This is a genomic window from Micromonospora sp. NPDC048170 (genome assembly GCF_040652795.1).
Classification (GTDB): Bacteria; Actinomycetota; Actinomycetes; order Mycobacteriales; family Micromonosporaceae; genus Micromonospora.
Genome location: NZ_JBEZMR010000024.1, coordinates 56,495 through 110,852, shown reverse-complemented (window position 1 = coordinate 110,852; position 54,358 = coordinate 56,495). Strand labels below are relative to the sequence as shown.

The 54,358-nt window shown below is 73.5% G+C and carries 45 protein-coding genes (1 of these 45 only partly in view); 15 read left to right on the top strand and 30 right to left on the bottom strand.

The window, feature by feature from the left end; all coding sequences use genetic code 11:
- Window positions 1-1,255 precede the first annotated feature (1,255 nt).
- The 9 genes from AB0D32_RS24815 to AB0D32_RS24775 all read right to left on the bottom strand — a co-directional run bounded on the left by AB0D32_RS24815 (window position 1,256) and on the right by AB0D32_RS24775 (window position 12,382).
- Complete coding sequence (locus AB0D32_RS24815) at window positions 1,256-3,787, bottom strand: ATP-dependent Clp protease ATP-binding subunit (protein WP_357094780.1); 2,532 nt, start codon at window positions 3,785-3,787, stop codon at window positions 1,256-1,258.
- 460 nt (window positions 3,788-4,247) lie between these two features.
- Window positions 4,248-4,598, bottom strand: coding sequence for an Lsr2 family protein (locus AB0D32_RS24810; RefSeq protein ID WP_357094775.1), 351 nt, complete (start codon window positions 4,596-4,598; stop codon window positions 4,248-4,250).
- A 109-nt stretch (window positions 4,599-4,707) separates the two neighbouring features.
- On the bottom strand, window positions 4,708-6,216 hold the full coding sequence (lysS, locus tag AB0D32_RS24805; protein ID WP_357094771.1) for a lysine--tRNA ligase: 1,509 nt from the start codon (window positions 6,214-6,216) through the stop codon (window positions 4,708-4,710).
- 138 nt (window positions 6,217-6,354) lie between these two features.
- On the bottom strand, window positions 6,355-7,113 hold the full coding sequence (locus AB0D32_RS24800) for a type III pantothenate kinase (protein ID WP_357094768.1): 759 nt from the start codon (window positions 7,111-7,113) through the stop codon (window positions 6,355-6,357).
- A gap of 32 nt (window positions 7,114-7,145) precedes the next feature.
- Window positions 7,146-8,042: a carboxylating nicotinate-nucleotide diphosphorylase gene (nadC, locus tag AB0D32_RS24795; RefSeq protein WP_357094765.1), complete on the bottom strand. Its 897-nt coding sequence runs from the start codon at window positions 8,040-8,042 to the stop codon at window positions 7,146-7,148.
- Window positions 8,039-9,733 carry an L-aspartate oxidase gene (locus tag AB0D32_RS24790; protein WP_357094762.1) on the bottom strand — a complete coding sequence of 565 codons (1,695 nt, stop codon included), beginning with the start codon at window positions 9,731-9,733 and terminating at the stop codon, window positions 8,039-8,041. The genes nadC and AB0D32_RS24790 overlap by 4 nt, the downstream gene beginning before the upstream one ends.
- 359 nt (window positions 9,734-10,092) lie before the next feature.
- Entirely contained in the window at window positions 10,093-10,515 is a 423-nt protein-coding gene (gene panD / locus AB0D32_RS24785) for an aspartate 1-decarboxylase (protein WP_357094759.1), read from the bottom strand.
- Between the two features lie 35 nt (window positions 10,516-10,550).
- On the bottom strand, window positions 10,551-11,399 hold the full coding sequence (panC, locus tag AB0D32_RS24780) for a pantoate--beta-alanine ligase (RefSeq protein WP_357094756.1): 849 nt from the start codon (window positions 11,397-11,399) through the stop codon (window positions 10,551-10,553).
- Between the two features lie 29 nt (window positions 11,400-11,428).
- Window positions 11,429-12,382, bottom strand: a complete 954-nt coding sequence (locus AB0D32_RS24775) for a Rossmann-like and DUF2520 domain-containing protein (RefSeq protein WP_357094753.1) — start codon at window positions 12,380-12,382, stop codon at window positions 11,429-11,431.
- A 241-nt stretch (window positions 12,383-12,623) separates the two neighbouring features.
- Between AB0D32_RS24775 and AB0D32_RS24770 the strand changes: the two genes are divergently transcribed.
- Both AB0D32_RS24770 and AB0D32_RS24765 read left to right on the top strand, forming a co-directional pair.
- Window positions 12,624-13,739: an SAM-dependent methyltransferase gene (locus tag AB0D32_RS24770; protein WP_357094806.1), complete on the top strand. Its 1,116-nt coding sequence runs from the start codon at window positions 12,624-12,626 to the stop codon at window positions 13,737-13,739.
- The gene (locus AB0D32_RS24765; RefSeq protein WP_357094750.1) at window positions 13,736-14,905 is read left to right on the top strand and encodes an NADH-quinone oxidoreductase subunit D; all 1,170 of its coding nucleotides are present in this window, start codon (window positions 13,736-13,738) and stop codon (window positions 14,903-14,905) included. Before AB0D32_RS24770 ends, AB0D32_RS24765 begins: the two co-directional genes overlap by 4 nt.
- Window positions 14,906-14,928: 23 nt before the next feature.
- On the opposite strand, the gene AB0D32_RS24760 is transcribed toward AB0D32_RS24765, so the two are convergent.
- From AB0D32_RS24760 to AB0D32_RS24745, 4 genes are all read right to left on the bottom strand, one after another.
- Window positions 14,929-16,401, bottom strand: coding sequence for a hypothetical protein (locus AB0D32_RS24760; RefSeq protein ID WP_357094748.1), 1,473 nt, complete (start codon window positions 16,399-16,401; stop codon window positions 14,929-14,931).
- 121 nt (window positions 16,402-16,522) lie between these two features.
- A complete protein-coding gene (locus tag AB0D32_RS24755; RefSeq protein WP_357094744.1) occupies window positions 16,523-17,527 on the bottom strand; it encodes a glycine betaine ABC transporter substrate-binding protein in 1,005 nt (334 codons plus the stop codon).
- 253 nt (window positions 17,528-17,780) lie between these two features.
- Window positions 17,781-18,503, bottom strand: a complete 723-nt coding sequence (locus AB0D32_RS24750; protein WP_357094742.1) for an ABC transporter permease subunit — start codon at window positions 18,501-18,503, stop codon at window positions 17,781-17,783.
- Window positions 18,500-19,186 (bottom strand): ABC transporter permease, encoded by a 687-nt coding sequence (locus tag AB0D32_RS24745; protein WP_357094739.1) that lies wholly within the window; start codon window positions 19,184-19,186, stop codon window positions 18,500-18,502. Before AB0D32_RS24745 ends, AB0D32_RS24750 begins: the two co-directional genes overlap by 4 nt.
- Window positions 19,187-19,188: 2 nt before the next feature.
- Between AB0D32_RS24745 and AB0D32_RS24740 the strand changes: the two genes are divergently transcribed.
- Window positions 19,189-20,190: an ATP-binding cassette domain-containing protein gene (locus tag AB0D32_RS24740; protein ID WP_357094736.1), complete on the top strand. Its 1,002-nt coding sequence runs from the start codon at window positions 19,189-19,191 to the stop codon at window positions 20,188-20,190.
- 12 nt (window positions 20,191-20,202) lie between these two features.
- Here AB0D32_RS24740 and AB0D32_RS24735 read toward each other — a convergent pair whose 3' ends face one another.
- The 7 genes from AB0D32_RS24735 to folP all read right to left on the bottom strand — a co-directional run bounded on the left by AB0D32_RS24735 (window position 20,203) and on the right by folP (window position 24,833).
- The gene (locus tag AB0D32_RS24735) at window positions 20,203-20,700 is read right to left on the bottom strand and encodes a hypothetical protein (protein ID WP_357094733.1); all 498 of its coding nucleotides are present in this window, start codon (window positions 20,698-20,700) and stop codon (window positions 20,203-20,205) included.
- A 60-nt stretch (window positions 20,701-20,760) separates the two neighbouring features.
- On the bottom strand, window positions 20,761-21,075 hold the full coding sequence (locus AB0D32_RS24730; protein ID WP_357094730.1) for a hypothetical protein: 315 nt from the start codon (window positions 21,073-21,075) through the stop codon (window positions 20,761-20,763).
- Between the two features lie 54 nt (window positions 21,076-21,129).
- Window positions 21,130-22,359: an ABC transporter permease gene (locus tag AB0D32_RS24725; protein ID WP_357094728.1), complete on the bottom strand. Its 1,230-nt coding sequence runs from the start codon at window positions 22,357-22,359 to the stop codon at window positions 21,130-21,132.
- A 105-nt stretch (window positions 22,360-22,464) separates the two neighbouring features.
- On the bottom strand, window positions 22,465-23,007 hold the full coding sequence (locus tag AB0D32_RS24720) for a DUF3180 domain-containing protein (protein ID WP_357094725.1): 543 nt from the start codon (window positions 23,005-23,007) through the stop codon (window positions 22,465-22,467).
- Between the two features lie 19 nt (window positions 23,008-23,026).
- Window positions 23,027-23,554: a 2-amino-4-hydroxy-6-hydroxymethyldihydropteridine diphosphokinase gene (folK, locus tag AB0D32_RS24715; RefSeq protein ID WP_357094722.1), complete on the bottom strand. Its 528-nt coding sequence runs from the start codon at window positions 23,552-23,554 to the stop codon at window positions 23,027-23,029.
- The gene (gene folB, locus AB0D32_RS24710) at window positions 23,551-23,916 is read right to left on the bottom strand and encodes a dihydroneopterin aldolase (RefSeq protein WP_357094719.1); all 366 of its coding nucleotides are present in this window, start codon (window positions 23,914-23,916) and stop codon (window positions 23,551-23,553) included. The genes folK and folB overlap by 4 nt, the downstream gene beginning before the upstream one ends.
- Window positions 23,913-24,833 (bottom strand): dihydropteroate synthase, encoded by a 921-nt coding sequence (gene folP / locus AB0D32_RS24705; RefSeq protein ID WP_357094716.1) that lies wholly within the window; start codon window positions 24,831-24,833, stop codon window positions 23,913-23,915. The genes folB and folP overlap by 4 nt, the downstream gene beginning before the upstream one ends.
- A 343-nt stretch (window positions 24,834-25,176) precedes the next feature.
- Between folP and AB0D32_RS24700 the strand changes: the two genes are divergently transcribed.
- Genes AB0D32_RS24700 through AB0D32_RS24670 form a run of 7 tightly spaced genes read left to right on the top strand, consistent with a single transcriptional unit; the run spans window position 25,177 to window position 33,584 of the window.
- A complete protein-coding gene (locus tag AB0D32_RS24700; RefSeq protein WP_357094713.1) occupies window positions 25,177-25,491 on the top strand; it encodes a hypothetical protein in 315 nt (104 codons plus the stop codon).
- A 13-nt stretch (window positions 25,492-25,504) separates the two neighbouring features.
- Window positions 25,505-25,867 carry a hypothetical protein gene (locus AB0D32_RS24695; RefSeq protein ID WP_357094710.1) on the top strand — a complete coding sequence of 121 codons (363 nt, stop codon included), beginning with the start codon at window positions 25,505-25,507 and terminating at the stop codon, window positions 25,865-25,867.
- Between the two features lie 49 nt (window positions 25,868-25,916).
- Window positions 25,917-29,288 (top strand): ATP-binding protein, encoded by a 3,372-nt coding sequence (locus AB0D32_RS24690; protein WP_357094707.1) that lies wholly within the window; start codon window positions 25,917-25,919, stop codon window positions 29,286-29,288.
- A gap of 1 nt (window position 29,289) precedes the next feature.
- A complete protein-coding gene (locus AB0D32_RS24685) occupies window positions 29,290-31,251 on the top strand; it encodes an MFS transporter (RefSeq protein ID WP_357094704.1) in 1,962 nt (653 codons plus the stop codon).
- A complete protein-coding gene (locus tag AB0D32_RS24680) occupies window positions 31,248-31,805 on the top strand; it encodes a hypothetical protein (protein ID WP_357094701.1) in 558 nt (185 codons plus the stop codon). The genes AB0D32_RS24685 and AB0D32_RS24680 overlap by 4 nt, the downstream gene beginning before the upstream one ends.
- On the top strand, window positions 31,802-32,968 hold the full coding sequence (locus AB0D32_RS24675; protein WP_357094698.1) for a M23 family metallopeptidase: 1,167 nt from the start codon (window positions 31,802-31,804) through the stop codon (window positions 32,966-32,968). The genes AB0D32_RS24680 and AB0D32_RS24675 overlap by 4 nt, the downstream gene beginning before the upstream one ends.
- 13 nt (window positions 32,969-32,981) lie before the next feature.
- Complete coding sequence (locus tag AB0D32_RS24670) at window positions 32,982-33,584, top strand: hypothetical protein (protein WP_357094695.1); 603 nt, start codon at window positions 32,982-32,984, stop codon at window positions 33,582-33,584.
- 4 nt (window positions 33,585-33,588) lie between these two features.
- On the opposite strand, the gene AB0D32_RS24665 is transcribed toward AB0D32_RS24670, so the two are convergent.
- Window positions 33,589-34,158: a hypothetical protein gene (locus tag AB0D32_RS24665; RefSeq protein WP_357094803.1), complete on the bottom strand. Its 570-nt coding sequence runs from the start codon at window positions 34,156-34,158 to the stop codon at window positions 33,589-33,591.
- A gap of 195 nt (window positions 34,159-34,353) precedes the next feature.
- On the opposite strand from AB0D32_RS24665, the gene AB0D32_RS24660 reads away from it, so the two are divergent.
- Both AB0D32_RS24660 and AB0D32_RS24655 read left to right on the top strand, forming a co-directional pair.
- Complete coding sequence (locus AB0D32_RS24660) at window positions 34,354-36,903, top strand: FtsK/SpoIIIE domain-containing protein (protein WP_357094692.1); 2,550 nt, start codon at window positions 34,354-34,356, stop codon at window positions 36,901-36,903.
- Window positions 36,900-37,664 (top strand): hypothetical protein, encoded by a 765-nt coding sequence (locus tag AB0D32_RS24655; protein WP_357094689.1) that lies wholly within the window; start codon window positions 36,900-36,902, stop codon window positions 37,662-37,664. The genes AB0D32_RS24660 and AB0D32_RS24655 overlap by 4 nt, the downstream gene beginning before the upstream one ends.
- Window positions 37,665-37,798: 134 nt before the next feature.
- Here the strand turns inward: AB0D32_RS24655 and folE are convergent, their stop codons facing one another.
- The 4 genes from folE to AB0D32_RS24635 form a co-directional block, all read right to left on the bottom strand.
- Window positions 37,799-38,464, bottom strand: a complete 666-nt coding sequence (gene folE, locus AB0D32_RS24650) for a GTP cyclohydrolase I FolE (RefSeq protein ID WP_357094800.1) — start codon at window positions 38,462-38,464, stop codon at window positions 37,799-37,801.
- A 38-nt stretch (window positions 38,465-38,502) separates the two neighbouring features.
- Window positions 38,503-40,527: an ATP-dependent zinc metalloprotease FtsH gene (gene ftsH / locus AB0D32_RS24645; RefSeq protein WP_357094686.1), complete on the bottom strand. Its 2,025-nt coding sequence runs from the start codon at window positions 40,525-40,527 to the stop codon at window positions 38,503-38,505.
- A 522-nt stretch (window positions 40,528-41,049) separates the two neighbouring features.
- Window positions 41,050-41,625 carry a hypoxanthine phosphoribosyltransferase gene (gene hpt / locus AB0D32_RS24640; protein ID WP_091626472.1) on the bottom strand — a complete coding sequence of 192 codons (576 nt, stop codon included), beginning with the start codon at window positions 41,623-41,625 and terminating at the stop codon, window positions 41,050-41,052.
- 101 nt (window positions 41,626-41,726) lie between these two features.
- Complete coding sequence (locus AB0D32_RS24635) at window positions 41,727-41,864, bottom strand: hypothetical protein (protein ID WP_357094681.1); 138 nt, start codon at window positions 41,862-41,864, stop codon at window positions 41,727-41,729.
- Window positions 41,865-42,014: 150 nt separating this feature from the next.
- On the opposite strand from AB0D32_RS24635, the gene AB0D32_RS24630 reads away from it, so the two are divergent.
- Window positions 42,015-42,974, top strand: a complete 960-nt coding sequence (locus AB0D32_RS24630) for a helix-turn-helix domain-containing protein (protein WP_357094678.1) — start codon at window positions 42,015-42,017, stop codon at window positions 42,972-42,974.
- 6 nt (window positions 42,975-42,980) lie between these two features.
- Here AB0D32_RS24630 and AB0D32_RS24625 read toward each other — a convergent pair whose 3' ends face one another.
- The 4 genes from AB0D32_RS24625 to dacB all read right to left on the bottom strand — a co-directional run bounded on the left by AB0D32_RS24625 (window position 42,981) and on the right by dacB (window position 48,335).
- Window positions 42,981-44,624: a gamma-glutamyltransferase family protein gene (locus AB0D32_RS24625; protein ID WP_357094675.1), complete on the bottom strand. Its 1,644-nt coding sequence runs from the start codon at window positions 44,622-44,624 to the stop codon at window positions 42,981-42,983.
- A 71-nt stretch (window positions 44,625-44,695) separates the two neighbouring features.
- Entirely contained in the window at window positions 44,696-45,688 is a 993-nt protein-coding gene (gene tilS / locus AB0D32_RS24620) for a tRNA lysidine(34) synthetase TilS (protein WP_357094672.1), read from the bottom strand.
- A 10-nt stretch (window positions 45,689-45,698) separates the two neighbouring features.
- On the bottom strand, window positions 45,699-46,769 hold the full coding sequence (locus AB0D32_RS24615; RefSeq protein WP_357094668.1) for a zinc-dependent metalloprotease: 1,071 nt from the start codon (window positions 46,767-46,769) through the stop codon (window positions 45,699-45,701).
- A 108-nt stretch (window positions 46,770-46,877) separates the two neighbouring features.
- Window positions 46,878-48,335, bottom strand: coding sequence for a D-alanyl-D-alanine carboxypeptidase/D-alanyl-D-alanine-endopeptidase (gene dacB / locus AB0D32_RS24610; RefSeq protein ID WP_357094797.1), 1,458 nt, complete (start codon window positions 48,333-48,335; stop codon window positions 46,878-46,880).
- A 470-nt stretch (window positions 48,336-48,805) separates the two neighbouring features.
- Between dacB and AB0D32_RS24605 the strand changes: the two genes are divergently transcribed.
- Window positions 48,806-49,312, top strand: a complete 507-nt coding sequence (locus AB0D32_RS24605; protein ID WP_357094665.1) for an inorganic diphosphatase — start codon at window positions 48,806-48,808, stop codon at window positions 49,310-49,312.
- Between the two features lie 34 nt (window positions 49,313-49,346).
- On the opposite strand, the gene eccD is transcribed toward AB0D32_RS24605, so the two are convergent.
- Complete coding sequence (gene eccD, locus AB0D32_RS24600; RefSeq protein ID WP_357094662.1) at window positions 49,347-50,744, bottom strand: type VII secretion integral membrane protein EccD; 1,398 nt, start codon at window positions 50,742-50,744, stop codon at window positions 49,347-49,349.
- A 101-nt stretch (window positions 50,745-50,845) separates the two neighbouring features.
- Here eccD and eccCa point away from each other — a divergent pair, with 101 nt between their 5' ends.
- Window positions 50,846-54,358 carry the 5' portion of a type VII secretion protein EccCa gene (gene eccCa, locus AB0D32_RS24595; protein ID WP_357094659.1) on the top strand. Its footprint extends 453 nt past the window's final position, so only the first 3,513 of its 3,966 coding nucleotides appear in the window; its start codon is at window positions 50,846-50,848; its stop codon lies beyond the right edge, outside the window.

Here is a 54,358-nt window from a genome sequence, read left to right as displayed (position 1 = left end):
GAAGATGTCGGTACGCATGATGACAAGGCACCTTTCGATCGGGGGTACGCGACACACACCAGAAGGGGGCGGGTGCGCCGCGGATGAGGAAAGGTTCTGCGTCATGTCCCCGGCGGGGCCGGGGCACGTTGCGGGAGGATGCAACCTCCCGGGCGGGCCACACATTCCATGGCCGCTGTGTCTCGGGCGCGGCGGTACTCGGTGCGCCGGGGGATGTAACCGTGCCGGCCCGGCTCGCATTCCGTCGACCGTCCCGCCGACGAAGGGCCGCCTCCGGACGACGACTGTCCGCGTCCGATTACCCAGAGGGGCCGACGGCTGCGCAGGGTCGTCCTGCTCGCCGACTCACGCGGCCACGATGGTTACAACGATCCGGCACCCTGAACCATGCCCGCCCGGCCGGTGGCGCCCGCCACCCCGAACCCGGACAGATGCGTCATATTCGACAGGCGCCGCATATCGTTCGCTCGTGGCGACCTGAGGCCCGCCCATAGTGCTGCCGGGGGCGGCGGCGGGGGCTGGGCGCGCTCGGGGAGCGGTTCGGTCCCCAGGGCGTCATCCACACCCCTCCGCTCCCGCCGCGACTCCGGCTCATTCACTGCCATGATCAGTTGACCGACAACCGGAGCACGGGGATGGATCCCGCCGGTTTTCCATCAGACGATCATGGTCGGCAGAGCTGTCGAAGCTGAGCGCCCCGCCAAAGGGGAACGCAAACGCGGGCATCCAGAGGGTTATGTCCCAGATGTGCGACATAGGAGTGCGATGCGGTGACGCGGGCGGAATGCGATGGTTAAGCAGAATGCGAGTGTTGAGCAGAATGCGATGGTTAGGCGGGCTGCGACGCCGAGCCCGATGCGGGAGGTCCCTCCCCGGGGCTGTCACCCGCTGCCTTCTGGGCGGCCAGGCAAGCCAAACGGGCGGGGGCAGGGGGCAGCCAGGCAGCGGGGGGCGGTAAGAGCAGGGGGCCAGGCAGCGGGGCGGTAACGGCGGGGGCCAAGGGGGAGAGCAAAGCGGGTGAGGTTGGACGGGGAAGTCGGGCCTAGGCGGGGCCGAGCGGGGCAGGCGGGGCAGGCGGGGCCGAGCGGGGCCGAGCGGGGCAGGCGGGGCCGAGCGGGGCCGAGCGGGGCAGGCGGGGCCGAGCGGGGCCGAGCGGGGCAGGCGGGGCCGAGCGGGGCCGAGCGGGGCGTACACCGAAAAGGGCGGCGGCCCGGTGGTTGGTGCCACCGGGCCGCCGCCCTCGTGCTGTTCGGCCTTACTCGTCCGCGCCTGCGGCGGCGGTGCCGCCGAGGTCGGCCGGGACGGCGTCCGGCACGGTGGCCGGCTTTTCCGCACCCGTGAAGATGAGCTTGGACTTGTCGATGTTCTCCGGGTCGCCCTCGCAGTCCACCACCACGATCTGGCCTGGGACCAGTTCGTTGAAGAGGATCCGCTCGGACAGGTTGTCCTCGATGTCGCGCTGGATGGTGCGACGCAGCGGACGTGCACCGAGCACCGGGTCGAAGCCCTTCTTCGCCAGGTACTTCTTGGCGTTGTCGGTCAGCTCCAGGCCCATGTCCTTGTTCCGCAGCTGGCCCTCGATCCGCTGGATCATGATGTCCACGATCGAGAGGATCTCCGACTGGCGCAGCTGGTGGAAGACGATGGTGTCGTCGATCCGGTTGAGGAACTCAGGCCGGAAGTGCTGCTTGAGCTCGTCGTTGACCTTCTGCTTCATCCGCTCGTAGTTGGACTCGGAGTCCTCCGACGCCTGGAAGCCGATCGAGACCGCCTTGGCGACGTCGCGGGTGCCCAGGTTGGTGGTCAGGATGATGACCGTGTTCTTGAAGTCCACGATCCGTCCCTGGCCGTCGGTGAGCCGACCGTCCTCCAGGATCTGGAGCAGCGTGTTGAACACGTCCGGGTGGGCCTTCTCGATCTCGTCGAAGAGCACCACCGAGAACGGCCGACGCCGCACCTTCTCGGTCAGCTGGCCGCCCTCGTCGTAGCCGACGTAGCCGGGAGGGGCACCCACCAGCCGGGAGACCGTGTAGCGGTCGTGGAACTCGGACATGTCCAGCTGGATGAGGGCGTCCTCGCTGCCGAACAGGAACTCGGCCAGCGCCTTGGAGAGCTCGGTCTTACCGACACCCGACGGGCCGGCGAATATGAACGAGCCCGACGGACGCTTCGGGTCCTTCAGGCCGGCCCGGGTGCGCCGGATCGCCTTCGAGACCGCCTTGACCGCGTCCTCCTGGCCGATGACGCGCTTGTGCAGCTCGTCCTCCATGCGCAGCAGGCGCGAGGTCTCCTCCTCGGTCAGCTTGTAGACCGGGATGCCGGTCCAGTTGCCGAGCACCTCGGCGATCTGCTCGTCGTCGACCTCGCTGACGACGTCCAGGTCACCGGCCTTCCACTCCTTCTCCCGCTGCGCCTTCTGGCCGAGGAGCTGCTTCTCCTTGTCGCGCAGCTGGGCGGCGCGCTCGAAGTCCTGCGCGTCGATCGCGGACTCCTTGTCGCGACGCACCTGGGCGATGCGCTCGTCGAAGTCACGCAGGTCTGGCGGCGCGGTCATCCGGCGGATCCGCATCCGGGCACCGGCCTCGTCGATCAGGTCGATCGCCTTGTCCGGCAGGAAGCGGTCGGAGATGTACCTGTCGGCCAGCGTCGCGGCAGCCACGAGAGCCGCGTCGGTGATGCTCACCCGGTGGTGCGCCTCGTAGCGGTCCCGCAGGCCCTTGAGTATCTCGATCGTGTGGGCCAGCGACGGCTCGCCCACCTGGATCGGCTGGAAGCGGCGCTCGAGGGCGGCGTCCTTCTCCAGGTGCTTGCGGTATTCGTCGAGCGTGGTCGCGCCGATGGTCTGCAGCTCGCCGCGGGCCAGCATCGGCTTGAGGATGCTGGCGGCGTCGATCGCGCCCTCGGCGGCGCCGGCGCCGACCAGGGTGTGGATCTCGTCGATGAAGAGGATGATGTCGCCGCGGGTGCGGATCTCCTTGAGCACCTTCTTGAGGCGCTCCTCGAAGTCACCGCGGTAGCGGGAACCGGCGACCAGGGCACCGAGGTCGAGCGTGTAGAGCTGCTTGTCCTTCAGCGTCTCGGGCACCTCGCCCTTGATGATCTTCTGGGACAGCCCCTCCACCACGGCGGTCTTGCCGACGCCGGGCTCACCGATCAGGACCGGGTTGTTCTTCGTGCGGCGGGAGAGCACCTGCATGACCCGCTCGATTTCCTTCTCGCGCCCGATGACCGGGTCGAGCTTGCCCTCGCGGGCGGCCTGGGTCAGGTTGCGGCCGAACTGGTCCAGCACGAGGCTGGTGGACGGCGCGGCCTCGCCCGGCGCGGCGCCCGCCGCGGCCGGCTCCTTGCCCTGGTAGCCCGAGAGCAGTTGGATCACCTGCTGGCGGACCCGGTTCAGGTCGGCGCCGAGCTTGACCAGCACCTGGGCGGCGACGCCCTCACCCTCGCGGATCAGACCGAGCAGGATGTGCTCCGTGCCGATGTAGTTGTGGCCGAGCTGCAGCGCCTCGCGCAGCGACAGCTCCAGCACCTTCTTGGCCCGCGGCGTGAACGGGATGTGCCCGCTCGGCGCCTGCTGGCCCTGGCCGATGATCTCCTCGACCTGCTGCCGCACACCCTCCAGGGAGATGCCGAGGCTCTCCAGAGCCTTGGCGGCGACGCCCTCACCCTCGTGGATGAGGCCCAGCAGGATGTGCTCCGTACCGATGTAGTTGTGGTTGAGCATCCGGGCCTCTTCTTGGGCCAGGACGACAACCCGTCGCGCTCGGTCGGTGAACCGCTCGAACATGCCCTCGTGCTCCTCACATGCCGTGCGCACTCGATCTTGATGGTCAAGAAGTCGTGGCGGGGCCGGTGCGCGGACGACCGGGACGGGCGTCCGTGCCTCCTTACTCTATCGCCGCGGACCGACTCCGCTGAGGTCGTGTCTCCCCGTCGAAGGACGTGTACGCGTCGTTTTACACAACCGTCCGCGCTCAGGGCGTGTTCCGGTACCCCGGCCTGTACGCGCAGAGCGAAATTCGGCCACGGTCGCGGGACCCGTCGCACGGGTCGCGCCGGTGCCGACGCGGCCCGGATCCGGGCCGTGCGGGACTCGTCCACAGGCTGTGGACAGACTCTCCACCGGCTGTGGACAACGCCCGTCGGGACGGAATTCTTCCCGCGCGGACGCGCTCCCGGGCGGATACGGCGACGCCGGCCCGGAGTCGTGCTCCGGCCCGGCGTCGGTGTCGCCCGTCGGCGGTCGGTCAGTGACCGGCCTTCGCGTGGTACTCGTCGACGATCTCCTGCGGGATCCGGCCCCGGTCGGAGATGTCCTTGCCGGCCTTCTTGGCCCAGGCGCGGATCGCCTTGTTCTGCTCCCGGTCGGCGGTGGCACCACCCCGACCCCGTGCGGCCCGGCCGCCGACGACGACGCCGCCCCTGCCCACCTTCGTGCCGTGGGCGATGTACTGAGCGAATACGTCGCGCAATTTCTCGGCGTTCGAGCTCGACAGGTCGATCTCGTACTGAACGCCGTCGAGCGCGAACTTGACCGTCTCGTCAGCGTCCCCGCCGTCCAGGTCATCGACCAGCTTATGAATGATCTGCTTGGCCACGTCCCACATTCCTTTCGAGCAGGGTGCTCCTGCATTCTGAGAGCACGATAACCTGCGCGACGCTTGCCACGTCAATAGGATGCGGTAACGACCCGGTGGAGATGCGCGACTACTCCGGGCGAACCAGGGGGAAGAGGATGGTTTCCCGAATTCCCAGGCCGGTGAGCGCCATCAGCAGCCGATCGATTCCCATTCCCATACCCCCGGCCGGTGGCATTCCGTACTCCATCGCCCGCAGAAAGTCCTCGTCCAGCCGCATGGCCTCGTCGTCGCCGCGGGCGGCGAGCTGGGCCTGGGCCACCAGCCGTTCCCGCTGCACCACCGGGTCCACCAGCTCGGAGTACGCGGTCCCGAGCTCGAAACCGAGCACGTACAGGTCCCACTTCTCGGCCAGCCCGGGCTCGCTGCGGTGCGCCCGGGTGAGCGGGCTGGTCTCCTCCGGGTAGTCACGGACGAAGGTGGGCGACTGGAGGCTCGGCACCACCAGTTCCTCGAACAGTTCCTCCGCCAGCTTGCCCGGCCCCCACTTCGGGTCGACCGCCAAACCCACCTTGTCGGCGTACTCCACCAGGCGGGCGCGCTCGGTGCGTACCGTGACCTCCTCGCCGAGCGCCTCGGAAAGAACCCCGAAGAGGGTCACCGAGCGCCACTCGCCGCCCAGATCGAACTCCTGGCCGTCGGCGTGGGTCACCACGGTCGAGCCGCTGACGGCGACCGCCGCCTGCTGCACGAGATTTCGGGTCAGCTCGGCCATGGTGTCGTAGTCGCCGTACGCCTCGTATGCCTCGAGCATCGCGAACTCGGGCGAGTGCGAAGAGTCGACACCCTCATTACGGAAGTTGCGGTTGATCTCGAAGGCCCGGTCGACGCCGCCGACGACGGCCCGCTTGAGAAACAGTTCCGGCGCGATTCGGAGATACAGATCGGTGTTGAGCGCATTGCTGTGGGTCACGAATGGCCGGGCCGCCGCGCCGCCGTGCAGCAGCTGGAGCATCGGGGTCTCCACCTCGATGAAGCCCCGGCCGTGCAGCGAGTCGCGCAGGCTGCGTACGGTCGCGGCCCGGGTGCGGACCATTTGACGGGCCTGCGGCCGGACGATGAGGTCCACGTAGCGCTGCCGGACCCGCGCCTCCTCGCTCAGCGGCTTGTGCGCCACCGGGAGCGGACGCAGCGCCTTCGCCGTGACCGCCCACTGCTCGACCAGCACGGACAGCTCGCCGCGCCGGCTGGTGATCACCTCGCCGGTCACCCCGACGAGGTCGCCCAGGTCGACGAGGCGCTTCCAGTCCTCCAGGCGGTCGGCGCCGACCCGGTCGAGGGAGAGCATGGCCTGCAACTCGGTGCCGTCGCCGTCGCGCAGGGTGGCGAAGCAGAGCTTGCCGGTGTTGCGTACGAAGATCACCCGGCCGGTGACCGAGACCTGGTCACCCGTGGCGGTGTCGGTGGGCAGCTCGGCGTACTTCTCGCGGATCTCGGCCAGCGTGCTGGTCCGGGGGAATCCGATCGGATACGGCTCGACGCCCTCGGCGAGCATCCGGTCCCGCTTCTCCCGGCGGACCTTCATCTGCTCGGGAAGGTCGTCGGCGGGATCGACTGGCACGGGGTTCTGCTCGGTCACGGCACGCTTCCTCAGAAGGAGATTTCGGGCGGGGTCAGGTCCCGAGCGTACTCAAGGCCCCAGCGAGGCGTTACGGGATAACCAGCCCGCCATGACCGACCCCACTCACGCCCTCCCGCCCGGCGTCGCCGGGCGGGGTCAGAGATTGCGCTCGTAGACCATCCGCAGGCCGATCAGGGTGATCATCGGCTCGTGGTGGGTGATCGTGCGGCACTCGTGGAGCACGAGCGAGGCCAGCCCGCCGGTGGCGATCACCGCGCTCACCTCGCCCATCTCCTCGATCATCCGCTCCACGATCCGGTCGACCTGCCCCGCGAACCCGAAGTAGAGGCCGGACTGGAGGCACTCGACGGTGTTCTTGCCGATCACCGAACGCGGCTTGGTCGCCTCCACCTTGCGCAGCTGGGCGGCCCGGGCGGCGAGCGCGTCGAAGCTGATCTCGATGCCCGGCGCGAAGGCGCCGCCGAGGAACTCGCCCCGGCCGCTGATCACGTCGAAGTTGGTGGTGGTGCCGAAGTCCACCACGATCGACGGCCCGCCGTAGAGGGTGTACGCGGCCAGGGTGTTCACCACCCGGTCGGCGCCCACCTCCTTCGGGTTGTCGATCGCGAGCTGTACCCCGGTACGCACCCCGGGCTCGACGATCACGCTCGGCAGGTCCGCGTAGTAGCGGGACAGCATGTTACGCAGCGAGCGCAGCGCGGCCGGCACGGTGGAGCAGGCCGCGACCCCGGTGATCTCGACCGCGTCCCCGGCGAGCAGCCCCCGGAACTTCAGGCCCAGCTCGTCGGCCGTCGACCGCGCATCGGTCTTGATCCGCCAGGAGTGCACCAGCTTGTCGCCGTCGAAGGTCGCCAGCACGGTGTTGGTGTTTCCGATGTCGATGCAGAGCAGCACGCTCGCAGCCTAGACAACGGCCTGCCGCCGGTTCACCCGGTGCGCAGGTCCATGGCGATGTCGAGGATCGGCGAGGAGTGCGTCAGCGCCCCGACCGACAGGAAGTCGACGCCCGTCGCCGCGTAGCGCGCCGCCACGTCGAGGGTCAGCCCGCCGGTCGCCTCCAGCTCCGCCCGGTCCCCCACCGAGGCGACGACCTCGGTGAGCATCTCCGGGGTCATGTTGTCCAGCAGCAGGAAGTCCGCCCCGGCCTCGACCGCCTCCTCCGCCTCGGCGACCGTGTCCACCTCGACCTGCACCGGCACGTCCGGGAAGGTCTCCCGGACCCGGCGGAAGGCCGCCGTGATGCCGCCCGCCGCCAGCTTGTGGTTGTCCTTGATCATCGCGACGTCGTGCAGGCCCATCCGCTTGTTCGTGCCGCCGCCGGCCCGGACCGCGTACTTCTCCAGGACGCGCAGGCCCGGGGTCGTCTTGCGGGTGTCCAGCACCATCGCCTTGGTGCCGGCCAGCGCGTCCGCCCAGGCCCGGGTGTGGGTGGCCACCCCGGACATCCGGCAGAGCAGGTTGAGCGCCGTCCGCTCGGCGGTGAGCAGCAGCCGGGTCGGGCCGGTCACCGTGGCCAGCACGTCGCCGCGCGCCACCCGCGCGCCGTCGTGGGCCACCACCGACACCTCGACCGTACGGCCGGCGCCGGTCACCTCGCCGACCAACTCGAACACGGCCGCCGCCACGGCCAGCCCGGCCACCACGCCGTCGGCGCGGGCCACCAGGTCGGCCGTGTCGGTCTGCCCTGCGGGGATGGTGGCGACGCTGGTGACGTCCAGGAAGTCCGGCCCCAGGTCCTCGGAGAGCGCGTCCTCGATCACCCGCCGCACGTGCACCGGGTCCAGACCGGCGTCCCGCAACGCCCGCTCCGTCAACTCCGTCATCGGGTCCCCTCCCACGCTTGTGTCAACCGGCCCCGCGCCCCGATCGCGCCGACCAGGTGGCCGTGCCATCGCTCGTCGGCCGTCGGGAAGTCCTCCCGCCAGTGGCAGCCCCGGGTCTCCCGGCGGGCGTACGCGGCGGCGACCAGCGCCGACGCCACGGTGATCAGGTTCGTCGCCTCCCAGTCGGCCGTCCGGGGCCGGCCCCGGCCCTCGCCGAGCCCCGTCAGCACGGCGGCGGTCCCCGCGAGGGTCTCCGCCGAGCGGAGCACGCCCGCCCCCCGGGTCATCGCCCGTTGCAGCGTCGGCGTCGCCTCGGCCGGCACCACCCAGCCCTCGCCGCCCACCCAGGCTCCCGTCGGCGCCGGCTGGGCCTGCTCGGGCAGCCCGGCCGCGATGTCCTCGGCGATCCGCCGGGAGAAGACCAGCCCCTCCAGCAGGGAGTTGCTGGCCAGCCGGTTCGCGCCGTGTACGCCGGTGCAGGCGACCTCGCCGCACGCGTACAGCCCGGGGATGGAGGTGCGGCCGCGCAGGTCGGTGCGGACGCCGCCGGAGGCGTAGTGGGCGGCGGGGGCGACCGGGATCAGGCCGGTCGCCGGATCGACCCCGATGGCCAGGCAGGACGCGACGATCGTCGGGAAGCGCCGGGCCAGGAAGTCGCCGCCCAGGTGCCGGGCGTCGAGGAAGACGTGGTCGGCCCCGGTGGCCAGCAGGACCCGGTGGATGCCCTTGGCCACCACGTCCCGGGGCGCCAGCTCGGCCAGCTCGTGCTGGCCGACCATGAACCGCTTGCCGTCGCCGTCGACCAGGTGGGCGCCCTCGCCACGCAACGCCTCCGAGACCAGTGGCTGCTGGGCGTGCCCGGTGCCGGACACGCCGGTGCCGGCCGGGGTGATCAGCGCGGTCGGGTGGAACTGGACGAACTCCACGTCGGTCACCGCCGCGCCGGCCCGTACCGCGAGGGCCACCCCGTCCCCGGTCGAGACGGCCGGGTTGGTGGTGGCCGCGTAGATCTGGCCCATCCCGCCGGTGGCCAGGACGACCGCCCGGGCCAGGATGGCGCCCACGCCGTCCTCACTGCCCTCGCCGAGCACGTGCAGGGTGATGCCACAGGCCGGGCCGAGCCCGCCGGGGCCGTCCCCGGGGGCGCGTAGCAGGTCCAGCACCAGGGCGTGCTCGACCAGCCGGATCCACGGGTCCCGGCGGACTGCGGCGTGCAGGGCGCGCTGCACCTCGGCCCCGGTGGCGTCGCCGCCGGCGTGCACGATCCGGTCGGCCCGGTGCCCGCCCTCCCGGGTGAGCATCAGTGAGCCGTCCGGGTTGCGGTCGAACTCCGCCCCGATGCGCATCAGCTCGCGCAGCCGGGTCGGGCCCTCCTCGACCAGCACCCGCACCGCCGCCGGGTCGCAGAGCCCGACACCGGCGATCTCGGTGTCCGAGGCGTGCGCGGCCGGGGTGTCGTGCGGGTCGAGCACGGCGGCGATGCCGCCCTGCGCCCAGCGGGTCGACCCCTCGTCGATGTTGACCTTGGTGACCACGGTGACGTGCAGCCCCGCCTCGCGCAGGTGCAGCGCGGCGGTCAGGCCCGCCACCCCGGAACCGACCACGATCACGTCGGTGGTCTCCACCCAGCCGGGCGCGGGGGCGGCCAGCAGGTGGGGCAGGGCCGGCAACTCGACCGTCCGAAGGTCCATCCCCACAGTCAACCCGAAGGGCCTTCGCGGAGGGGGGCGGGGGCGGGACGAGTGTTTTGAGCCATCGCGTCCGAACCCCGGCCCCGGCCCAGCCCGGGCACGGCGAAGGCGTAGCGGCCCTGGAACGCGACGATCACTGTTCGTGGCATCCAGCGGCGGTGCCCGGTGGGCGGGCCACCACGCCGCTACGGAAGCGCCCCACACCCACCCCTCCCTGCCCCACCCCACCCCACCCCATCCCACCCCCGCGATCTTGCACTTGTCGCCCCGACAAAAGGGGTGAGTGGGACAGAGCCGGGGCCGAAAGTGCAAGATCGACGCGCGGAGGGGAGGGAGGGCGGGGGAGGGTGGGTGGCGGGTCAGGGGGCCGCGTGGGGGTTGGGGATGGGGGTGCCGGCGGTGCCGGGGGCGGCAGTGGTGGGGTCGGCGTTCAGTTCGACGATCCGGTTGTCGGCGTCGACGTGCACGACGCGCGGCTGGTACGCCCGGGCCTCGGCGTCGTCCATCTGCCCGTACGAGATGAGGATGACCAGGTCCCCCGGGTGCACCAGGTGGGCGGCGGCGCCGTTGATCCCGATCACGCCGCTGCCCCGCTCGCCCGGGATCACGTACGTCTCCAGCCGTGCCCCGTTGGTGATGTCCACGATCGCCACCTGCTCGCCAGGGATCAGGTCGGCGGCGTCGAGCAGATCCTCGTCGACGGTCACCGAGCCGACGTAGTGCAGGTCGGCCTGGGTCACCGTCGCCCGGTGGATCTTCGACTTGAGCATGGTGCGCAGCATCGGGGAGTGCCTTTCGGGGAAAGGTGCGGGTGGGGTCAGGAGCGGGGGGCGAGCCGGATCGCCGAGTTGTCGATCAGCCGGGTGGCGCCGACCCAGGCGGCGACGAGCAGCCGCGCCGGCCCGGAGACCGGCCCCGGTTCCAGGTCCGGGTCGGTGAGCACCAGGTAGTCGAGCCGGGCACCGGGCGTACCGCTGCCGAAGGCCGCGTGCGCGGCGGCGAGCACCGCCCCCGCGTCACCGCCCTCGTCGGCGGCACCGGCCCCGGCCCGCAGCGCCGCCGACAGGCTCAGTGCGGCCTCCCGCTCGGCCGGGGAGAGGTAGCGGTTGCGGCTGGACAGCGCAAGCCCGTCCGGTTCCCGTACGGTCGGCACGCCGACCACCTCGACCGGTACGTCGAGATCCCGGGCCATCCGCCGCACGAGGGTCAGCTGCTGGTAGTCCTTCTCGCCGAAGAACGCCAGGTCGGGGCGGGTGAGCTGAAGCAGCTTCAGCACCACCGTGAGCACCCCGTGGAAGAACCCGGGGCGGCTCTGCCCCTCCAGGTCCTCCCCGAACGGGCCCGGGTTCACCCTCACCCGGGGCTCGCCGTCCGGGTACATGTCCGCCACCGCGGGGGCGAAGACCACGTCCGCGCCGGCCCGCCGGCAGATCTCCAGGTCCGCGTCGAGGGTGCGCGGATAGCGGTCGAAGTCCTCGTTCGGGCCGAACTGCAACGGGTTGACGAAGATCGTGACGATCACGTGGTCGGCCCGTTCCCGGGCCGCCCGCAGCAGCGTCTCGTGCCCGGAGTGCAGCGCGCCCATCGTCATCACGACGCCGACGGTGCCCTTGAGCCCGTCCCGCGCCGCGGCCAGTTCGGCGCGGCCGTGCACCAGTTCCGTCACGTGGTCCCCTCCGTTCACCGTCGGCCCGTTCACGCCGCCACCTGCCGCCGGTCGCCGGCCAGCACGCCGAGCAGCGACTCCGCGTCGACCGGTCGCAGCCGGCCCGCCGCGATGGCCCGGTCGGCCGTACGACGGGCCAGGGCCAGGTAGGGGGCGACCGACTCGGGTGCGGTGGCGGCGAGCCGGGCCAGGTGCCGCTCGACCGTGCCGGCGTCGCCCCGGGACACCGGCCCCGTCAGGGCGTCGTCGCCGAGGCGCAGCGCGTTCTCCAGGGCGGCCCGCAGCAGCGGGGCGAGCACCTTCTCCGGCTGGGTCACCCCGGCGTCGCGCAGCCGGTCGGCCGCCTCGTTGACCAGGGTCACCAGGTGGTTGGCGCCGTGCGCCAGCGCCGCGTGGTAGAGCGGCCGGTCCGCCTCGCCGACCCACTCCGGCACCCCGCCTAGGTCGGCGACCAGCCGGACGGCCAGGGGGCGCAGCTCGGCCGGGGCGGTCACCCCGTACGAGATGCCGGCCAGCCGGGCGAGGTCGTCCGGCGTACCGGTGAAGGTCATCGCGGGGTGCAGGGCGAGCGGGCGGGCGCCGGCCGCGGCGGCGGGGGCGAGCACGGCCAGCCCGTGCGCGCCGGAGGTGTGCGCGACCACCTGGCCGGGGCGCAGCGTGCCGCCGTCGGCCAGGGCGGCGACCACCCCGGCGAGCGCGTCGTCGGGCACCGCGACCAGCAGCAGGTCGGTGGCCGCCCGCGCCACGGCGGCGGCGGAACGGCGGGACACGCCCGGAAGCAGCAGGGCCATCCGGGCCCGGGAGGCGCCGGACCCGCCCGTGGCGGCGACGACCCGGTGGCCGGCGGCGGCGAGCGCGGCGCCCAGCACGGCACCGACCCGACCGGTGCCGACGACACCGACGGTGAGCGGACGGGGGTTGGCAGCCGGCAGGGCGGCGGCCCCGTGAGGGGCGGCCGGACGCGGGCGCAGAGGTGCGCTCATGGCGACGATCCAGTCCTCGAGAAGGGGTACCGGTCGATCGCAAGTATGCGCCGGGGTTACGGAACCGGGACAAGGATGTGTGAAAACGTTCACCGATGGAAGCGGGCGTGCCGGCCGGCAGCGGCGGCACGACCGGCAGGGCGGGATGGCCAGCCGCCCCGGACCGACGAGCCGTAGGGTCGGCACGGTGACGCACGCCGAACGAGGAACGGAACCGACGTCGGTCCGCTGGCGGGACGCGATGGACCAGGCGCTCTACGGGCCGGGCGGCTTCTTCGTGTCCGGCTCCGGCCCGGCGGCCCACTTCCGCACCAGCGTGCACGCGTCGCCGGCCTTCGCCGCCGCGCTGCTGCGCCTCGTCGAGCAGGTCGACACCGTCCTCGGCCACCCTGACCGGCTCGACGTGGTCGACGTGGGCGCCGGACGCGGTGAGCTGCTGCGCGCACTCTCCGCCGCGATGGAGGCTGCCGCCCACCCCGCGCCCGTGGCGCCCGGGTCCGCGCGTCCGTCGCCCGCCGCCGTGCTCCCGCTGGCCCGTCGGGTACGCCTCACCGCCGTCGAGAGGGCACCCCGACCGGACGGCCTGTCCGTCACGATCAACTGGCTGGACGACGTCCCCGACGGCATCACCGGCGTGCTCCTGGCCACCGAGTGGCTGGACAACGTGCCGCTCGACGTGGCGGTGCACACCGACGGGTGGCGCTACCTGCTCGTCGACCCCGCCAGCGGCGAGGAGACCGTGGGCGATCGGGTGGATCCCGCCGACGCCGACTGGCTCGACCGCTGGTGGCCGGCGCCGACAGCCGGAGCCTCGGCCGAGGGCGCCACCGCGACCGGGGCGACCGTCGAGCACACATCCGGAACCGACCGGGCCGGGTCGGGTTTCCGGGCGGCCACGAGGGCCGAGATCGGCCGGACCAGGGACGAGGCCTGGGCCTCGGCCGTACGCCACGTCGACCGGGGGGTGGCGTTGGCCGTGGACTACGGGCACCTGCGCGGCGGCCGGCCCGTGGACGGGACGTTGACCGGGTACCGGGGCGGACGGCAGGTGCCGCCGGTGCCGGACGGATCCTGCGACGTCACCGCGCACGTCGCCGTGGACTCGGTCGCCTCCGCCGGTGCCGAGGTCGCCCGGTGCGCGTACGACCTGGTGTCGCAGCGGGAGGCGCTGCGGGCGCTCGGGGCCGACGGCGGGCGACCGCCGCTGAGCCTGGCCGCAAACGACCCGGCCGGGTACGTTCGGGCGCTCGCCGCCGCGTCGGCGGTGGCCGAGCTGACCGACCCGGCCGGGCTGGGCGGGCACTGGTGGCTGCGGCAACCGGTCGGCGTCGACCCCGGACGGTTCATGGCACGATGACGGTCATGACCACGGACGCCGGCGACCTCCGCGAGCTGACCGTCGGCACCGGGGCCGGCGGGGAGCAGCTCGGCACCGACATGGTGCTCAACATCGGGCCGCAGCACCCCTCCACGCACGGGGTGCTCCGGCTCAGGCTGGTGCTCGACGGCGAGCGGGTGGTGGCCTGCGAGCCGATCGTCGGCTACATGCACCGGGGCGCGGAGAAGCTCTTCGAGGTACGCGACTACCGGCAGATCATCGTGCTGGCCAACCGGCACGACTGGCTCTCGGCCTTCTCCAACGAGCTGGGCGTGGTGCTCGCCGTGGAGCGGCTGATGGGCATGGAGGTGCCGGAACGGGCCACCTGGCTGCGGATGGCGCTGGCCGAGCTGAACCGGGTGCTCAACCACCTGATGTTCCTCGGCTCCTATCCGCTGGAGATCGGCGCGATCACGCCGATGTTCTACGCGTTCCGCGAGCGGGAGACCATCCAGACGGTGATGGAGGAGGTCTCCGGAGGCCGGATCCACTACATGTTCAACCGGGTGGGCGGGCTCAAGGAGGAGGTGCCCTCCGGCTGGACCGGCCGGGCGCGGGCCGCCATCGCCGAGGTCCGCCGGCGGATGCCCGATCTGGACAATCTCATCCGGCGCAACGACATCTTCCTGGCCCGTACGGTCGGCGTCGGGGTGCTCTCCGCGGCGGACGCCGCCGCGTTCGGCGCGTCCGGGCCCGTCGCCCGCGCCTCCGGCCTCGACCTGGACCTGCGCCGCGACGAGCCCTACCTGGCCTACGACCAGCTGGACGTGCCGGTGGTGACGAAGACCGCCGGGGACTGCCACGCCCGCTTCGAGGTGCTGCTCGACCAGGTGTACGCCTCACTGGACCTCGCCGAGCAGTGCCTGGACCGGGTGGACCGGCTCACCGGGCCGATCAACACCCGGCTGCCGAAGGTGCTCAAGGCCCCCGAGGGGCACACCTACGCCTGGACCGAGAACCCCCTCGGCATCAACGGCTACTACCTGGTCTCCCGGGGCGAAAAGACGCCCTGGCGGCTGAAGCTGCGCACCGCGTCGTACGCGAACGTGCAGGCGCTGGCCACGCTGCTCCCCGGCTGCCTGGTGCCGGACCTGATCGCCATCCTCGGCTCGATGTTCTTCGTGGTCGGCGACATCGACAAGTGACCCGCACCCGGTAGTCGGCCGGGTCAGCGCCAGCGGTCGGCGGAGCGGGCGCCGCCCGCGCGCGGCACGTCGTCCTGCGGCGGGTGGCCGTGGTACTCCTCCTCCTGCCGCCGGCCGTGCCGCTCCGGCTCGGGCTCCGCACGGCGGGCGCGACGGGCCTCGGGCTGGTGGGCGTCGTGCCGGTCCTCGGACTGGTGCCCCCGCTGGCGGGGACGCCACTCGTCGGGCACCGGCACCCCGCCGGGTGGCAGGGCCGGGGCGGCGTCCGGCTCCGACCAGCCGCCGCGCCACCCGTCGTCCGCCCGGTCCGGCCTCCGGCGCGGCTCGTCCCGCCGCACCGCCGCCCAGCGGTCCGCAACCCGGTACTCGGTGCCGGTGGCGTCCGCGTGCACCTCGGCACTCCGCTCCCCGACCCGCATCTCCCGGCCCCGGTCGTCGTCCCGCACGGCGGCCCACCGGTCCCCGGCACGTAGCTGCGACCAGTACTCCCCGCCCTCCGCCTCGTCGGGCCGGTACGACCGGCCCCGCGCGGGCTGCTCGACCGGCGCCGCGTCGTCGTCCCGGCGTGACCGGTCGTCGTGGCGTGACCGGTCGTCGGCGTCGGCGTACCCGTGCCCGGCCCAGGAGCGGTCGTCCGGCTCGCCTGACCACGGCCGTTCCTCCGGCCCCGCTGACCAGCGCTCCTCGTATCCGCCGCCGTACCGGGTGCCCCGGTCGCCGGGGACAGATCCGGCGCCGTCCACGACGGTGTGCCGGGTGGTGACGTGCACGGTCTCGGTGTGCCGCAGCACCCCGAGCGGGCGGGCTGGCTGGTTGCCGGGCTCCGCCGACCGGGCCGCCCCGTACACCCCGGCCGTTCCTTCGGCGGCAGGTCGATCCGTGGCGTACCCGCCGGCCGTTCCCGCAGCCGGGCCGTCCGAGGCGTATCCGCCGCCGGGTGCGGTCCGCTCGGCACGCGGAGCCGGCTGGGGCCGGCGGGCGGGCTCCTCCTCGTCCCGGTCGGTGCGCCCCCGGCGGGGCGCCGCGTCCTCCCGGCCCGGCACCCGCCCCCGGCCGGCGACCGCGTCGTCGACGGAGGCCCGGGCGCGGCCGGCACCGGCCTGGGCGTCGATTCCGGCGAGCGCGGCGCTGCTGGCGTCCAGCCGCCGACGCAGCGCGGCGGCCTCCTCCTGTGCCCGCTGGGCGTGGTCGAGCGCCTGGTTGCCACGCTGGGCGGCGGCCACGATCTCCCCCCGCAGCTCGCGGCGGAGCTCCTCGATCTCGTCGAGCAACTCCTCGTTCCGGGCCGGCCCCGCGCCGTCGGCGCGCAACGCGATCGACAGGCCGATCAGGACCACGGCCAGGATCGCGAGCACGGCGGCGAACCGCAGCGGACCGTTGCCATCGGCGACGAGCAGGATCAACGCCGCCACCGGCGCCAGGGCGACACCGGCCCAGAAGAGCACGGTGAGCAGCTGCGGATTGCGCTTGTCGGCGGAGGCGACCGGGGCTGGCATGGGTCCGCAGCCTACCGAGAGTTGCCCCGACTGGGAATAGGGTGAACAGGACATCCGGCATCTACGCCGCTGATCGCCCGCCGGCCGCCGACGGCACCGGGCCGCCGGCGACCGCCGGGGGTCAGCCCGTGGCCAGTGCGCCGTCCGAGGAGAACACCAGGCCCACACTGGCGGCCCCGGTCTTCAACGCGTTCTTGGTCTGCGGGCCACCCTGGTCCAGCGAGCTGAACGAGCCGGCCTTGAAGTCGTAGACCTGGACGAGCCCCGCCTGGCACTTCGGCCGCTGCGGGCACTCCGGCGGCCCGGCCAGCACCGTGGCCTGGCCCGAGCACTTGGCGGCCAGCTCGGAGAGCGTGCTGACGCCGTACTTGTCGGCGAACGCCTTGGTCACGGCGAAGGCGTTCTGGTCCTGTGCCGCGGCCGGCGCGCCGAAGACGAGGCCCACCTTGTCGCCGGACGCCTTGAGCGCCGCGACGGTCTTGTCCAGCTCCGGCGAGGACACCGGCTGGGCGTCCTTGCCGTTGGCCTTGGTGTTGAGGAACTCGGCCAGGGTCGCCGCGTACTCCGGGACGACCTGGATCTCGCCCTTCTCCAGGGCCGGCTCGTAGAGCTCGCGGTTGCCGATCTGCTGCACCTTGACGTCGTAGCCGGCGGCGGTCAGGGCGATCTTGTAGATCTCCGCCAGGATCTCGTTCTCCGTGAAGTTGGCCGCGCCGACCACGATCTGCCCGCCGGGCCCCTTGGCGATGCCCGCGGTGATGTCGTTGGCCGCCGCGAACTCCTCGGCCGCCTTCTGCGCCGTCTTGCGGTCGACGCCCACGGCCTTGTTGAGCTGGATCAGCTTCGGCGTGTCGAGCGCGGCCGAGACCTTGTCCAGCGCCGCGATCAGCTGCGGGGCGGCGGCGTCGGCGTTGACCGCCGGGATGACGTTGTCGCTGTTCTGAAGCTTCCTGTCGTCGTCGAGCACGACGAGCTGGTCACCGGCGACCGGCGCGCAGCCGGCCCCGGAGGCCGCCTGCTCCGGGGCGTCCGTGCCGGAGGAGCCGGCGTCGCCGCAACCGGTCAATAGTCCCGCCGCGGCGAGGGCTCCCACCGCACCGACGGCCAGGCGTGTACGTGCGCGCATCAGTGCCCGCCTTCCGTGTCCCGGCGCGACCCTGTCGGGCCGGCCGCGTGTCCGACGGGCGATCTCCGTCCGGCCGCCCGCTTGTGTCCGGCGGGCGACCGCTCTCGGATCACCCGCGATTCCCACCCCAACATCTTCCGCGTGGGCCCGCCAACCCGAGGCAACGTTTGTCACCGGATCGTCACCAGACGTCAGTCCCCCTCGCCGGTCCAGCGGGTCTCCCCGCATGGCGTACGCCCCGGCAGCACCGGCCTCAGCCCCCGGCCACCGCCTGCGCCGCCCGGCGGCCGGCCCGACGGCGCTCGGCCCGCAGCGGACGCGGCGTGACCAGCCGCTCGACCAGGGCCAACACCAGTTCCAGCAGGATGGCGAGCCCGGCCACCAGCACGCCGCCTGCGATGATCTGGCCGCCGCCGGCGGCGATGTCCAGCCCGAAGCCCGCCCGGATGATCTGGCCCAGGCCGCCACCGTTGACGAAGGACGCCAGCGCGGCGGTCGCCACCACCTGCACCGCCGCCGTGCGGAACCCGGCCGCCAGATAGGGCACCGCCAGTGGCAGCTCGACCCGGCGCAGCAACTGCCACCCGGAGAAGCCCATCCCGCGCGCCGCGTCCCGCGCCTCCGGATCGGCCTGCCGCACCCCCGTGTACGCGTTGGCCAGCAGCGGCGGCACCGCGAAGACAGCCAGCGCGACCACCACCGACGGCTTGCCGAAGCCGAGGAACGTCAGCGGCAGGATGGTGAGCAGGGCGAGCGTGGGGACGGCGAGCGTGACGTTGGACACCAGCACCACCAGGCCGCCGCCCCGCCCGGTGTGCCCGAGCCAGAGCCCGATCGGCCAGGCGACCAGGCAACCGAGCAGCACCGCCACCGCCGACATCGACAGGTGCTCGCCGAGCCGGTCCAGGATGCCGCCCGGGTTCGTCCAGTTCAGCGGGTCGTTGAACCAGACCAGCGCCGCCTCGACGGGATTCATGGGGTCCGTCTCCGTAGCCAGGGGGTCAGCAGCCGGCCCGCACCCGCCAGGGCCAGGTCGAGCACCAGCGCGAGCAGGACGCAGAGCAGCGTCCCCGTCATGATCTGTGCCTTGTAGAAGTTGTTCTGGAAGCCGGCGAAGATCAGCTGGCCGAGCCCGCCACGCCCGATCACCACGCCCACGGTCACCAGGGCCACCGTGGAGACGGTCGCCAGCCGCAGCCCGGTGAGGATGCCCGGCAGGGCCAGCGGCAGCTCGACCCGGAACAGCCGGCCCCAGCGGCCGTACCCCATTCCCTCGGCCGCCTCCCGGACCTCGGGAGGCACCTGGTTGAGCCCGGCCACGGCGTTGCGGACGATCACCAGCAGCGCGTAGAGGACCACCACACTGAGCGCGGTCAACGCGCCGATGCCCAGGTAGGGGGCGATGAACGCGAAGAGCGCCAGCGACGGCACCGTGTAGAGCACCCCGGTGAGGGCCAGGACCGGGCCGGCGAGCGAGCGGTACCAGTACGCGGCCACCGCCAGGGGCAGCGCGATCAGGGCGGCGATCAGCACCGCACGCGCGGTCAGCGAGGCGTGCTCACGCACGGCGGCGAGGATCGTGTCAGAGTTGTCCCGCACGTACTGCCCGGAGAACCACGGGTTACCCGGGTCGGCCCGGTAACTCAGGCGGAAGGACATGTGTGGACGTTACCCCGGAGGGCACCGGCCCCGCCGAGCCGCGCGCGGCGTCGATCGCGCTCGAGGGCATCCGCAAACGCTACCCGGACGGCACCGAGGCCGTACGCGAGTTGAGCCTGGACATCTCCGCCGGCGAACTGGTGGTGCTGATCGGACCGTCGGGCTGCGGCAAGTCCACGGTGCTCCGGATGGTCAACCGCCTCGTCGAACCGACCGGCGGCCGGATCCTGCTCGGCGGCGAGGACGTCACCCGGGTCGACCCGGTCCGGCTGCGCCGCCGGATCGGCTACGTGATCCAGAACGTCGGGCTCTTTCCCCACCAGACGGTCAGCGCCAACGTCGCCACCGTGCCCCGGCTGCTCGGCTGGCCCCGCCAGCGCAGCCGCCGCCGGGTCGACGAGCTGCTGGAACTGGTCGGGCTCGACCCGGCCACGTTCGGCCGCCGCTACCCGCACGAGCTCTCGGGCGGGCAGCGGCAGCGGGTCGGGGTGGCCCGGGCCCTCGCCGCCGACCCGGTGGTGCTGCTGATGGACGAGCCGTTCTCGGCCGTCGACCCCATCGTGCGGACCCGGTTGCAGGAGGAGTTCCTCCGGCTGCAGGCCGAGGTGCGCAAGACCATCGTGCTGGTCACCCACGACCTGGACGAGGCTGTCCGGCTGGGCGACCGGATCGCGGTGCTCTCCGAGGGCGGGCGCCTGGAGCAGTACGACACCCCCACCGCCGTGCTCGGCGCGCCCGCCACGCCCTTCGTGCGGGAGTTCGTGGGCGCCGACCGGGGCATCCGCCGGCTGGCGGTCACCCCGATCACCGGCGAGGCCGTCGAACCGCTGCCGGAGACCGGGGTGGCCGAACTGCCGACGATGCCGCTCGGCGGCTCGGCGTACGACGCGCTGGGGGTGTTGCTGACCTCGGCCGCGGACCGGGTGGTGGTCACCGACGGGGGGCGGCCGGTCGGCGTGCTCAGCCGGGCGCGGCTGCTCGAACTCGGCACGCCCGAACGGTGAGGCTCGGCCGGGTCAGGCCCGGCCGCCGAGGCTGGCCACGCCGATGATCCAGCCGGCGAGGAAGCCGTAGGTCGCGCCGGTGCCGCCCGCCTGGATCGCCGTGAGCAGCGACGGCTCCGGGCCGAGGAAGGCGGCGAGCAGCGAGGCGAACCCGCTGGCCAGGACGTACGCGGCCCAGCCGGAGAAGAACTGCGTCCCCGAGCCCTGCACCCGGGCCGCCTGCGACGTGGGCAGCAGGTAGAGGAAGAGCGCCGCGAGGATGACGAGCAGGACGGCCCGAAGGTTCGCCACGAGCAGGCCGCCGGTCGCACCTTCACCGTCGAAGTGCCACGCCGGCCAGGAGAGCAGTTGCAGATACCAGCCGCCGGCGGCGTTCGGGTCGGTACCCGCGGCCCAGCCGACGTACGCCGGGCTGCCGCAGACCGCGACCAGGAGGAGCGCGGCGAACGCGCCCGTGCCCGCCGCCGACCCGTAGCGACCGCCGGTCCGTGGCGGGTTGGTGAGCGCCATGATCGGATCAGTTCCCGGCGGACCACGGGAGGCAAACCTGCCCGGGGCCGTCGGTCGCCGTCACCGGTGCGGGTGCTTCATCAGGTAGTCGATGAACGCGGCCCGCAGCAGCGGCGCGGACTCCTCGTAGCCGTGCCCGGTCAACTCCCGCCACAGCGCCGCCGCCTCGTCGATCGTCGGCCCGACCGAGTTGGGCGCGCCGTCGAGCGCGGCGGCCTCGTCCGCGTTCGGCAGGTGCCGCAGTACGGACCAGAAGAAGCGCACGTCACGGCGATCCCGGGCGACCGCGAACGCCCGCTCCCGCAGCTCCTCAGTGGACAGCGCGTCGAGTTCCTCGAACGACGGGCCGGCGGAGGTCGATGGTGTGTCGGTCATGCCGCCGAGCCTAACCGGCGAGATCACTCCCGGCCGGGTGGACGCGGCAGCAGCTCACCGCCCACCGGTGTCCCACCAGCGCGGACCGGTCTCCCAGCGGGGCTCACTCCAGGGGTCCACGGGGCTCTCCGGGGACCGGGCCGGCACCGCGGGCGGCCAGTCGCCGACCGGGTCCGCCGGGGGCTCCGTCCAGCCCGTGCCGATCCGGCCGTCCCCGGCGGGAACGGGTTCCGCCGCCGCACCGGTCGCCGGGCGGCCGTACGCCTCGACCAGCCGGGTGGCGAGCAGCCCGACGCCGAGCACCGCCGCGCCGAGCGCCCACCGGCTCACCGTCCAGCCCCGGGCCTGCGCGTACGCGAGGAAGACCGTGACCAGGCACACCGCCAGCAGGGTGCCGAAGACGCCGCCCCGCCGGCCGTAGGCGCTGGTGCCGGCCAGCAGCGCCAGGCCGACCGCGAGCACCGTCCAGTCCAGCCCGGGGTCGGGCGCCACCGGGCCGGTGTCCCGGCTGGCGGCTAGCATGCCGGCCAGCGCGGCCAGCACGGTGGAGCCGACGAGCGCGCCGGAGGTGACCACCGCCGCCACCGCCCCGCGACGGCGGGCCGGGTCCACGACCGGGCGGAACCGGCCGACCAGCCGACGGACGGCCCGCACCGCGCCGAACAGCCCGCCGAGCACCGCGACGGCCGCGAAACCGACGAAGAGGTACAGGGCGTCGCTGCCCGGGTCGAATTCGCCCTGCGGCAGGACCGGCGCGGAGCGCTGTTCGACGTACACGATCACCCCGGCCGCACCGGCGAGGGACGCCGCCCAGCCGGGGACGTGCAGCACCACCACGACCAGCGCCAGGGCGAGCCCGCCCAGCGCGGCGACGGCCAGGGCCGGCCCGGCGGCAGCTCCGGTGCCCCGGTCGCCCTGCTCGGCCACGTGCAGCGCGGCGGCGACCGCCACCGGGCCGACGGCCAGGTTCACCGCGGCGGTACGCAGGGTCAACCCGGCGGCCAGCGCCAGCAGCCCGAACACGACCGCGTCGAGAAGCAGGGAACGCAGCGCGTCGCCGCGCAGCGCGGCCGGGTCCTCCTGCCAGAGCAGGTAGGTCAGGACGCCCAGCCCGGCCAGGAGCAGCAGCTCCCACACGACGTGGACGGCGAACCGGTCGCGCCCGGGTTCACCGTGCGCGGGGTCGTCGAAGACGTTCTCCAGGACGGCGGCGGGGATGCCGGACGCGGGCTCGGGAGACGGCTCACGCCCCGGTTCGTCGTACCGCATGACGCCGCCTCCCACGTGGCCGCCGTCCAGCCAGTCCGACGCGCGGGCGGACCGGGGCGGCGCTGCTCTCCGGTCGCAGGCACCGTACCCGCGTGGGAGGCCGGGCGTAACCCCCCGAGATCAGCGCGGGCCGGGGCGGCCGTCCCGGCCGCCGGGCTCGCGGTCCTCGTCGTCCTGCTGCTCCGGAACCCGGCAGGAGCGCTCCAGCCAGAGCGCCGCCGCCACCAGCGCCAGCCCGGCGAGCAGGCCGGCGCCGGCGATGGGCCGGTCGCCCATCGCGGCGTCGGTGCGCTCCACGAAGAGCCAGCCGGTCAGCCCGGCGAAGAACCCGGCGAAGATCGCGCCGGCCAGCGCGGACGCCTTGGCCAGCACGACGAAGCGGGCCACCAGCAGCGGATTGACCGGGTCGCGGCCCGGCCTGCGCTCGATGCGCCCCCGGGTGTTGACCGCGGCGTACCCCTCCAGCACGGCCAGCGCGGCGAGCGTCACCACCGGCAGCCAGGGAAGATTGGGCAGGTAGTCGTAGTAGAGGGTGCTGATCAGCAGCCAGGCCACCGCGGCGGCGCCGAGGCCGGCCACCACCAGGGTGGAGATCCGGGTCGGGCCCATCCGGGACCGGTCGGGGCCCGCCCCGCCCGGTCGTGGGGACTGCGCCTGCGTCATGCCGGCCGGCTCCACTGGGTCATGCCGTCGACTCTATCGTCAGATCCGGCCGGGGGCGCAGATCCAGCGCGTCGTCAGCCGCCGGACCGGTGTTGAGCAGGTCGGTCAGCCAGCCGTGGCCGGGCAGCCGTCCGTAGGGCTGGATGTCGATCCACGGCCGCAGCACGAAGGCCCGCAGGTGTGCCCGGGGATGCGGCAGGGTCAGCTCGGGGTCGTCGCTGAGCACCGGCTCGTCACCGTCGGCCCACACGGCGACGACGTCCACGTCGAGGGTGCGCGGCCCGAAGCGCCGCCGCGGGTCGCGGGTGCGCCCGGCGGCGCGCTCCGCCGCCCGCGCCCGCTCCAGCCAGTCGTACGGGGTCGCGGCGGGATCCTCGGCGAGCAGCACGGCGTTCAGGTACGCGGGCTGCTCGGCGTCCCCCCACGGTGGAGTCTCGTACACGCCGGAGACGAGGAGCACGCTGTCGCCGAACGCCGAGACAGCCGAGGACAGGTGGGCCAGCCGGTCGCCGAGGTTGCTGCCCAGGGAGAGGACGGCGCGGGTCATCGGTGCCGCCGCCGCGTCATCGTGACGGCCACGTCGGTGAAGGCGTGCGGGACGGGCGCCTCCGGCTTGTGCACGGTGACCGTGGCGGCCTCTACCCGGGGGTCGGCCAGACAGACGTCCAGCAGCCGGTCGGCGAGCGTCTCGATCAGGTTGACCGGCTCGCCCGTGACCACCTCGACCAGTCGCCCGGCCAGTTCGCCGTAGTGGACGGTGTCGCCCACCTCGTCGGAGCGGGCCGCCGGGGCGAGGTCCATCTCCAGGACGGCGTCGACCACGAAGTCCTGCCCCTGGGCGCGCTCGAAGTCGTACACCCCGTGCCGGCCGTGCGCCCGCAGGCCGGTCAGCTGGATCCGGTCGGTCATCGGTCTCCTCCGTGCTCGGCGGTGCGCTCCGCCCGGCCGGCGCTCGCCTGGGCCGGGCGGTCCGCACCGGTGGACGTGGGTGCCAGGCGGGGCGCGCCCGTGGCCTGCCATACGGCGAGGGCGTCCACGGTGGCCCGGACGTCGTGCACGCGTACGCCCCAGGCCCCGGCCGCCACCGCGAGCAGGCTGGTGGCGACGGTGGCCACGTCGCGGTCGTCCGTGGGGCGGGGGACGCCGTCGGGGCCGGCCAGCAGCCGCCCCAGGTACGACTTGCGGCTGGACGCGAAGAGCAGCGGAAAGCCGAGGTCCAGCAGCTCGGACAGGCGGCTGCTCAGCTCCCAGTTGTGGGCGGCCGTCTTGGCGAAGCCCAGCCCCGGGTCGATGACGATGCGGTCGGCGGCGACTCCGGCCCGCAGCGCCTCGTCGACGCGGCGGCCCAGCTCGGCGCGCACGTCGGCGACCACGTCGGTGTAGCGCGCCAGCTCCCCCATCTCGCGGGAGTGGCCCCGCCAGTGCATCAGCACCCACGGGCAGCCGGCGTCGCGCACCACCCGGGCCATGTCGGGGTCGGCGAGGCCACCGGAGACGTCGTTGACGACGGCCGCCCCGGCGGCCAGGGCCGCCTCGGCGACCCGCGCGCGGGTGGTGTCGATGCTGACCGGCACGCCGACGGCGGTCAGCTCCCGGATCACGGGAACCACCCGGGCCGCCTCGATCTCCGCGTCGACGCGGTCGGATCCGGGCCGGGTGGACTCGCCGCCGACGTCCACCAGGTGGGCGCCGTCGGCCCGCAGCCGCACGCCGTGTCCGACGGCGGCGTCGAGGTCGGCGTACCGTCCGCCGTCGGAGAAGGAGTCGGGCGTGACGTTGAGGACGCCCATCACCACCGGGGTCGAGGCCCGTACCAGATCGGTCACGGCTAGACGGTACCGGTCGGCCGGGGCGTCCCGAGCGGGCCGGGTCGAGGGCGGTGACATGCACTTTCGAACGGGTGTACGATCGGTCGTCCTGGTCGGATCGGGCAGACTCTTCGCGGCTTGTCGCAAACAGTGGGTGCCCGTACGCTTTGGAACTGCCCGGCATCGAGATGGCGAAGCCTGGAGGGAGGGCCAAAGCGGGAAAATCCGCCCAAAGCTCGCCACCCTCCGTGGCGGGTAACGAACGCAGGGTCGCCGACGCTGCGTACCGGGAGCACCGTTCCCGCCAGGCATGCCTACTGCACCACCGCGGCGCCGCCGGCCGCGACTTGGGGAGGTTCCAGTGATCGCCATCGAGCTCATGGAGACAGCGACGTCCGCCGCCGCCCACACGCTCTCCACCCTGGCGTCGACTCCACTCGCCGAGCCCGCGCCCAAGGGCATCGACACCAACGGTGTCGTCACATTCTTCGCCAGCAAGATCGCCCCGATCCTGCTGGCCGTGCTGGGCGTCATCTTCATCGGGCGGGCCAGCCGGGGTGAGATCTCCAAGGTCCTCACCAGCTCGGCGATCGCGATCGTCGGGCTCGCCTTCATCGCCGGAGCCGCCACACTGTTCTTCATCGGCGACTACCTGATCGACCTGATCTTCGAATAGGCGCGGGCACGAGATGCGGCTGCGCACCGACGACGACATCTACCGGGCTCGCCTGGTCTACCTCGGGCCGCCCGGCTACACCCTTCCCGTCCACCTGCCGTACGCCCAGTACGGGCTGTTCATGCTGCTCGTTCCCCTCTACATGTTCATCCACTGGCTGTTCACGTTGCAGGTCGAGCTCTTCCCCGCCTGGGAGATCGCGCTCGCCATCGTGAGCACCTCGTTCATCTTCCGGCACGTCGACCCCGACCGGCCCGCGCGCATGGTGATCCGCACCGCGCTGACCGACTGGCGGCGGACCCGGGAGCCGGCCGCGGAACAGCGGGACCCCCGCCTGGTCGGCAGTCGGATCAGGATCCGGGAGGAACTGGCATGACCGGTCGTACGCCGATCAGGCAGTCGAACGACGCGGGTGAGGCGGTCGCATGAATCGCAGTTCCACGCCGGGTCCCCCGGCAGGGCGTCCGATCGCCGCACACGGTAACCGTGCGCGCTCGTTCGACTACCCGAACGACCCCGAGGTGGACGAGATCGCCCCCGATCCGGCCCTGGTGACGACGCCCGGGCACGGCGGCGTGGGCGTCTTCCAGGCACCCCGTCCGGCGCCACGCCGGAAGCCGCCGGCCGAGCCGCAACCCGCCGGCGACAGCGCCGACATCGATTCGCCCTTCCTCGACCTGTTCGGCGGAACGCGCTCCCGCGCGACCCGGCCGACGGCTCCCCCGCAGCGGGCCACCGGGCGGGAGCAGCCCGCGATCCCGCAGCAACCGGCCGCCGCACCGGCACCGGCGGCGCTCCCGCCGGCTCCCGCACCCCCGCCGCCGCCCGCGCGGACGGGCCACCAGGCACACGCGGCCCACCAGGCCGACGCGATCGACCGGGTGCCCTCCGGGGAGACGACCGATCGCCTCCCCGCCGCGTACGAGTCCGCCCGACCGGCCAGGTCCCGCGTGCCGCACCAGCCCGGAGACCGGCTGCCCACGCTCCGCCCACCGGCGGAGGACCCGGCGGCCGCCGCGCCGCCCACCGCGGTGGCACCGCCGTCGTCCCATCCGGCGCCCCCGCATCCGGCACCGCTCGACCCGCCACCGCCGGACCCGGCGCCCGAGCAGGCACCCCACCGCACCGGGGAGCGTCCGCCGCAGCGGGCCGGCCAGGAGGTGGCGCCGCCACGGCAACGCTCCGCCGGCCGGCGCGACCTACCCATCAAGCCGGTCCGGGTCAAGGCACCGAAGATCAAGTTCGGTGACCGGGACCCAGCGGTCGAGCTGGCGATCACCGAGATCGCCGGCCACCTCACCTTCACCCCCAACACCGTCACCGCGTGGTACTGGCTGCCCGAGGTGCGCTGGGCGTTCCGCCCGGACGCGGAACGGGAAGCCCTGCTCTCGGCGATCTCCGAGCAGTACGCCGGCCTGGCCGGCTTCCGGCTGCACCTGCGGCGCACCACCCGCCCCTTCCCGGCCGACGAGTGGGCCCGCACCATCGACGCGCACACCGCCGCGCCGCTGCCCGACGTCCCCGGCACCACCGGCTGGGGTGACCACCTGGTGGCCGCGCAGCGGCACCTGCTCTCGGTCAACCACGCCGAGGGGCAGACCTACCTCGGCGTCACCTTCGCCCGGCGGTCCCTCGGCGACTCGTTCACCGAGCGGGTGCTGCGCACGTTCGGCCGGGGCGTGGCCGAAGGCGAACGCCGCAAGCTCGGCCGCACCGTCGAGCAGTTCGACGAGGTGCTGGGCGCGTTCGGCATGCGCGGGCGGCGGGTCACCGCACAGGAACTCGAGTGGCTCCTCTACCGCTCGGTGGCGCTCTGCATGGCGCCGCCCGGCGAACTCTCCCCGCTCACCGACGGGCGGTGGGAACGCGGCGACCTGCTCGCCCTCACCGAGCAGGTCGAGCGCTACCGCAGCCCGTACGGCTCCACCGTCAAGCTGGTCAACCGGATGACCGGCGAGGAACGCCACGTCGCCGTGCTGGCGGTCGGCCGGATGGAGCCGCTGGAGATCCCCGAGCGGCACGAGCCCTGGCTGCACTTCCACGAGCGGCTGCCCTGGCCCATGGAGCTGTCCACCCGGGTCGACATCCTCGGCTCCGGCGACTCCTTCCGAAACCTCGAACACCGGCTGCGGATGATCCGCTCCCAGCAGCTCGACTACGCGGAACACGGCATCGACGCCCCGCCCGAGCTGGAGCGGCTGGCCAAGCGTGCCCTGGTGATCGGCGACGAGATGACCACCGGGCTGCCGGTCGACTCCGCCCGCGCGCACGGCTGGCACCGGATCGCCGTCGGCGGCCGCAACCGCGAGGAGTGCCTGGAGCGGGCCCGCCGGCTGATCCAGCTCTACTCCCGCGAGCTGCGGATCTCGCTGCAACACCCGAAGAACCAGGACTGGCTCGCCCGCGAGTTCATCCCCGGCGAGCCGATCGCCAACACCGGCTACGTCCGGCGGATGCCGGTCAACCTGCTCGCCGCCGCACTCCCGCAGGCCGCATCCACCGTCGGCGACCGGCGCGGCGACCTCATCGGGCGCACCGCCGGCACCTGCCGCCGGCCGGTCTTCCTCGACCTGCACTTCCCGATGGAAGTACGCGAACGCTCCGGGCTCGCCGTCTTCGTGGCCGAACCGGGCGGCGGCAAGTCCACCCTGCTCGGCGCGCTCGGCTACCTCGCGGCCCGACGCGGCGTCCAGGTGACATTGCTCGACCCGTCCGGCCCGCTCGCCCGGCTCTGCGCCATGCCGGAGCTGCGGCCGTACTCGCGGGTGCTGAACCTGACCGGCTCCGAGCACGGCACCCTCGCCCCGTACTCGCTCATTCCGACGCCGCTGCGCAGCGAGTTCGGCACCGGAGCGGCGGGTGACCGGGAGTTCGAGATCGCGGTCTCCAACGCCCGCGCCGAGCGGCGGATGCTGGTGCAGGACATCTGCATGATGCTGGTGCCCCCGCAGGTCGCCCGCGAGGCGTCCACCGCCACCCTCTTCCGGCACGCCGTACGCCAGGTGCCGGCGGAGGAGACCTCCACCCTGGACGACGTGGTCGCCTGCCTCAGCCAACTCGACGACGACACCGGCAAGGAACTGGCGAATCTGCTGCTCGACACCGCCGAGATGCCGCTGGCCATGCTCTTCTTCGGCCGGCCGCCGGAGGGGCTGCTCGGTGCGGACGCCGCACTCACCGTGATCACCATGGCCGGGCTGCGCCTGCCCGACCTGAAGATCGAACGCGAGTACTGGTCCGCCGAGGAGGCGCTGGCCCTGCCGATGCTGCACACCGCGCACCGGCTCGCGGTACGCCGCTGCTACGGCGGCTCGATGTCGTCCCGGAAGCTGGTCGGCCTGGACGAGGCGCACTTCATGGAGGGATGGCGCTCCGGGCGGTCGTTCCTGGTCCGGCTCGCACGCGACTCCCGCAAGTGGAACCTCGCCGCGCTGGTGGCCTCGCAGAACCCGCGCGACATCCTCGGCCTCGACGTCCAGAACCTGGTCTCGACCGTCTTCGTCGGCCGGATCGCCGAGGACGAGGAGATCGCCTCCGAAGCGCTGCGCCTGCTGCGGGTGCCGGTCAACGACGGCTACGAGGCCACCCTCGCCTCCCTCTCCACCGCGGACGCCACCAGCGCGACCCGGCTCGGCTTCCGGGAATTCGTCATGCGCGACGTCGACGGCCGGGTGCAGAAGGTCAGGGTCGACGTCTCGTACGTCGACGGTCTGCTGGATCACCTCGACACCACACCCGCCGCGATCGCCGCGGCGGCCGGGGTGCTGCCGGCCATCCTGCCGAACATGGAGGCATGACATGGCGCGGGCCCGGGCACGGTTGGCGGCGTTCCTGCTCGCGCTCGGCGTACTCGCCGGTGCCACGATCGGCTGGCCGGCCGTCGGCGCTGCAGCGGCCGGCCCGGCACCGCTGACGGCCCAGGCCAACGCCAACCTCTGCACCACACCCGAGTGGCAGGCCGACTTCCGCGCCTGCGTCGCAAAGCTCAAGGAAGTCGCCGAAGACGACGTCAAGTGCCGGAACGCCCCGACGCCCGGTGCTCCCGACTCCGGGCTCGCCGGCTGGTTTGCATCGCGACCGGACTCGGCCAAACTGCCGGGCCCGAAGGGTTTCTACAGCGACTACGGCTACGCCGGATACAGCTACTCCACCTACGATGTCGACAGCGGTTGTGCGACCGCGGTGCTGCACCCCGACTACAAGTTCACCAACACCGTCGCCAACGGCGAGTTCATGATCGCCACTGCGATCGTGGGCGCCTCGAACGCGCTGCGGGAGCGCGCCTGGGATCCGCGGTCGATGTGGGGCTGGGCTGACCCGCTGGTGGACCAGGCGACCAAGGCCGTCTACCAGAAGGTGTTCAGCGTCTTCGGCATCGTCACGCTCTGCGTGGTCGGGCTGTACCTGCTCTGGCGCTCCCGCCAGTCGGACATGAGCAACACGATGACCACGGCGGGCTGGGCGCTGTTGGTGATGGTGGCGGTGACCGCCCTGGCCGCCTGGCCGATCAAGTCGGCCAACATCGCCGACGGCACCCTCATCGCCACCCTGGGAGTGGTGCACGACGCTGTCGGCCCGGCCACTAAGGACACCCCGCCAAGCCAGTGCGACGACCCGAACCCAGAGGCGTGCAAAGACAACCGTCCGCCCGCTGTCCGGGCCAGTGACACGGCGACAGAGGCCATGCTCTACCGCAACTGGCTGCGTGGTGTGCTCGGCTCCGCGGACACCGAGACCGCGAAGAAGTATGGACCAGCCCTCTACGACGCCAAGTCGCTCTCCTGGGAGGAGGCGGCGAAGCTCCGCTCGAATCCGGCCACGCGCGAAGCCACCATCAAGGCCAAGCAGCAGCAGTGGGCGCGGGTCGCGCAGCAGATCGAGACTGAGGACCCGGAGGCGTACGAGTACCTTCAGGGCGTCCGGGACATGGACCGGGTGGGCTCCGGGTTCATCGCGGTGCTGGCCGCCGTGCTCTTCGCCATGTTCGACCTGACCGCCTCGCTGCTGGTGCTACTGGGCTTTCTGATCTTCCGCTGGGCGGTTATCGCCGCGCCGATCCTCGGCACGGTGGGCCTGATGCGTCCCGCCAGCGCCGGGCTGCGGCGGTTGGCGAACGCGGTGGTGGCGGCCGTATTCAACATCGCCATCTTCGGCACCGGCGCCGCCATCTATCTCTTCGCGGTCGACCTCATCATGAGCACGCCGACCCTGCCCGGTTGGCTCCAGGTGGTGCTGGTCTGGCTCTGCGGTGTGGTCGGCTGGCTGCTGCTGCGTCCCTACCGGCGGATCACCCAGCTCGGTGGTAAGGACAGCAGCGAGGCGGTCGGCTCGGCCGGCTCGTGGCACCGGCGCTTCTTCCGGGACATACGCACCGCCGCGAGGCTGGACGTGGCGGAGCCCGGCGGCACGGCCGAGCCCGCGATGGGCCGGCGCCGTGCCGTCGTGGCGGAACAGACGACCCTGCGGCCGGAGGCCCGCCGGGAAGATCCGGCACACGCCGCCGCCCGCAGCGGAGGTGAGGAGCGGCTGCGGCCCGACGGCCGCGAGCAGGCCACCGAGAAGGTCACTGAGGAGGCGGCACCGACCGAGGACCGGGGTGCCTCCCGCCCGGTCGCGCCCCGGCCCCGGCGGCGGCAGCCCGCCACCTGGACGGAGCCGGACGTGCCGGACGAGAGCCCCTCTTTCGCCATCTACCGTCCTGGATCAGCAGAACGGGAGCCTGCCCGACCCAGTCAACGGATCCGCTCCGAGGCGCGGTGAGTACGGTGCGGCGTGCAGTCGAATTCCTGTTCACCCGGGTGCTTCGGTCCCGACTCGGCATCGCGATCGGCATCGCCGTCCTCGTGTTCGGGATCATCGGGGCGGCCCGGTTGGTAGCCGGGCCGGGCGATCCCACATCCGGGCTCAGCAACCGACCGAGCCGACCGATCACCACAGTCGCTCCGACCGCCGGTGACGACGGAGCGTTCTCGACGGGCGCTCCCCCCTCCCCGGTGACCCGACCCGGCGACCTCACGCCGGAAGAGACCGCCGAGCGCTTCGTCGCCGCCTGGCTCGGCAAGCCGGGCATCACAGCGGAGAGGTGGCAGGCGGGCCTACGTCCCCTGTCGACCCCGGCGCTGACCGACAAGCTGGCTGGCGCCGACCCGTCAGGGGTACCGGCCGGGCAGGTGGGCGGCGACATCGCGCTCCGGCCGCGGGCCGAGAACTTCGTCGAGGTGCTGGTCCCATTCGACACGGGACGGCTCCGCCTCGAACTGGTAGCGCCCGACGGGCGGTGGCTGGTGGACGCGGTGGACTGGGAGCAGGAATGAGCGATGAGACCCGACCCCGCCGGCGGTTCCGGATCGGCGCCCTGGCCGCCGGGTTGACGGTGACGCTCGCACTCCTTTGCTGCACCGGCGGCGCTGGTGCCTTCTTCCTCACAGAACTGGGCGGCGACACCGCTGATCCGATGACACGGGCAAGCATGGAGTGCATCGAGAACCAGCGGATCGACATCCGGGGAAAGATGCCCCGGATGTCCCAGTACGGGGAAATCGAGCTCCGCAACGCCGCCCGGATCATCAAGGTCGGGCAGGAGATGAAGGTACCGCCCCGCGGCTGGGTGGTCGCCATTGCGACCGCCATGCAGGAGTCCCGGCTGCGCAACCTGGCGAACCGGACCGTGGGCGAGTCCAAGAACCTGCCCAATGAGGGCGTCGGCGCCGACCACGACTCCGTCGGCCTCTTCCAACAGCGGGCGAGCTGGGGCAGCGTGGCGCAGCGGATGACGCCCGAGTACGCCGCCCGGAAGTTCTACGAAAAGCTGATCAAGGTGCCTGGCTGGGAACGGATGCCGCTGACCCGGGCCGCGCAGGCGGTCCAGATCAGCGCCTTCCCGGACGCGTACGCCAAGCACGAGGAACTCGCCGCACGGATAGTCAACGCGTTGGCCGGCGGGGCGGCACGAATCGTGCTGATCGACGGGAAACAGGCGTGCGATCGCGCCGCCAGCGGGCAGGTTGCCCCCTCCGGCTGGACGCCTCCCATTCCGGGCGACGTCGGTTCGGGCTTCCGTACGGCGGAGCGACCTGCGCACAACGGGGTCGACATCGGTGCCCCGAAGGGGACTCCGATCCGGATGGCCGCCACCGGTCGCGTCCTGGTCTCCCGCTGCGATCCCGACAATCGGGGCCGGCTCAGCTGCGACGTGGACGGCTGGCCGAACAAGGGCGGCTGCGGCTGGTTCGTCGACGTCCTGCACGCCGGCGGGTTCGTCACCCGCTACTGCCATATGGTGAGCAAGCCTCGGGTCGAGGTCGGTCAACTCGTCGAGGCGGGGACAGTCATCGGCGAGGTGGGCAGCAGCGGCAACTCCTCGGGCCCGCACCTGCACTTCGAAGTACACGAGGACGGGGACAGGAGCAGCCGAGGCGCCATCGACCCGGTGCCGTTCATGCGGTCGCGCGGCGCGCCGCTCAAGGGCGTGGGATGAGACGCTCGCCGTCATGAACGAGCCACTTCCTGACCCGTTCGCCGACCAGCCGGACTGGGCGCCCCGGCCGCCCCGACCGATCGAGATCGTGCCGGCCACCGGCCGCGTCGAACTGCGGGGGCAACGCGTGCTGGTCGGCCTGCCCGGACTGGGGTGGCGCGGAGACCTTCGCGCCGACGATCGGGTGGTGCAGGGCAGCCGGACCTACGTCCCGGTCATCCCCGAGCACGAGTGGTACCGGGCGGAGGCCGACCAGGTGGAGGTCTTCGCTCCGCTGGTCCCGGTCGAGCGGGTCTGGGTGGAGACGGTGGCGCCCCGGAGGCCGGACGCGTCGGCGGATCGTGCAGCGGGCGTCCGTCTGGTCTCCCTGGACGCACCCGCGCACCGCGCCCCGACTCCGGTCTTCGAGGCGGACGCCGTCACGGGTCGCCGAGTGGTGCACATCGTGGACTCCGTCGAGCACCGGGACCTGCGAGCCGTCACCGAGAGCTACTCCGGCGCGGAGGGCGACATCTGCGTGCGAGTGACGCCGGAGATGGACTGGTACCGCTGGGCCTGGAGGGGGCAGTCACCAACCACACTGGAGGTCCCGGTGCACCTGCTCTGGATCGAGTGACAGCTCAGCCTGCCTTACGACCGCTGCAGACTCGCCACCCTTCGTCCTTCTCAACCACGTCGAACACCCATTCCTCACGTCGGCTGCTGCGAGGCTGGCCATTGGCCGATCCGGAGATGGTGAGTGTCGTGGCAACTGATTCGCCCTCACTCGTCTCGATGCGAGTGAGCGGCCCCCAACTGACTCTGACCACGACGCCAAAGTTGGCCTCGCGCTGCTCGATCTCGCTCCGCAAGCCGGAGACTGCAGCCCGATTGCCGTTCTGTTCGCAGGTGAAGAGGTTGGCGCGGGTGTCGTTGCGGTCCACAAGGAAGGCGCGGAGGTAGTTGTCCACCACCACGTCGGGCGCGCTCCGGTCCGGTGCGGCGGCCCGGTTGTAGAGCACGTATCCGGCGGCCACCCCGCCGAGGCAGAGCGCCACGACGACGCTCGCTACCACGGTGAGCACGGTGCGTAACCGCCGCCGTGTCCGTGGCCGCTCCGGGGCCGGGGCCGGCGAAGGCGGCGCCAGGTGGTCGGAGGGGGGCCGTTGCGCCGGTACGCGGGAGACCTGGGAACCGGCGGGGGGCTGCACTGATTCCACCCTCTGAGGCTAGCGGCTGGAGGCGATTGACCCAATGCCCCAGATCCAGCGGATCGTGACGGACCAGCCTCGATCGGTGAGTTCCACGACATCACCGGCGCAGTGCCGACGCGCATCCCGGACGAGTCGGCCCGCCTGGGTTACGGTCTCTGCGCGGGGAGGGGTTGCCAACCTCGGGCAGAGGGGGTGGACGCGGTGGCCGGTCCGAAGGCACGCACAGGCCGCGCCGCCGCACTGCACCGGGGAGTCGCCGCCACCGCGACCGCTGCCGCCGGCGTCCTCGACGACACCCGGCCCGCCCCCGCCGACCAGCGCCGCCAGTACGAACTGGCCGACCGCCTCCGGTCCGCGGCGGCGGTGCTGGCCCCCGGCTGGGCGGGTGCTCCCCTGGAGACGATGGCACCGACCTCACCGGCCGGTGAGGGCCCGCCTCCCTTCGTCCGGGTCGGGACGGCGGCACCTCTGGACGACGCCCGGTTCCCCGCGCTGGTGCCGTTGCTCGGCACGGGTCACCTCTCGGTGGATGTCGACGCCCGGGATCCCCGGGTCGCGGGGCTGCTCCGAGGCGTACTGCTGCGGTTGCTGGCGGCGACCCCGGCCGGGGCGCTGCTGGTCCGCGCGGTGGACGCGACCGGCACGGCCCTCGCGCCGTTCGCGCCACTCGCGGACGCGGGCCTGCTGCCGCCTCCGGCGGTGGACGTGGCGGGTCTGCGGGCGGTGCTCACCGAGGCCGAGCAGTGGGTGGCTCCGGGGGCGAGCGGGCGGCGCCGGCATGACCGGACGCTGCTGCTGGTGATCGCCGCGCTGCCCGAGTCGACCGGTTCCACCGACCTGGCCCGGATCGAGGCCCTGGCCGAGCCGGGCCGCTCCGCGGGACTGCACCTCGTCGTGGCGGGCTGGCCCCCGGCGGGCGGCCGGGAGCCGCTACCGCAGGCGACTCCGCTGGCGGTCCGCACCGCGTACTCGCTGCTGGGTGACCCGCCAGGCGGGTCGTTCGCCGGTCCGGGCGCCGACCCTCCGGGCGGGCTCAACTCGCCGGTGTTCATCGAGGCGGACCCGCCGACCGAACTCGTCGATGCGGTCTGTCGCCGGCTGGCAGCGCAGGTGGAGGCGGGTTCACGGCTGGCGCTGACCGATCTGCTGCCGTCGGCCGAGGATGAGCTGTGGACGGCCGGCGGAGTGGGCGGGCTGACCACGACCGTCGGGGATGCCGGTGGCCGCCCGGTGTCCCTCGGTTTCACGGAGTTGACGCCGCACTGGCTGGTCAGCGGCCGCTCGGGCGCGGGCCGGTCCACCTTCCTCACCACCGCGCTGCTCGGCCTGACCGCCCGGTACGGCCCCGACGAGCTGGCCCTCTACCTGGCGGATCTCGCCGACGCCGAGTCCTTCGTGGAGTTCCTCCAGACCGAGCGGGACCGGTCGTGGATCCCGCAGGTCCGGGCCGCCGCGATGGCCGCCGACCGAGAGTACGTGCTGAGCCTGCTCGACGAACTGTTGGCGGAGGTGCGGCGGCGCGAGGAGGCGGGTAGCCGGGCCGGCGGGCAGCGCTTCGCCGAGCTGCGGCAGCACCGGCCCATGCCCCGGGTCGTCTGCGTGCTCGACAACCTTCCGCTGCTCTTCGCCGAGCGGGACCGGCTGTCCGTCGACGCCGCCGCCCGGCTGGACGCGCTGGCCCGCACGGGACGCGCGTACGGGGTGCACCTGGTGCTGGCCGGCGAGGGTGATCTGGGGTTGGGCTCGCGTACCGACCGGGACTCGATGCTGGGGCAGTTCCCGGTGCGGGTGGCGCTGCCCGGCGGGGGTGCCATCCTGGAGCCGACAAACGACTCGGCCGCCGGGCTGCCGGTGGGCAGCGCCGTGGTGAACACCGCCGGTGGGCTGGGCGGGCCCCGGGGCGCGATCCGGGGGCACGAGCGGATGGTCCGGTTCCCGGATCCGCAGGATCATCCCGACACCGTGGAGGCCCTGCGGCACCGGCTCTGGTCGGCCCGCCCGGAGGGGGCCAACCCGCCGGTGGTCTTCGCCGGTTACGCCCGCCCGCTGCTGCGCAACGATCCCCGGTACCGGGCCGCGCTGGCCGGGCGGGCGCCCGGTCCCGCCGCCCTGCTTGGCCGAGCGGTGGACGTGCCCCGGAGCACCGTCGCGGTGTCGCTCGGGCCGGCCCCGGGGCGCAACCTGGCCGTGCTCGGCCCCGGACCGGAAGCGGCCCGGCTGCTGGCCACGGCAGCACGCAGCACGGCGGCGCACCACGAGCCGGGGACCGCCCGCTTCGTGCTCGCCGCGCCGGACGAGGAGTGCCGGGCGCTGGCCGGGGCGTTGGCAACCGAGCTGGCCGGGCGGCACCCGGTGGACACAGTGGATCTTGCCGGCCTGCTCGACGTCGTGGACGACGCCGTGCCGACCTACCTGGTGGTCTTCGGACTGGACGTGCCGACGCCGGAGCAGTTGCCCCCGGAGCGGCTGCGCGCGCTGCTGCGGGAGGGGCCGCCCGCCGGCCGGCACCTGCTGGGCCGCTGGCGGACGGTGCCGTCGTTCGCGGCGTTGCTGGAACCGGAGGGCGAGGTGGACAAGCTCGCCGCCGTGGCCGTGGTGGACCTGCCGGGCGCGCAGCTCGCGTCGGTCTTCGGCCGGCAGGTGCAGTGGCGGCCCCGCCCAGGCCGGGCGGTGCTCTGGGACGGCCCCGGCGAGCAGGGCACCGTGCTGGTCCCGTTCGCCGAGGAGGGGAAGCCTGCATGACCCGCGGCGGAACTCAGCACAGGAGGGGGCAGGCCGCGCCGGGGCGGCAGCGTTCCGGCGCCGATCCCGTCTCGGACCGCACCGACACCGCGGGGGCGGCGGACACCGTCGGGGGCGGCGACGCGGTGCCTGCCGGGTGGACCGAGTACCTCGCCGCCGCCCGCCAGCTCGACGGGGTGCGCCGCGACGCGGCCACCGCCGCCGGCGAGCAGGCCCGGTCGGTGCAGGCCGCCCGCGAGGAGTTGACCACCGTACGCACCCGGCTGGCGTCGCAGGAGGCCCGGCTGCGCGAGCGGGGCGTACCGCCGATCTCGCTGGTCCCCACGCCCCCGGAGCTGTCCGAGGCGGCCCGGTCGATGGCAGGCGGGCCGGCGGCGGTGCTGGCCGCGCTGCGCGCCGCCCGGGGCCGGGCGGATGCCGTGGACGCGGCGCTCTCCGCGCGTGGGCTGCCCCGGCTGGCCGGCTGGCCGCCGCGCCTGCGGAACCTGCTGGTGTACGGGCCGCTGGCGCTGCTCGTGCCGGTGATCCAGGTGGCGCTCTTCGTGGCGACCGGCACCGGGGCGACGAGCGTGGTCGCGCTGGTCTGCGGGCTGCCGATGCCGGCGGTGGCGTTCGTGGCGGGCTGGATCTGCGTCGGGCGGCTCTTTCCCCCGCCCGGCGATGGCCAGGTGGATCGCACGGCCCGACTCGGCGCGCTGGTGTGCCTGGTCCCGGCGGTGCTGGTCAGCGCGGGTCTGCTGCTCGCCATGCTGGCCAGCTGAGCCGACTACCCGCCGCACTGACCGACTGGGCCGCCCGCCGTGCTGGCCCTGGCCGGGTGTCTTGCCCGCCTCGCCGTGCGGATACGGCGCGGCCGGCCGACCCTGGTGAGGGGCGGCCGGCCGGGCTGTCGCGGTCAGCGGGGAATGATCAGCGCCATCGCCTCGGCGCGCGACTTGGCGTCGCGCTGGAGGGTGCCCCGCACGGCCGAGGTGATGGTCTTGGCGCCCGACTTCTGGATGCCGCGCATCGCCATGCACATGTGCTCGCATTCGAGCACCACCACCACGCCGCGCGGCGCGAGCCGCTCCATCAGCAGGTCGGCGATCTGCGAGGTGAGTCGCTCCTGCACCTGCGGCCGGCGGGCGAAGACCTCGACCAGCCGGGCCAGCTTGGACAGGCCGGTGATCCGGCCGTCCGGGCCTGGGATGTAGCCGATGTGGGCGCTGCCCCGGAACGGCAGCAGGTGGTGCTCGCACAGGCTCATCACGTCGATGTCCCGGACGAGCACCAGTTCCTCGTGGTTGGCCTCGAAGGTGGTGCTGAGCACCTGGGCCGGATCGACCCGGAGGCCGGCGAAGAGTTCGGCGTACGCGCGGGCCACCCGGGCCGGGGTCTGCTGGAGCCCGTCGCGGTCCGGGTCCTCCCCGACGGCGATGAGGATCTCGCGGACCGCCTTCTCGATCCGCCCTAGGTCCATGGCCTCCTCGACAGGCCGGCCGGTGAGCTTGCCACTGATCAGGCGCGCGGCGACGTAGTCGAGGGTGTCGTCGCCGTCCGGCTCGGTCGCGGAGACGGCCAGTCCCCGGTGCTCCCGGGAACTGGCCGTCGGGTCGGTGCTCAGTGCGTGCCGTCCGAGTTGTTGGAGTTGTTCGAGGTGCTGCCACCCACCGTCGCCTGGGCGCCGTCGGCCTCGGCCTGCACCTTGAGCGCGTCCTTCTCCGCCGGCGTGAGCACGGGCGGCTCGGTGGAGGGCTGACGCTTGCCGAAGCCGTTGTACGGCGCCATCGGCGGGCGCTTGGCCACCCGGGCGCAGATCCGGGCCATGTCGGCGGTGGAGAGGGTCTCCTTCTCCATCAGCTCCAGCACGATGTTGTCCAAGACGTCCCGGTATTCCACCAGGATCTCCCAGGCCTCGTCGTGGGCCAGCTCGATCAGCGCCCGCATCTCGCCGTCGATCTCGGCGGCGACGGTGTCGGAGTAGTCCCGCTCGTGGCCCATGTTGCGACCGAGGAACGGCTCGTCGCCGCTGGTGCCGTACTTGATCGCGCCGAGCTTGGAGCTCATGCCGTACTGCGTGATCATCGCGCGGGCCAGCTGGGTGGCCTTCTCGATGTCGTTGCCGGCACCGGTGGTCGGCTCGTGGAAGACCAACTCCTCGGCGGCCCGGCCGCCCAGCGCGTACGCCAGGGTGTCGACCATCTCGGCGCGGGTCTGGGTGTACTTGTCCTCGGTGGGGAGGACCAGGGTGTGGCCCAGCGACCGGCCGCGGGACAGGATCGTCACCTTGTGCACCGGCGCGGCGTGCGGCAGCGCCCAGGCGACCAGCGCGTGCCCACCCTCGTGGTACGCGGTGATCTTCTTCTCCTGGTCGCTCATCACCCGGGTACGCCGCTGCGGACCGGCGATCACCCGGTCGATCGACTCCTCCAGGGAGTCGTTGCTGATCGCCCGCTGGTCCTTGCGGGCCGTGAGCAGCGCGGACTCGTTGATCACGTTGGCCAGGTCGGCGCCGCTGAAGCCCGGGGTGCGCCGGGCCACCGCGTCGAGGTCGACGTCGGGGGTGAACGGCTTGCCCTTGGCGTGCACCCGCAGGATCGCCTTGCGGCCCTCCATGTCGGGGGCGTCCACCGGAATCTGCCGGTCGAAGCGGCCCGGGCGCAGCAGCGCCGGGTCGAGGATGTCCGGCCGGTTGGTGGCGGCGATCAGGATGACCCCGCCCTTCGTGTCGAAGCCGTCCATCTCGACGAGGAGCTGGTTGAGCGTCTGCTCACGCTCGTCGTGACCGCCGCCCATGCCGGCGCCGCGGTGGCGACCGACGGCGTCGATCTCGTCGACGAAGACGATCGCCGGGGCGTTCGCCTTGGCCTGCTCGAAGAGGTCGCGGACCCGGCTGGCGCCGACACCGACGAACATCTCCACGAAGTCCGAGCCGGAGATCGAGTAGAACGGCACCCCGGCCTCGCCGGCGACGGCGCGGGCCAGCAGCGTCTTGCCGGTGCCGGGCGGGCCGAAGAGCAGGACGCCCTTCGGGATCTTGGCGCCCAGCGCCTGGTACTTCGCCGGGTTCTGCAGGAAGTCCTTGATCTCGTGCAGTTCCTCGACGGCCTCCTCGGCGCCGGCCACGTCCGCGAAGGTGGTCTTCGGCGTGTCCTTGGTGATCATCTTCGCCTTGGACTTGCCGAAGTTGAGCACCCGGGAGCCGCCGCCCTGCATCTGCGACATGAAGAAGAGCAGCAGGAGCACCAGCAGGGCGATCGGGAGCAGGTTGACCAGCAGGCTCACCCAGATGCTGTCGGACGACACCTTGGCGTCGGCCGGGCCGGTGACCCGGTTGTTCGCCTTGGCCTCGAGGACCTCGTTCCAGACCTCGCCGCCGACCTCGTAGGGGAACTGCGCCTCGATCCGGTCGGTGTTGGTGTCACCGAACTTGGCCTTGTCCTTCAGGTCGAGCTGGAGCGTCTGCTCCTTGTCCTGGAAGACGACCTTGTCGATGCCGCCCTTGTTGAGCTGGTCGAGCGCAACGGACGTGTCCACCCGGTGGTAGCTGGGACCAGCGGTGAACAGTTGACTGAGCACAACGGCGCCGAGGATGACCAGGATGATCCAGACCACCGGTCGGCGGAAGAAACGCGTACGTTCCATGCTGTTGTCGAGCGCCGAGGCGCCCGCATCCTCCTGATCGACGTCCTGACCGTCTGATGGTGTCGCCGCCTGCGGCGGCGGCCGGAGCCGCCGTGCGGGCCGACTCGACCCCGAGGCACGAAACTGCCGCGCCGCGGTCATTCGACGGTACACCGTGCACGCGAGGAGTGAGCTTGCGAGCCCCGCAGTCGCACACAAAGGAAACAGCTGTGCGCGCACCGAGCGAGCCTGCCAGCCCCACGATCGCGCACGATCCGAACATCTTCGCGCGCGGAGCGAGCCTGCGAGCCCAACAATTACGCGTAGGGCGAACCGGGTCCAGCCGGCGTGACGGGAACTCCCCGCCCGGCCCCCCGTCCGCCCGGTCCCGCGGCTGGAGTGGTCGGGCGCGGAGAGTGCCTCCACGCCACCGGCCTATACCGTAGACCGATTCGCTGGGAGCCCGCTGAACGTCCGCTCGACGGCCGCCGATGCGAGGGGGGCTCGGACCCGGCCCGGGGCTCGGCCCGGGGTGAGGAGGGCTCAGGCCCGGGCGTACACCTCGGGCTTGAGGACGCCGACGTAGGGCACCTCGCGGTAGCGCTCGCCGAAGTCGAGGCCGTAGCCGACGACGAACTCGGTGGGGATGTCGAAGCCGACGTACTTCACCGGCACCGGCACCTTGACCGCGTCGGGCTTGCGGAACAGCGCGACCACCTCGACGCTCGCGGCCGAGCGGGACTCCAGGTAGCGCAGCAGCCAGGACAGGGTCAGGCCGGAGTCGACGATGTCCTCGACCACGACCACGTGCCGGCCGGCGATGTCCCGGTCCAGGTCCTTGAGGATGCGGACCACCCCGGAGGAGGTGGTGCCCTGGCCGTACGAGGAGACCGCCATGAACTCGAGCTCGGCGGGCGGACCGCTGCGACCCAGCGCCCGGGCGAAGTCGGCCATGAACATCACCGCGCCCTTGAGGACGCAGACCAACAGAAGCCCGTCATCGACGTCGGCGTAGTCCGCCGAGACCTGCTTGGCGAGTTCCGCGGTCTTCTCGCGGATCTGCGCCTCGGAGATGATCACGTGGTCGATGTCGGCGTCGTACCAGGAGCCGTCAGCCATGGCTCCTAGCCTGCCGTACGCCGGATGGCCTCCGTCGGCGGGGCCGCCCCTTCCGGGCACGGCCCCTGTCCGGATGAACTCCACGAAGCCGGCCAAACACCTCAGCAGATGCGTGACCGCCAGCGGTGACCGTCATCGGACGGCTTCCAGTCGGCCGAGTCCCGGCTGTCGGCGGTGATGCCGGCGGCCGACGCCACGGCGAGGACGACGACGAAGAGCAGGAAGAGCAGGATCTCCATGGCGGCGCTCGCTTTCACATGGTTGCTGTCGGTTTCGCCGCCGGCGCGCACCGGACTGGAACCAGTCTCCGTCGACCGGAACCGCCCGGACAGTGGCAGGAATGCCACGCATCCTCGATTTCCTGCCACCCACGCGGTTACCCTCGTCACATGCTCAGATCGGTCGCCGTCCTCGCCCTGGACCGGGTCGCCACGTTCGAGCTCGGCGTCCTCGCCGAGGTCTTCGGGACCGACCGCACCCCCGACGGGTTCCCCGGCTACCGCTTCCACGTGTGCAGCCCCGACGGGGCCCCGGTCCGCACCTCGTCGGGCTTCCACCTGACCCCGCACACGGATCTCGGCCCCATCGACGAGGCCGACCTGGTCGCCGTCCCGGCCCACCAGCAGGGCACCGTCGTCCCTGCCTCCGTCCTCGACGCGTTGCGCCGGGCCGCCGATCGCGGGGCGTACGTGTTCAGCGTCTGCTCGGGCGCGTTCGTGCTGGGCCAGGCCGGCCTGCTCGACGGCCGGGAGTGCACCACCCACTGGCGGTACGTCGACGAGCTGCAACGCCGCCACCCGACCGCCAGGGTCCGCTGCAACTCGCTGTACGTGCAGGACGACCGGCTGGTCACCAGCGCCGGCACGGCGGCCGGCATCGACGCCTGCCTGCACCTGGTCCGCCAGGAACACGGCTCGGCGACGGCCACCCGGCTGGCCCGCCGGATGGTGGTGCCCCCACATCGCGACGGCGGGCAGGCGCAGTACATCGAGGTGCCCATCCCGAAGACCCCCGAGGCGCCGACCCTGGAGCCGGTGCTGGAGTGGCTGATGGGGCACCTCGACCGCCCGGTCACCGTCGACGAGCTGGCCACCCGGGCGGAGATGTCGCCACGCACGTTCGCCCGGCGGTTCCGCGCCGAGACCGGCACCACGCCGCACGACTGGCTGACCAACCAGCGGGTGCTGCTGGCCCGACGGCTGCTGGAGGAGACCGGGCTCAGCGTCGAGGCCGTCGCCGACCGGGCTGGCTTCGGCGACTCGGCGGCGCTGCGGCACCACTTCGCCCGCCGGGTCGGCGCCACCCCGCACACCTACCGGGCCACCTTCCGGGACCGGCTGGAGGCCTGACCCCCGTCACCAGCCGAGCATCCCGCCGCCCACCCGGGGTTCCGAGCCGACCACGTAACCGCCGTCCGGCAGTCTCCAGATCGCCTGCCCGTGCCCGAAGACCGTCGGCTCCTCGGCGACGGCGATCTCGTGGCCCCGGGCCCGCAGCTCGTCGACCGCGGCCCGTCCCTCGGCGGTGGCGACCAGTTCCGGCTCGACCAGCATCGAGCGGCCGGCGTGCCAGTACCAGCGCGGCGCGTCCAGGGCCGCCTGCGGGTCGAGCCCGCCGTCCAGGGTCGCCGAGATCAACTGCACGTGCCCCTGCGGCTGCATGTGCCCGCCCATCACCCCGAACGGACCCACGGGCCGCCCGTCCCGGGTCAGGAAGCCGGGGATGATGGTGTGGTACGGCCGCTTCCCCGGACCCACCACGTTGGGATGCGCGGGGTCGAGGCGGAACCCGAGCCCCCTGTTCTGCAGGGCGAAGCCGTGCCCGGGCAGCACCACGCGCGAGCCGAAAGCCAGGTAGGTCGACTGGATCAGGCTGACCATCATGCCGCCGGCGTCGGCGGTGCAGAGATAGACCGTGCCGCCGCGCTCCGGGTCGCCGGCGGTCGGCTCCCCCGCCCGCTCGGTGATCAGCGCGCGCCGGGCCGCCGCGTACTCCGGCGAGAGCAGCGCCTTTGTCGGCACCGACACCCGATCCGGGTCGGCGACGTGGGCGTGCGCGTCGGCGAAGCCGAGCTTCGTCGCCTCGATCTGCCGGTGCAGCCGTTCGGCAAGCGGCAGCCCCGCCAGTTCCGCCCCGTCCAGGATGTGCAGCGCCAGCAGCGCCGCCAGGCCCTGCCCGTTGGGCGGCAGCTCCCAGACCTCGTGGCCCCGGTAGCGGGCGGACACCGGGGTCACCCAGGTCGAGCGGTGTCGGGCCAGGTCGTCGCCGGTGAGGAGGCCGCCGGTGCGGGCCGCGTGCGTGGCCAGCGCCTCCGCGATCCCGCCCCGGTAGAAGTCCTCCGCCCCGGTGTCGGCGATCAGCCGCAGGGTGCGCGCCGCGTCCGGGTTGCGCCACCGCTCCCCCGCCCGGGGCGCCCGGCCGCCGGGCGCGAACACCCGGTCGAACTCCGCGAACTCCGCGCCAGACGAGCCGGCGTGCGCGGCAAGCGCACGGGACCAGATCATCGCCACGCCCGGAGAGACTGGGTAGCCGTGCCCGGCGTACCCGATCGCGTCGGCGAAGAGCTCGGCGAAGGGCAGCGAGCCGAACCGGTCGTGCAGGTCACGCCAGCCGGCCGGCGCGCCGGGCACGGTCACCGGGAGCCAGCCCCGGGCGGGCATCGCCGGCCCCGTCCGCTGCGCGCCGCCCAGTGCGTCGACCGGATCCGCGCCAAGCTCCCCGGTCGCGGCGAGCACCGCCTCGCGGGTCAGGGCCGCAGGGGACCGGCCGGAGGCGTTGAGGCCGTGCAGCCGCTCGCCGTCCCAGACGATCGCGAACAGGTCGCCGCCGATGTCGTTGGACGGGGGTTGCACCACGGTCAGGGTGATCGCGGCGGCCAGCGCCGCGTCGACGGCGTTGCCGCCGCGTCGCAGCACGGCCAGGCCGGCCGCCGCGGCCAGCGGCTGGCTCGTCGCGACCGCGCCGTGCGGCGCGTAGAGCGGCAGTCGGGGGTACGCCATGCGCCATGTCTACCGCCTACCGGCGGATCCCGCGGCCCCGGAACCGGGCCCCGGTTTCCGGGTGGAGCCGATCAGCGGATGTCGATGGTGACGAGCCGGCCGTCGCGGCGGAGCACCCGAAGCCCGCCCGGCAGGTGCGCCGCCCCCTGCCCCCGCCAGCCGGTGACCAGCGCGTCCAGTGCGGTCACGTGCCGGTGCGACAGTGCGGTGGGCGGGGCACCCAGCTCCCGGGCCCAGGCGTGCAGCACCCGACCACGCACCGCGGGTCGGAGATCGGCCAACGCCCCCACCGAGAGCCCTCCGTCCGGGTGGCGGACGTCGACCAGCGCGGCGCCCGCCAGCTCGTCGAGGACGGCGTTGTCCGCCGCCACCAGCCGGGCGGTCCGGGCCAGGTTGTCCAGCACCCCCGGCCCGAGCGCGCGGACCAGGGCGGGCAGGACGTCGGCCCGGACCCGGGACCGGGCGTACGACGGGTCGGCGTTGTGCGGATCCTCCCACGGGCTCAGCCCGAGCACCGCGCACGCCGTGCGGGTCTGCTCCCGGCCGACCTCCAGCAGTGGGCGCAGCAGCGGCACCCCGTCGAGGTCCCGTCGGGCGGGCATCCCGGCCAGGCCGCGCGGGCCGGAGCCCCGGGCGAGCGCGAGCAGCACGGTCTCCGCCTGGTCGTCGCGGGTGTGCCCGGTGAGCAGGGCCGCCGCCCCGAGCCGGCCGGCCACGTCGGCGAGCGCCCGGTAGCGGGCCTCCCGGGCGGCTGCCTCGGGCCCGCCCGGTCTCCCGGCCACCTCGACCCGTACCGACTCGACCGGTGCCAGGCCGACCTCGCGGGCCCACGTCACCACCGCCGCGGCCCGCCGCGCCGAACCCTCCTGGAGGCCGTGGTCGACCGTCACCAGGCCGGCGGCGCGGCCCAGGCGGGGTGCCACGAAGGCGGCGGCGGCGGCCAGCGCGAGCGAGTCCGCGCCGCCCGAGCAGGCGACCAGCACCGGCCCTCCGGGCGCCAGGTCGGCCAACGCCCGACGGACCGCGACCCGGATCGCGGCCACCGGTGGGGCGAGCGCGGCCACAGGCGTACGGTCAGCCGACGGTCGGGGCCGGGCCGATCGGCCCGTGCACCCGCGCCACCCAGGCGTCCGGGTCGCCGAGCTCGTCCAGCCGGGGCAGGGTGAGCGGCGAGCCGAAGATCTTGTTGAAGCCCTCCATGCCGACCCGGTCGACCACGCCGTGCACGAACTTGCGGCCCTCGGCGTACTGGCGCATCTTGACCTCCACGCCGAGCAGCCGGCGAATCGCCTTCTCCAGCGGGTTGCCGGCCTCCCGGCGCCGGTTGAACGCCGCCCGGATCCGCTCGACACTCGGGACCACCTGCGGGCCGACGCCGTCCATGACGAACTCGGCGTGCCCCTCCAACAGGGTCATCAGCGCGGTGAGCCGGTCCAGCACGGCCCGCTGCGCCGGGGTCTGGACGATGTCCAGCACGCTGGTGCGGCTCTCCGGGTCCTTCACCGCGTCGGAGAGCGTGGCCACGCCCCGGCGTAGCCGCTCCAGCAGGTGGTCACCGCCACTCGACGAGGCGTCCACGAAGGCCTGCACCTCGCTGAGGAAGTACGCCCGCATCCACGGCACGGCGGTGAACTGGGTGCGGTGGGTCACCTCGTGCAGGCAGACCCAGAGCCGGAAGTCCCGCGGGTCGGCCCCCAGCTTGCGCTCCACCTCGACGATGTTCGGCGCGACCAGCAGCAGTTGCCCCGGGTCGGCGGAGAAGACCTCGTACTGGCCGAGGACCCGGCCGGAGAGGTAGGCCAGCACGGTGCCGGCCTGCACGCCGGTGACCCGCGAGCCGATCGCCTCGGTCAGCGCGCCGGGCTGCTTGTCCTTGGTCAGCCGGCCGACGAGCGGGGTGATCACCTCGCGCAAGCCGGCGATGTTGGTCGCCGCCCAGTCCCGCCGGTCCACCACCCGCACCGGCGGGTGGGACACCTGCGAGCGCAGTCCCGTGTAGTCGGCGACGTGCCCCGCCGCCTCGTCGGTCAACCGCCGCAGCTCACCGACCACGTCGGTGGCCTCGGTGTACGACACCCGGGGGCCCGACTTGCTCAGCGCCCCCGCGGTCGCGGCGGCCAGATCCCAGTCCACGAACTGCGCCATGTACCCCACCGTACCCGCGCCGCGACACCCCGGCCCGGGCTCGCGCCGGGCGATCGACGCCGGTCAGGCCACAGCCGGCCGCCGATCAGGCCGCAGCCGGCCATGGGCTCAGCGGCAGCCGCAGTTGGCCAGGGCGGCGCCGATCCGGTCCAGCGCCACCCGGGCGGCCGTCAGCCCGTCCGGGGGCACCGCGTCGGTGAGCACCGCGAAGGTGAGCAGCCGCCCGTCGGCCGTGCTGACCAGGCCGGCGATGGCGTGCACCTTGGTCAGCGTCCCGGTCTTGGCCCGGACCACTCCGGCGCCGGCCTTTGTCGCCGCCGTCCCGTACCGTTCGGCGAGCGTGCCGGACCAGTCGGCGACGGGCAGGCCGCCGAAGATCGCGGCCAGTTCGGAGCGGCTGCCCGCACCGGCGAGCGCGATCAGGTCGGTGAGCAGCGAGGGGCTGATCCGGTTGCTGCGCGACAGGCCGCTGCCGTCGGCGAGGGTGAGTTCGTCGGCCGGCAGGCCGAGCTCGCCGGCCACGGCGTCCATCGCCGCGCCGGCACCGACGAACGATGCGGGCTCGTTGCGGGCCAGCGCGACCTGCCGGGCCAGCGCCTCGGCGATGATGTTGTCGCTGTCGCTGATCATGATGTCGACGAGCCGGACCATCGGCAGCGACTCGACCTTGCCCAGTTCGGTGCCGGGACCCGAGGTCGCGGTGCCGGCGGCAGGGGCGGTGCCGCGCTTGACCGCGTCGGCCGGCACGCCCAGCAGGCGGGCGAAGGCCCTGCCGGCCGAGAGGTCGGGCTGCGACACCCGCTCGGCCCAGTGGTTGCCGGCCGCCTCGTCCTTCTTGGCGCGGGTCACGTCGCTGCGGGCCCCGTCGGTCATCAGCGCCGTGATCGCGCCGCCGTAGCCGCCGGTGGGGATGTCGTCGTCCCAACCCGGCTCGAAGACCGGGCCCGAGTAGAGCGACGAGTCGACCGTCACCTTCGTCGGCTTCGTGCCGCCGAGGGCGTCACGCACCTGGCCGGCCAGGTCGTCCAGGCGGGCCGCGCCCGGGTAGAAGCCCTTCTTGTCGACCGCCAGCGTGGGGTCGCCGCCGCCGACGATCACCACCTCGCCCGGGGACTCGCCGGCCACGGCCCGGGTCGGGATGCGGTACGCCGCGCCGCGCGCGGCGAGCACCGTCACCCCGGTGACCAGCTTGGTCACGGATGCGGGCACCGTGCCGTCGTCCTCGCCCCGGCCGAAGAGCGGCTTGCCGGTGGCCACGTCGGCCACCGAGACGTGGACCCGGTCGCCGAGAGCGGGCACGTCCACGAGCGGGGCGAGCGCGGCGCGTACACCCTCGGGGGTGGGCACCGGGGCGTTCGCGTCCGCGCCGGCCAGCACTGCCGCGGGCGCCGGTTCCGCCGGCTGCGCGGCGGCCCCCCGGTCGGCGGGCTCGCCGCCCAGCCACTCCGCCACCGGCCCCGGACGGACCACGGCGATCCCGACTGCGGCCAGCACGAGCACGACCACCCCGGCCAGCACCACGGGCAGGGTCCGGCGGCGCGGCGGCGGCGGCGCGGAAGCCTCGATCGGCGGAGTCTGGCCCCGGCCGGGCGGGCCGCCGGCAGGGCGGGCCGCGGCGGCGGCCCAGAGATCGTTCGACTGGGGCCGGAAGTCCTGGCCCGGCGGACCCGCCTGGCCGCCGTCACCTGCCACGGGACCGGCCGGACCGCCGTTGCCCGGGTTCGGGCCGGGGGTCAGGTCGTGGTCGCCCGGGGAGGCCGGCGGATGGGGAAAGTGGGCGTCGGGCACCGGGACGCGCCCGGTGGCCCTGCCGGAAGCAGACCGCCCGGTACCCCGTCCAGCACCGGCATCCGGGCGGTAGTGTGAATCTTCCCTCCCCACGGCCCCCTCCTCCCCCCGCGAAAATCTGCTTGGGTGACACTACTTCGGTCCGAACACTATGCGGCGGCCGGAGCCTGCGGGTGGGCATCACCCGGGCGGGAGCGGCGTGCCGCTGGTTTCCGTTGGCCAACGTGGGCAAACGAGGGAGCGTGCAGATGGATTTCGACGTTACGGTTGAGATCCCCAAGGGGCACCGCAACAAGTACGAGGTCGACCACGTGACCGGCCGGATCCGGCTGGACCGTACCCTCTTCACCTCCACGCAGTACCCGGCCGACTACGGCTTCATCGAGGGCACACTGGGCGAGGACGGCGACCCGTTGGACGCGCTCGTACTGGTCCCCGAGCCCACCTTCCCGGGCTGCCTGATCCGGTGCCGCACCATCGGCATGTTCCGGATGACGGACGAGAAGGGCGGCGACGACAAGGTCCTCTGCGTGCCCTACGAGGACCCGCGCCAGGAGCACCTGCGCGACATCCACCACCTCGGCGAGTTCGACCGGCTGGAGATCCAGCACTTCTTCGAGGTCTACAAGGACCTGGAGCCCGGCAAGTCGGTCGAGGGCGCCACGTGGGTGGGGCGGATCGAGGCCGAGGCGGAGATCGCGGCGTCGTACCGGCGCGCCCGGGAGGCCGAGGCGCGCGGCGAGTCCACGCACTGACCCGGCACCGACCACCGACGGGCCCGGGGGCCGCTCAGCCGAGCAGCCCCCGGGCCCGTTCGTACAGGTCGAGCACCGCGCAGGCGACGGGCACCACCGACACCACCAGGGCGATGTCGGTCAGGTCCGCGATCCGGCCGACGTACGGCGAGACCGGCCGGCGGGCGTACGTGGTGCCGACGGCCACCGCCACGAGGGCCAGCGCCAGCCCACCCACGACCAGCGCGAGCCGACCGGTCGGGCCGGAGCCTCCGGCGAGCACGGCGCCCAGCACGGCGTACCCGGCGAGGCCTGCGGCGACGGTCGGCACCCGGTGGCGCAGGGACACGAACAGCCGGGAGCGGAGCAGCAGCACGGCCGCGGCGACCGCCACCAGCAGCCGGCCGGCGACCCCGCCGGAGAGGCCCAGCACCACCGCGGCGGCGACCGCCAGCACGGCGTGCCCGAGGAGCATCCCGGTGAGCATCTCCTCGGTGCGGGCCACCGCCGCGTAGACCCGGTCCCGGTCGGGCAGGTCGCGGGCGCGCTCGGTGCCGGGCTCGCTGGTCGGCAGGGTGATCGGGGGCAGCGGCACCTTGCCGAGCCGGATGGCCAGCAACGGAACCGCCCCCACGGCGAAGACCAGCACGCAGAGCAGGACCGCCGCCGTACCGGCCGGGCTCAGCACCAGTGCGCCGAGGGCGGCCAGCGCGCCGGCGAACCCGGCGGTGGCGCCCGCCACGAAGACCCGGAGCCGGGTGGCGACGCCGACCAGCCCGAGCACCGACACCAGCAGCAGCGACACCGACCCGGACAGCAGTTCGGGCGCGCCGATCCAGCGCAGCCCCGGCACTGGCCCGACCGGGTCGCCGGAGCTGACCGCGAGGGCGCCCGCCACTGCCGCGTACGGCAGGGCGTAGCCGCCCAGGGTCGCGCCCGCCGGCCCGTCGGCGTGGGCGCGGGACGCCACCACTGCGGCGAGGGTGAGCAGCAGCGCCACCACGGCGGCGGCCGGCCAGGCAGCCTCGGGTGCCGGCCCGCCGGCCGTCACGGCGAGCAGCCCGACGGCCAGCGGCACGGCGGCCCCGGCCAGGGCGGCGGCCCGGGAGGCGGCGGGTGACCAGGCCCCGCCGCGCCGCCGGGCGCCGTCGGCGATCGCCTCGGCCACGTCGTCGTACTCCAGCTCGGGCCACTGCGCGCGGGCCGGCACCAGGTGCAGCACCTCGCCGTCGCGTACCCCCTGCGGCAGCAGCGCCTGCGCGGTGGCCAGCACCGCGCCGTCGGTACGCCGCAGCACCCAGCCGCCGTGCCGTTCACCGTCGTCGGCGAGCCCCTCACCGGCGTGCCGCAGCACCTCGGGCAGCAGCTCGGCAAGGGGCACCTGCTCGGGGAGGGCGACGTCCACCCGCCGCTGGGGAGCGCTGATGGTGACCCGGGCCAGCCCGATGCTCATCGAGTGATCTCCATATTCGGCGGGGTTGGTGGCTGCGCGGACGACAGGACTTTACCTACCATGAGCCAGGCTCGGGTTACCGAGCGCTGTCAGGAGGTCGAGTGTCCACTGTCGTCATCAAGCGGCCACCCCGCCGACCGGCACCGGAGATCCCGGTGGGTGAGCTGCCCGTGGGCGCGCCACCGGAGATCCCCGCCGTCACCGGCGGACGCTGGCAGCAGCTGCTCATGGTGCTGCCCATGCTCGGCGGCACCGTGGCGATGGCGATGATGTTCGGCCGCGGCGGGGGCGCGTACTCCTACGTGGTCGGCGGAATGTTCGGGCTCTCCTCCCTGGCCATGCTGATGACCTCGTGGGGCAGCGCCTCCGGCACCCCGAAGAAGTCGGAGATGATGGCCGCCCGGCGCGACTACCTGCGGCACCTGACCGTGCTGCGACGCCGGGTCCGGCAGACCGCCGGGCAGCAGCGCGCCGGGCTCTACTACCGGCACCCGGATCCCGGCCGGCTCTGGTCGACCGTCGACAGCCACCGGGTCTGGGAACGCCGCCCCGGCGACCCGGACTTCGCGGTGATCCGGGTCGCCGTCGGCCCGCAGACCCTCGCCACCCCGCTGGTCCCCCCGGTCACCCGCCCGCTTGAGGAGCTGGAGCCGATGACCGCCGGCGCGCTGCGCCGGTTCCTGGACGCGTACTCCGTGGTGCCCGACCTGCCGGTGGCGCTCTCGCTGCGCAGCTTCGCCCGGGTCTTCGTGCGGGACGCCACGGCCGCCCCGGGCGGCGAACCGGCGGCCCAGGCGCTGGCCCGGGCGATGCTCGCCCAGCTCGCCGTCTTCCACGCCCCGGACGAACTGCTCGTCGCGGTCTGTGCCGGGCCGGAACGGCGGGCCGCCTGGGAGTGGGTCAAGTGGCTCCCGCACGCCCACCACCCCACCCGCACCGACGCGCTCGGCCCGGTCCGGCTGGTCACCAGCGCGGGGGCCGAGCTGGAGGGGCTGCTGGACGAGGTGCTGGCCAGCCGGTCCCGGTTCAGCCCCGCCGGCCCGGCCACCGACGGCCCGCACGTGGTGGTGGTGCTCGACGGGGGCGACCTGACCGGAGTTACCGACCTGACCGGGGACGGCGGCATCGACGCCGTCACGATCATCGACCTGGACACCCCGCCGCCGCGCCTGCTGGACCGGTTCGCGCTGCTGCTGGAGCTGCGCGACGGCCGGCTGCACTCCCACTCCGCGGACGGGCACGCCGAGGTGGGTACGGCGGACCGGCTCGACCCGGTCGACGCGGAGGCCGTCGCCCGGCGGCTCGCCCCGCTGCGGCTGGCCACCGCGGCCCGTGGCCCGGACGCCCCGCCGGGCGCCGAGCTGGGCCTGCCCGAGTTGCTCGGTCTCGGCGACCCGGAGAGCTTCACCGCCGAGCAGGGGTGGGTGCCCCGGTCCGCGCGGGAGCGGCTGCGGGTGCCGATCGGGGTGGGTGCCGACGGTGGCGCCATCGAGCTGGACCTGAAGGAGTCGGCGCAGGACGGGATGGGGCCGCACGGCCTGCTGATCGGGGCGACCGGTTCCGGCAAGTCCGAGCTGCTGCGCACGCTGGTGCTCGGGCTGGCCGCCACGCACGGCTCGGAGCAGCTCAACTTCGTGCTGATCGACTTCAAGGGCGGCGCGACCTTCGCCTCCTTCGACCGGCTGCCGCACACCGCCGCGGTGATCACCAACCTGGCCGACGCGCTGCCGCTGGTCGACCGGATGGTCGACGCCATCAACGGCGAGCTGGTCCGCCGCCAGGAGCTGCTGCGCCGGGCCGGCAACTTCGCCAGCCTGCGCGACTACGAACGGGCACGGGCCGCCGGCAACCCGCTCGCCCCGCTGCCGTCGCTGCTGCTGATCTGCGACGAGTTCTCCGAGCTGCTCTCGGCAAAGCCCGACTTCATCGACCTGTTCGTGCAGATCGGCCGGTTGGGCCGGTCGCTCGGCGTGCACCTGCTGCTGGCCTCGCAGCGACTGGAGGAGGGTCGGCTGCGCGGGCTGGACACGCACCTGTCGTACCGGATCGGGCTGCGGACCTTCTCGGCGCTGGAGTCCCGCACGGTGCTCGGGGTGCCGGACGCGCACGAGCTGCCCCGCTCCCCCGGCCACGGCTACCTGCGCTTCGGCACCGAACCGCTGGTGCGGTTCAAGGCCGCGTACGTCTCGGGAACGCTCCGCCGTCGCGGCGCGGCACCGGGCGCGGGCGGTGCCGGGGCCCCGCGCCTGCTCTCCTTCTCCACCCACCTCGTGCCCAAGCCGGAGCCGGTCGGGCCGCCCGCCCTGCCCGCCACCGCCGACGAGGGCGGCACGGAGAGCCTGCTGGAACTGATGGTCGACCGGCTGGCGGGGCAGGGACCGCCCGCCCACCAGGTCTGGCTCCCCCCGCTCGGCCGGGCGCCGGCGCTGGACGAGCTGCTCGGGCCCGTCGGCGTCGACCCGGCGCGCGGTCTCACCTTCGGCAACCCGGAACTGCACGGCGCGCTCCAGGTGCCGGTCGCGGTGGTCGACAAGCCCTTCGAGCAGCGTCGCGACCTGCTCTGGCTGGCGCTGGACGGCGCCGCCGGCCACGTCGCGGTGATCGGCGGGCCGCAGAGCGGCAAGTCGACGGCGCTGCGCACGCTGATCTGCGCCCTGGCGCTCACCCACACCCCGGTCGAGGTGCAGGTCTACTGTCTCGACTTCGGCGGCGGCGGGCTGGCCGCGCTGCGCGACCTGCCGCACGTCGGCGGGGTCACCGGCCGCGCCGACCCGACGGCCGTCCGGCGTACGGTCGGCGAGATCGCCACCCTGCTGGTCGACCGGGAACGGCGCTTCGCCGAACTGGGCGTGGAGTCGATGGCCGCCTGGCGGCAGCGCCGGGCCGCGCTGGCGGGCACCGGCCAGCCCGGGGCCGACCCGTTCGGCGACGTGTTCCTGGTGGTCGACGGCTGGGCCACGCTGCGCGGCGAGTACGACGACCTGGAGCCGCTCATCACCGACCTGGCCACCCGTGGCCTGTCGTACGGGGTGCACGTGGTGGCGACGGCGGTGCGCTGGCTCGACTTCCGGCCGGCCATCCGGGACCTCTTCGGTTCCCGGCTGGAGCTGCGCCTCGGCGACCCGGCCGACTCGTTGGTGGCCCGCCGGGCGGCGACCAACGTGCCGGAGAAGACCCCCGGCCGGGGCATCACCGCGGAAAGCCTGCACTTCCTCACCGTGCTGCCGCAGCTGGCCGCCTCCGGTGGGGACACGACTGACCTGGTCAAGCAGGCCGCCGGGAACTGGTCCGGCCCGCTCGCGCCCCCGGTGCGGCTGCTCCCGCCGGTGCTCCCGTACGCCGAGCTGGACCTGGCGACGGCCACCGGCCTGCACATTCCCGTGGGGATCGCCGAGGCGGACCTGCGCCCGGTGGTGCTGGACTTCGCCACCGAGCCGCACTTCGTGGTCTTCGGCGACGCCGAGTGCGGCAAGTCGTCGTTCGTGCGCGCGCTGGTCACCTCGATCATGACCCGGTTCACCCCCGAGCAGGCCCGGGTGATCCTGGTCGACTACCGCCGCGGCCTGGCGGACATGACCGAGTCGGCGTCGTCGCACCTGATCGGGTACGGCTCC

Excerpts from the sequence above, each read along its gene's own strand:
- AB0D32_RS24815 (WP_357094780.1), bottom strand. The coding sequence starts at position 3,787 with ATGTTCGAGCGGTTCACCGACCGAGCGCGACGGGTTGTCGTCCTGGCC.
- nadC (WP_357094765.1), bottom strand. The coding sequence starts at position 8,042 with ATGACGGAGTTGACGGAGCGGGCGTTGCGGGACGCCGGTCTGGACCCG.
- AB0D32_RS24790 (WP_357094762.1), bottom strand. The coding sequence starts at position 9,733 with ATGGACCTTCGGACGGTCGAGTTGCCGGCCCTGCCCCACCTGCTGGCC.
- panD (WP_357094759.1), bottom strand. The coding sequence starts at position 10,515 with ATGCTGCGCACCATGCTCAAGTCGAAGATCCACCGGGCGACGGTGACC.
- AB0D32_RS24775 (WP_357094753.1), bottom strand. The coding sequence starts at position 12,382 with ATGAGCGCACCTCTGCGCCCGCGTCCGGCCGCCCCTCACGGGGCCGCC.
- AB0D32_RS24770 (WP_357094806.1), top strand. The coding sequence starts at position 12,624 with ATGGACCAGGCGCTCTACGGGCCGGGCGGCTTCTTCGTGTCCGGCTCC.
- AB0D32_RS24765 (WP_357094750.1), top strand. The coding sequence starts at position 13,736 with ATGACGGTCATGACCACGGACGCCGGCGACCTCCGCGAGCTGACCGTC.
- AB0D32_RS24760 (WP_357094748.1), bottom strand. The coding sequence starts at position 16,401 with ATGCCAGCCCCGGTCGCCTCCGCCGACAAGCGCAATCCGCAGCTGCTC.
- AB0D32_RS24755 (WP_357094744.1), bottom strand. The coding sequence starts at position 17,527 with ATGCGCGCACGTACACGCCTGGCCGTCGGTGCGGTGGGAGCCCTCGCC.
- AB0D32_RS24750 (WP_357094742.1), bottom strand. The coding sequence starts at position 18,503 with ATGAATCCCGTCGAGGCGGCGCTGGTCTGGTTCAACGACCCGCTGAAC.
- AB0D32_RS24745 (WP_357094739.1), bottom strand. The coding sequence starts at position 19,186 with ATGTCCTTCCGCCTGAGTTACCGGGCCGACCCGGGTAACCCGTGGTTC.
- AB0D32_RS24735 (WP_357094733.1), bottom strand. The coding sequence starts at position 20,700 with ATGGCGCTCACCAACCCGCCACGGACCGGCGGTCGCTACGGGTCGGCG.
- AB0D32_RS24730 (WP_357094730.1), bottom strand. The coding sequence starts at position 21,075 with ATGACCGACACACCATCGACCTCCGCCGGCCCGTCGTTCGAGGAACTC.
- AB0D32_RS24720 (WP_357094725.1), bottom strand. The coding sequence starts at position 23,007 with ATGACGCAGGCGCAGTCCCCACGACCGGGCGGGGCGGGCCCCGACCGG.
- folK (WP_357094722.1), bottom strand. The coding sequence starts at position 23,554 with ATGACCCGCGCCGTCCTCTCCCTGGGCAGCAACCTCGGCGACCGGCTG.
- folB (WP_357094719.1), bottom strand. The coding sequence starts at position 23,916 with ATGACCGACCGGATCCAGCTGACCGGCCTGCGGGCGCACGGCCGGCAC.
- AB0D32_RS24695 (WP_357094710.1), top strand. The coding sequence starts at position 25,505 with ATGCGGCTGCGCACCGACGACGACATCTACCGGGCTCGCCTGGTCTAC.
- AB0D32_RS24690 (WP_357094707.1), top strand. The coding sequence starts at position 25,917 with ATGAATCGCAGTTCCACGCCGGGTCCCCCGGCAGGGCGTCCGATCGCC.
- AB0D32_RS24685 (WP_357094704.1), top strand. The coding sequence starts at position 29,290 with ATGGCGCGGGCCCGGGCACGGTTGGCGGCGTTCCTGCTCGCGCTCGGC.
- AB0D32_RS24675 (WP_357094698.1), top strand. The coding sequence starts at position 31,802 with ATGAGCGATGAGACCCGACCCCGCCGGCGGTTCCGGATCGGCGCCCTG.
- AB0D32_RS24670 (WP_357094695.1), top strand. The coding sequence starts at position 32,982 with ATGAACGAGCCACTTCCTGACCCGTTCGCCGACCAGCCGGACTGGGCG.
- AB0D32_RS24655 (WP_357094689.1), top strand. The coding sequence starts at position 36,900 with ATGACCCGCGGCGGAACTCAGCACAGGAGGGGGCAGGCCGCGCCGGGG.
- ftsH (WP_357094686.1), bottom strand. The coding sequence starts at position 40,527 with ATGGAACGTACGCGTTTCTTCCGCCGACCGGTGGTCTGGATCATCCTG.
- hpt (WP_091626472.1), bottom strand. The coding sequence starts at position 41,625 with ATGGCTGACGGCTCCTGGTACGACGCCGACATCGACCACGTGATCATC.
- AB0D32_RS24635 (WP_357094681.1), bottom strand. The coding sequence starts at position 41,864 with ATGGAGATCCTGCTCTTCCTGCTCTTCGTCGTCGTCCTCGCCGTGGCG.
- AB0D32_RS24630 (WP_357094678.1), top strand. The coding sequence starts at position 42,015 with ATGCTCAGATCGGTCGCCGTCCTCGCCCTGGACCGGGTCGCCACGTTC.
- AB0D32_RS24625 (WP_357094675.1), bottom strand. The coding sequence starts at position 44,624 with ATGGCGTACCCCCGACTGCCGCTCTACGCGCCGCACGGCGCGGTCGCG.
- AB0D32_RS24615 (WP_357094668.1), bottom strand. The coding sequence starts at position 46,769 with ATGGCGCAGTTCGTGGACTGGGATCTGGCCGCCGCGACCGCGGGGGCG.
- AB0D32_RS24605 (WP_357094665.1), top strand. The coding sequence starts at position 48,806 with ATGGATTTCGACGTTACGGTTGAGATCCCCAAGGGGCACCGCAACAAG.
- eccD (WP_357094662.1), bottom strand. The coding sequence starts at position 50,744 with ATGAGCATCGGGCTGGCCCGGGTCACCATCAGCGCTCCCCAGCGGCGG.